This is a genomic window from Paenibacillus sp. JDR-2 (genome assembly GCF_000023585.1).
In the GTDB taxonomy this organism is placed as follows: Bacteria; Bacillota; Bacilli; order Paenibacillales; family Paenibacillaceae; genus Pristimantibacillus.
The window spans coordinates 440,685-498,355 of sequence record NC_012914.1 but is presented as its reverse complement, the minus strand read 5'-3'; the positions used below and the strand labels follow the sequence as shown (position 1 = coordinate 498,355).

Genomic DNA, 57,671 nt, shown 5'->3' with positions numbered 1-57,671 from the left:
CGACGATAAACGTCATGATCGTCAGCGGCAGATTAATATAAGCCATAATGCCGAACGCGCCCATCAGGGTCATAACGGCAATAAACATATCCTCCGGACCATGATGCGCCACTTCCCCGATCTCGAACAGATCGTTCGTCATACGCGAGATCAAATGGCCGGTCTTCGTATTATCGAAGAAACGGAAGCTAAGCTTCTGCACATGATCGAACAGCTTTCTGCGCATATCCGTCTCAATATTGATACCAAGCATATGCCCCCAATACGTCACGACAAAGGACAGGAACGTATTCAGCACGTAGACGGCAAGCAGAATCGCGCAGGCGCCAATGATATACTTCAGATTCCCTTCCGGAAGAAGCGTATCGATGACATGGCTGACCGCCAGCGGGAAGAGCAGCTCCAGAACCGCCAGAATAACCGCGCAGCCGAAGTCGAGCAGGAACAACTTACGATAAGGCCTGTAATAAGCAAAAAACTTCTTAAGCATCTGGATCTCCTTTTTTCTAGAAAAATATAAGCTTGTATGATTTTTCATCTACCAGACTTATATTTCACCGCGAAAACATAGGCTGCTCCTCCTATTGACGAAGCAGCCGTTTTCACTAGTTGATAATCATTATCATATATGGGATGGGCATGACTGTCAATTAATTCGGGTTCACTTGAACCGCCGCTTGCTTGCCGCTGAGCTGAATGCCGGTCTGCTTCGCGCCGTATGGCTTCAGATCCGCCAGAAGCTGCTCCAGGAGTTCCTTCGCCCTAGCGCCCTCTTTGCCTTGAATACGGATGACCAGCTGGACCGCGTTGCCCGATTCCAGCAGCTTCACCGCCTGCCGCAGCTTCGTGTCGTAATCATGCTGCTCGATATCCACGCTAAGCCGCAGCTCCTTCACCTTCGCGGGCTCGCTCTTCACCTTCTCCGCCCGCTTCTGCTGGCTCGCCTGCTGCTTGGCGCCGCCGCGCACGATCAGCTTGCACGGAGGCGGACTGCTCATCAGCGATTCGCAGACGAGATCCACCTTCAGCTGCTTCGCCATCTGAAGCGCTTCTTCGCGCGATACGATGCCAAGCGATTCGCCGTCGAGACCGGTGAGGCGTACCTCGGCTGCTTTTATTTTCTCATTCATAATTAACATAAATCGTATATCCCCCGTCTACTGTCTGTTAGGCCTCTAACGTTGCGCCTTTGCCTCCCGCACCGTTATGCGAGACGGCAGCCGGCTTCTCCTGGCCCGTCTTCATGAACTTCTTCTGTCTCCACCGTCTAAGCACCCATATGCCGCGGATGTATTCATCCATAATCATACACGCATAGATGCCAACAAGTCCCCATCCCAGCGTTATCCCAAATATATAAGAAAGGATAGTTGCGATCAAGGTCATCGAAGTAATCGAGGTCCACATCACGTAACGGGTGTCGCCAACCGCGTTAAGCGCATTGCCGATGCCCATGTTGAGCATTTTGCCCGGCTGCAGCAGCAGGTTCATCCCAAGCAGGGAGACGCCCATCGCGATAATCTCCGGATCGTCCGTGAAGATCTTGAGGATTGTACCGCCGATCAAATACAGCACCAGCGCGTTCACCGTCACGATCGCAAGCCCGATCCAAAGCGCACGGTAGGAATTCTTGTAAGCCTCCTGCACCTTGCCTGCTCCGAACAGATGCGCGATCTGAATCTGAAGCGCAAGCGCAAGCGAATAACCAAGCATGAAGCAGAACGATTCCAATGTATTCATATACGTACGGGCCGACAGCTCCACCGAGCCAAGCTGCGCGATATACGTATAGATAAGAAGCTGGGAGAAGACCCAGCAGGACATGTTAATGCCAAGCGGCCAGCCAATCTTCAGAATCTCCTTGAACAGCTTGCTGTCGAACAGCTTGAAGTCGCGAAGCGAAATCTGGCGTTCGAAGGCGCCAAGGAACATGATCAAGAGCACGATCACCGCAAGCAGGCGGCTGATGTCCGTCGAGATCGCAACCCCTTTGAGTCCCCACTGCGGAAATCCGAATTTGCCGAAAATAAACGCATAGTTCATCCCGACATGCACGATATTCATGCCAATGGCCGTATACATCGGGCCTTTCGTGTTGCCCGTATTGCGGATCGCATTGCTCAGCGCCGCCATAACGGCAACAAGCACCATCCCGCCGCCTACAATCGAAATATACGTTTTGGCCAGTGGCAATAATTCATCCGGCAGATGAAGCGCGGAAGCGATCGGTCCCGGGAACAGATACAGCAGCACGCTGATTCCAAGACCTATAATCGCGCTGACTTTGACAGCCATAATCGCAATTGTCCGGGCATCCTCATTCTTCCGCATCCCAATCCGCTGCGCGATCAGAATACCCGCCCCGCTCGCAACCGTCATGAACAGCGTCATTAAGGCGCTGAACAGCTGCGTCGAGAAGCCTACGACGGCAACCGCATTATCCGAAATCTTGCTCACCTGCAGCGTATCGGCTGCTCCTAACAGAAATTGCAGGAATAACTCAATAAATATCGGCCATGCAAGCATCCATAGCGAAAACTTGTGATGTTCACGCTTTTGCATTTTATAATCCTCCCGAGCGTACACATGCTGCAGCCGATGTTTAAGTAAACGGCAACTCCAATACGCCACTATAATAGTCATGCAATTTCATATTATAGATGCTATACTTCGGATATTGTATCAGTTTTACAACCGAAACTTTCAAAATTCAAACCTCCGTAAGGGGTATAAAAAGGTGCCGCTATGACCCTGTTTCATTTTACCGTTCCGCCGCTTCCGCACTATATCGCATCGGGCTATACGAAGTGCTCGGCCGGGTTCAAGCATCCCGGCAGATACCGGATTGGCGTATTTGATTTACTTGTCGTTACAGAAGGCTGTCTCTTTATGGGGGAGGGCGATTCCACGTTTGAGGTAAGGGCTGGGGAGGTACTCATTCTGGGACCGGACAATCATCATTACGCGACAAAAGAATGCGAAGAGCCCTCCGCCTATTACTGGCTTCACTTCCAGACAACGGGACGGTGGGCAGCTTCAGAGGAATATGCTCCGCGGATTATTCAAGGCAGGGAGCCTCATGGCTTAAATCCCCAAATTTTCACTACGCAAACCTTCATCAAGCAGGTGCCGCAATACACCAGGCTGCTTCAGCCCGCCAAGACAGTCGAGCAGATCCAGCAGCTGATGGAGCTTGGCCACGGCAACCATCTGGGCAGTGTCAGCTGGAAGCAGCAGGTGCTGTTCCAGGAGATTATCGAGCAGCTGTCCGCCTCTATCGAGATGCAGGGCACGACGCCAACCTCGCAATGCGCGGAGCTGGCCGCCTCGTACTTAAGGAAGCATTACCGCGAGGATATTAAGGCGCAGCAGCTTGGCGAGAGCATCAACTTCCATCCCGTCTATATCGCCAGATGCATGCAAAAGGAATTCGGCTGCTCGCCGTTCGACTTCCTGCTGCGCTTCCGCATTCAGCAGTCGAAGCTGCTGCTTCTGCAGACGAACTATACGATCGCAAGGGTGGCCGAAGAGGTTGGCTTCAACTCCGCCGCCTACTTCACCTCCTGCTTCGCCAAGTACGAGGGCATATCGCCCCGCAAATACCGCCAGCGCTTCTCGCATGGCTGAGGCGTATGCTTGCTGCATCAACAGCGCGCGGCGGGCGGTACGGATAACCGCTACTGCTGATGCGCCTTGATCAGATCCGTCTTCAGCTGCCAGGCCTGTTCGCTTAGATGAACCGGATACAGATCCGGATTCAGCTTGCGGAGGATCTCCGGCCGGAAGATGCTGAGCTGATGCTCGTGGTAGCTGCGGATCTCTTCCAGAAGCGGAAGCTTGTACACGATCTCGCCTTCCACCACGATAGGCTTCAGCAGCGGCACCGCTTCATAGTCGCTAATGAACCGATGGATATACGGATGAACCGGGTCAAACAACTTGATCCGCTCGCCATTCAAAATATCCGTCTCATCATGCAGCGTCATATAATCCGCTTCGGCAAGTCCCGTGGACTTGTTCATAATCCGGTATACGTCCTTCTTGCCCGGAGCGGATACCTTCTCGGGATTGCCCGAGATCTTGATTACCGGTATGTATTGCCCGTCACGCTTGCGGGCGGTCAGCTTGTACACGCCGCCAAGCGACGGCTGATCGGCAGCCGTAATCAGCTGCGTGCCAACGCCCCATGTATCAATCTTGGCGCCTTGCGCCTTCAGGTTGAAGATCAGCGTCTCATCGAGGTCGTTCGAGGCCACGATCTTCGCATCCTGCAGCCCTGCCGCATCAAGCATCTTCCGCGCTTCCTTGGACAGATACGCCAAGTCGCCGCTGTCGAGCCGGATGCCGCCAAGCCGCTTGCCGATGCTCTCCAGATAGCGGGCTGTCTTAATCGCATTGGGCACCCCGCTTCTCAGCGTGTCGTAAGTATCCACGAGCAGCGTAACGCCATCCGGCAAAGCCTTCGCATACGCCAGGAAAGCTTCCTCCTCGGATTCATGCCCCTGCACCCAGGAATGGGCATGCGTTCCCTTCGTCGGGATGCCAAACATCATGCCGGCATGCATATTGGATGTAGCGTGGAAGCCGGCAATGTAAGCCGCACGCGCACCCCATACCGCCGCATCCGCCTCCTGTGCCCGGCGCGTTCCGAACTCCAGCAGAATATCTCCCGATGCGACCTGCTTGATCCGCGAAGCCTTCGTCGCAATTAACGTCTGGTAGTTCATGAAGTTGAGCAGCGCCGTCTCCACCAGCTGCGTCTCGAAGATCGTGCCTTCTACCCGCACGATGGGTTCATTCGGGAATACCAGCGAGCCTTCTTCCACCGCATGCACCGTTCCCTTGAAGCGGAACTGCCGGAGCACCTCCAGGAAGCCCGGATCATAATTCTCCTCCTGCTTCGCCAGATAAGCGAGCTCCTCTTCCCCGAACTTCAGATGCCGGATGAAATCCACGATTCTCTCGAGGCCAGCGAATACCGCATAACCGTTGCCGAACGGCAGCTTGCGGAAGAAAGCCTCGAATACGGCGCCTTCCCCGTCCGTGCCATTTATCCAATGAGCGTACATCATATTAATCTGATATTTATCCGTATGTAGCGTTAAGTTATTAGAACCGTCCACTGCTCCTCGACACACCTCTCTAAGTTGATCTTACTCACAGCATATCCATAATAAGCAAAAACAACAGCCTTCCGCCACATCAGCGAAAGGCTGCCGCTATTGCTGCCTGCTTTAGAACTTCCGGACGAACCGGTATTCCGGCCGCCGGCGTCTTCGTTCAAGCCAATAATTAATCGAAATGCAGATGATCAGGCCAATACAGCCGCCCGTCAGGTCCACAATCACATCCGTCGGATTCCCCGTCCGCCCAACCTTGCTCAGCTGGTTCGTCTCATCCATCGCCGCAATCCCGCCCGTCAGGATCAGCGCCATAATAACCGGCAGCACCATCTGCCTGCGGAACATCAGATTACGGATGAACATGTACAGCGAGACGCATAACACGGCGTACATGAACAAGTGAGCTCCTTTGCGGAAGAAGAACTCCACGAAGCCGTACGGGTCTTCTTTGGCTACGACCGTGCTGCCATGATACGTCACGGAAGTATCCGGAAGCTTCTGAGCCAATTCCTCTTTGGTCACCCATTTATTTAAAGTAGGTTTAATTGACTGCTGATTATAAGATTCAGATGATAATGTAAATATGAAAAAAATCCAACAAAATACGACAAAAAACCATATTATAGAATTTTTTCTATCCTTTTTTAACATTACTCTTCAACACTCCTTCGACACAATCCGACCCGCCCATTATCTATCTCTGGTCTGTTATTGTATCAGATTCATGAAGGAAATGGAAATCCGTTGATCTACCTGCAAAAAACAAGACTAAGGTAATGTAAATTTGAGCAAAAAGTCCTATAAACTATTGTTTTTAGCATCCATTCTTTGGTATTATAAATCTAGCAAATATTAGATTTCTGTTAGGCACATGCTTACGAAGCATGAACCATCACGAATGTCCTTGAATACGGCCATTTGTGTAATCATTCATTTTAGGAGGTTAGCGAATGGCTGGCTATTTGATGTTCTCCGAGATTTGGACACCCTTCAAGATGGTAGGCATACGAGTATTTAAAGACGAGAACGGCGACTACTGGTACAAATACCGAAACAACAAACGCTCTCGGCTATTCCGATAATCTCCTACTGCCATACATAAGATTATAAATAATAGAAAAACTCCCCCGATGGCTCGAAGCCATCGGGGGAGTTTTTGGTTATTTCAATTTTGCTGCAACCGAATCAATAACTGCAAGATCATTTTCGTATCTCGTTTGATATTCCGCCAGCACATCTAAGCTATAGCCATATTTCGTCAAGTCAGCCGTAACATCCGCGATAATTTTTTGGAAACCAGCCTTACACTGAGCGATTACTTGATTTCCTTGAGCTGCAAGACTCGACTTCACCGCGCTATCTGTCGCTGCTTCATATTGATCCTTAAGGCTGCCCAGAGAAACTGCGCATTGTAATTCTAGAGAAGTAAGCTTTGCGTCCGTACTACTCTTGATTGACTCGTAGGATGGCTTCGTTCCTGTAGATGGATCCGTACCCCCTGTTCCTCCACCCGTATTTCCTCCAGGTGTTGTACCTCCGCCAGCTTGCGCTGCTTTGTATGCCGCGGATTCGCCTGTAATGCTATTTGTCTTCTGATCCCACTTAATGTCCGTTCCTACAGCTTCAGACATGAAGCGCAGCGGAACATAGATGCTGTTGTTGATCGAATAGAGAGATTGACCTGTAGGAAGCGCTTTTGCCTGTCCATCAAATACAAGCGTGGCTTGAACCGGCTTAATGGTAATGCTCTTACCAGCAGCAGGTTGTGCACCACCAGCAGTTGCTCCTGCAAGCAGCTTCGCAAGAGCTTCCTTCTCAGTAGCAGTTGGTTCGGATACCGTTACTTTAGAAGACTTCTGATCCCACTTCACCGACTTCTGCAGAGCGTAAGAGATAAAGCGAACCGGAATGTAAGTACGATCTTGATAAATGAAGGCATATTGTCCATCCGGCAAGGCAAGAGACTGTCCGTCGAACTTCAGGTTAACCGCTTGTGTCTTAACGGTAACCGAGCTGGATGCAGCACCAGCTGTCAGTGGCAGAACGGTACATAAGGCGACAATTAACAGCATGAGTGTGTAATGGCGTAAATTTTTCATCATTTGGATTCTCCTCTTATTTATTATGATTTAATAGCTGTGGCAATAGCGCTAATTGCGGATGCTCGTACACTTTGCTTACTTTCTTCATACTTCGCATTCCAATCCGGCATTGCACTGCTATCAATTCCCGCGTCAGCATAACTAGAGGCCGATTGACTCACGATGCCCTGGAACTGCGCATCACAAGAGCCCTCTGCCTCCATGACTTTACCTAGATATTTATTTTGAAGATCCTCTACCGTAACTCCGTCTGCACTACCAACGATCTGCTGCACAATAGTGTTACTTTTAGCCCTACAGGTTCCGGAAAGCGAAGCTAATTGTGACTCCGTTTTGGAGTCGATGGATTGTTTGACCTTCTTCAAATCCGTAGATAGCTCCGGAGTTGGTTTTTTTTCTGGTTCCGTAGGCTTACTGGATTCTGCAGGCTTGTTATTTACAGGCTTTGTCGAACCGTTAGATTGCTGTTTCATCTTCTGCCAGGCTTCATTGTGCTCTTTAATTTTCTCAGGATCCCTTTCTCCTACCCATTCAATCGGGAAGTCAGGATTAAGGATATTAAGTGCAACACCATACTGCTTTGTAATCGAACTTAATAACTTTATCTCCTCATCAGAGAGTTTAGTTAATAATAGATCACGAATATTTTGCTTCTCCTCAACTGACAAATCCGTTGTAGCATTGCCTTGAAGATAAGAAATCTGCTTCAGGCTAAGACCCGAGTTAAGTAAAATAGCCGCTACATCTAGAGCATCTGCACTGTCGATCTTTTTGCCCCCAATTAGCTGACTAGCTTTCTCGACTGGCTTCTCAATAATAGTCGGCAATTTCTTAGGCTCTGATTTCTCCTCACCAGAGCCGTTCGCCACATCAGTGTTGTGTCGGGATGCAATATCCTTAATATCAATGGATTTGATGTAATAATACGTGACTCCCATAAAGATCAAAGCGACAACAACAAAAAATGAAGCGGTACCGATCACCCACTTCATCCAAGGCTTTAGCTTCTTTTTTGGTTTTTGCTTACGTGGTATATCCATGGTGTCTCCTATCTACTTTAATCATAATTTAGAAAGAAAGAATAGGATTTGTCTCTTTCACTCCATTATTCATCTTAGGTCTTCCTATGGAATAGTAAGCGAAAGGAGTCTCCTCCAAATCCTCTTCCCGATAAATATTCCGGCCGTCAATGAGGTTCGGCGTCTTTAACCATTTCTGAATATCCGACAACGGAATGTTAATAAACTCCTTCCACTCCGTTAGAATACACAGCGCATCCGCACCTTCAGCAGCTTCTTGAGCAGAGGTACAGTATTCTACCTCAGAACGGTCGAAAGCCTTCTCAAAGTTACTCGAAGCAATAGGATCATAAGCTTTAACCAATGCTCCCCGCTCCAGTAATGTCTCCATAATCTCAAAGGCTGGGGCGTCACGCACATCATCCGTTTCCGGCTTGAAGGCCAATCCCCAGATCCCAATCGTTCTTCCCGTAACGTCTCCCAGTAGTTCATCCAGCTTCCGAATAACATTAAAGCGTTGATCCCGGTTCACTTCAACTACGGACTTCAACAGCTTGAAATCATAATCCATCTGTCCCGCGATCTGAATGAGCGCTTGCGTATCCTTCGGGAAGCAAGATCCGCCGTACCCGATACCCGCCTTCAGGAAAGAAGATCCGATACGCCGATCCATCCCCATCCCCTTCGCTACTTCCTCCACATCCGCCCCTACCTTCTCACAGATATTGGCGATCTCATTAATGAAGGAAATCTTAGTAGCCAAGAAGGCATTCGAAGCATACTTAATCATCTCCGAGCTGCGGACGTCAGTTATGGTAATTTGATCGGTTAATGGACGATGCAACGCAGTAAGCATCTCTGCCGCGCGCCCACTTTCCGTCCCGATAATAATTCGATCCGGATTCAATGTGTCTTTAACAGCTGTTCCTTCTCGCAGGAATTCAGGAACAGAAGCAAAGTCAAAGGATTCCGTCGCATAATCTCGAATGATGGCTGCAACCTTCTCATTTGTTCCTACCGGTACCGTACTTTTCACAACGACAACCTTGTATCCATTAATGGCACGGCCAATTTCCGCAGCCGCTTGCTCAATATAAGCCAAATTGGCCTTTCCATCTGGCAAGGACGGAGTGCCAACAGCAATAATAATGATCTCTGAATCATTCACCGCAGCAGCGAGATCCGTTGTGAAGGACAATCGCCCCGCAGCCGTGTTGCTTGCTATCAATTCCTTAAGACCAGGCTCATGAATAGGAACTTCACCATTATTCAATAACTCGATCTTCGATGTGGCATTGTCTACACAAACAACTTCATTGCCCAGTTCAGAGAAACACACCCCAGAGACTAAGCCAACATATCCGGTACCAATTACCGCCAGCTTCATTCTCACTCACTCCCTACAATTTGTTTGAGATATTCAGCAATATGAGCAGCCCCATTACGTTGTCGAATATCTTCAAAGAAATGCTCTCTATCTATAAAGTCATGCATGTTATCTTCCATTAACTGCCCCCACTCTATCATTCGATAGGGGTGACGGTCTTGAAGAGCCTGAATAGTATTCTTGTCTTCTTTCATCTTGCTTCGATGAAGCAGGTATAACGGCTTTCGAAGCGCTACCGCTTCTCCAACCGTACTCCATCCCGGCTTACTGATAACAAGATCCGATGCTGCAACATAATTTTGCGACTCCGTATAGAAAGCTGGTATAGCTATAATATTCTTATGTTCCACCTTCATGTTGCTTGACACAATAAAAAGGCAAGCCTCATCCTCCCACAGCTTCAACGCGACCAAATCTTGTACATTTATACTCATTCCAATACCGAAATAGACGACTCTCTTCTGCCTACCAGGATTAATGGTCTGCAAAATACGACTTACTTCCTGTTGATCCACTTCCCTGCTAAAAAAATCCGCTCGAAGAGTTCCTCGTTTCCCCCAATCCGGTTCAACAGCACCTTCTAAACGAACAAAATAGTCCATTGCAGCATAGACTTCAAATAACGGCTGTAGAGCAGAATGATTGATCATTTCCAAGTAAGCGGTATACCAGGTGAAATTAGATATTCCTACCGAAGGTATGTCAGCCTGTCTCGCAGCTGCAAAGGCAATTGGAGAAATATCTGAGATTACGAGATTGACCTCAGCCGTTCGAAGAAAATCCGCCTCCCGCGCAGCTTCATGAGGCAATTTCTCCAAATACTCGTGATACTTTGCTATAAAGGCCACTGTGTCAGGTTCAATACTGTCTGGCTGAAGAACATAACCCACGTCCGAGATGCATCGGCGATACTGAATAACCTCTTGATAATCGGAAAGTGAAGCCTTCATAAAGGCCAATATTTTGTCTGAAGAACAGATAGTAAGCATATAGAATTGTTCTGCAACAAGGAGCATTGCACGGATAACTGCAATGCTCCTTGTTGCATGTCCATAACCGTAGTCTGAAATATAATAAGCTATTTTTATTTTCATAATTTAAATTAGACAAAAGTCATATTCCTTGGTTATATTTTTCTAGTATTAAGGGTTCACCAAAAAATTGATCATACTCAATCGGACTAAATCTTCTTGCTCCGTTTCCAGGTGTGAATGTCATTTCTCCAAATAATATTTCACTTTCATTTACACAATAAAGATCAACACGAACAAAGGCAAATCCTTTAGAAAGTTTTCTTGACAATTCAACCATTAGATCTAACATTTTCGGTTTTTCAATTGGGGTATCAAAATTGTTATAACCATATCTAACATTTATCTTATTCCAATCTGTGTCATACATATCTCGTTTATGTGTGTTGTACCTACCTCCGTCTAGTTGAACATATTTGGGTTCACCATGATAACAAAAAAACTTATAATCCTTTAAGTCACCAGAATCATCATGTATCAACTCTTCTATTACTACACGTCCACGTATATTTTTATAGTTCTCTTCGCCTGTAATTCGATAGAAACTCGCATTTATCCATTTATCGATTTTTCGACACGTGATAGACCAATTTAATTTTGATTTGTCACTAACTATTAAATTCCACCCTGAAGAATGTGTCGCTTTGATAATAAACTCTTTAGGTAGTTTGTTGAAATCAATTTTACGACTATTCTCGTAGACTCCAATTAAGGGTATAAGATATTCTTCCCCAATAATATTACCCACATATCTACGAACTTCATATTTATCGACTAAGTCTGAAAAACGAGTTAATTTCCCATTGATTTTAATCCAATGAATTTTCTCTGATAGCGTTTTTGGATAATTTAAATTTAGCTTATATCCATGATTGATATAAAAATTTAATCTAACTTTATTTTCATTGCTTATTAATCTGCTTCCGTTCAAAATTTTCATTAATCTAAACATCACTATACCTTTTATCAATTTGAGGATTTTTAGCATTGAGTTCCCCCCTTATTTTGCTGCACATATCATCTATTAATAGACCCTACTTTCCTCTTAGCAAAGGTATACAACAATTCATCCTTAAATATATATAAATAAATTAAAGTACCAAGACTGTATATCAATACTCCAGCCATAGTTTCCAGGATCATGTATAAAGCTGAATCCGGAAGATTCATACTAATTACACTTACAATAATAAACATTAGAAATCCCAAGAAAACAAAATATACTGAAGATTTAATATGTTTTTTTATTGAGAGTTCCCTTCTAACTGCCCAACATTGATAAGCACATACCGATATCTCTGCTAATACTGTCGCCACAGTAGAGCCTAAAGCTTGATAATGAGGAATTAAAATAATATTTGTAATAACGCTAATAACTGCACCAATTAAAACTGATTTCACAAATATAGAATCCAAATTATTTGGAATCAAATACTGTGTTCTTATTACATTTGCAAAAGCAATGAATGGAATAGTAATCGCTAAACCCTGCATTATTGCCCCAGTTTTTTCGAATTCTATTCCAAAAAAAACTGGTGCAAATTTAGGAGCTATAGCACTAACCCCAAAGAACCAGCCTAAAGAAACTATTATTGCAAACTTCATTGAGTTTGAAAAATATCTTTCAGCTCTAGCAAAGTCTGAATTCGTCACTAAATTAGACATTCTTGGAAGCATTACTGTCCCTAATCCTGTAATTAATGCTAATGGTATATTTATAATTTTCTCAGCATTATCAAACAACCCTACTTGAGAATGGTCCGTTAATGCCCCCAACAAAACTTTATCCATAATCCTGTACAAACTTACTGATAACGTTGGTATAAACATTATTAGCATAGGTTTGAAATGTGTTGTTATTTCACTCCAGCTGGGTTTTACTATTTGTACATATTTATTTATTAGTCCCCATATCATGGATTGACTAATAAAGGTTCCTATCGCCATTATTAAAATATAAATTACTAAATCGTTTTTATCCTTTACACACAAAAATATTAACAGCACTGTCAGTATTTTTATTATAATATTCCTTGTTACAGTTATTTTAAATTTCTCCATACCAAAGAAAAACCAATTTACATCAAATAACGCAGCTAAAATATAAATAGTCGATATCAATGCAAATAAACTGTTTTCTTTCACAATGAACAATGAATAACCTAAATACAGAATTATCATTATTATGGATGATATTATATGTATTGTTAATATACTGCTAAAGGTTTGATTTAGCTTTTCTTTATTATCCCTAACCATAGCAATTCTTCTACTACCATGATTGTTTATGCCAAGCATGGCAAACAACACAAAATAGTTTGCAACTGAAAAAGTATATGAGTATGTACCCACTCCTTCAACACCAAGTACTCTTGAAACATAGGGGGCGGTAAATATCGGGAGAATTATAATAAGAATTTGATAGGAGATTTGGAATATATAATTCTTTTTAATGCTACTCATAAAAACTATCATAGCCCCCTTTCATTAGTCAGGATCGTTCGATATACTTTTTTTGACACTAAACTTTAATGACATTTTTTCTCTTAGGAGCAATTTTTTCATCCAATCGAGATATCGTGAAAATATTTCCTTACCTCCGACCACGATGAGTAAAGTTCTATTGTCTGATCTTGATTAATCTCTCCTGTATTAACTACTATTATTTCTACATCACTAATTGCTTTTAAACTATGTAATGTTTTGGCTGGAATATGAAGAACATTGCCTGCCATCACTTTCATTGGAGTACCATTTTGAATAAATTCTCCTTCACCCTTCACAATTGTCCATACTTCTTCACGATACATATTCATCAGATAAGAAAGATTTTTTCCTTCCTTAATAGCTACGCGTTTAGCTATCACAGAACGACCATTCTCATAACGTTCTTCATCTAATATTCGAATCCATCCCCATTCTCTCTCTTCGAACATTGGACCTTGGTCATAATCAATGTATTCTTTTATTCTCGGACTGGCACTTTTATCAGTTACAAGAATTCCATCAGGGCTAGCAACTACAACAATGTTTGATAATCCGAGTATGGTAACTGGAATATCTAGCTCATTAATAAGATGAGTATTTACACAGTCTTCACTAATGGTTCCCTTACCTAATTGACTCTGACCCATTTCTTCCGTTAATGTATTCCAAGTACCAAGGTCCTTCCAGTATCCATCATAGGGCAAAACTACAATATTTTTGGATTTCTCTACTATTTCATAATCAAAACTAATTTTAGGTAATTCATGATATCTCTCTACAAGTTGTTCATAACTCAACGGATAACCTTTATCCTTAAGTATATTAATTAAATAACCTAACTTAAAAGAAAATACTCCACAGTTCCATAGTCCATTTTGCTCTATTAAATTTACAGCAGCCTCCTCTGTAGGCTTTTCTTGAAAATGACTGACTTTTAAAACATCATGATTATCCACTTGATTACTAAAAGGAATAATATAACCATATTTAGCCGATGGATATGTAGGCCTTACTCCAATAAGTGCCAAATCTGCATCTGTCTGCTGGATAATCTCCTCTAATTGTTTCACTGCATAAAAAAATTGACCCTCTACATAAGGGTCAACTGGTAAAATCGCTACTACTTCATTCAAATCAAGCTTTGCTACAGAATATAAATACGATGCTGTTAAAGCAATCGCTGGAAATGTGTCTCGCCTTTCTGGTTCAATTATTAGTGGAACAGATGTCCCAATCTGACTATGTATCATCTCTATCTGAGATTTTGCAATTGTAACAAAACATGATTCATCTAATCCACTGTCATTAATTTGACTCCAAACTCTCTGTAACATTGAAATACGTTCTTGGTCTTCATTGTCAAGAACTCTTAAAAACTGTTTTGAACGGGAATCGTTTGAAAGTGGCCAAAGCCTCTTACCCGAACCGCCAGAAAGAAGGACCATTTTCATTGAAAGCACCCTCTCTTTAATTTATTCATTCCTTTTAATACAATAAATTTGTCACTAGTTATGTTACAGATATCATTAAAATTTGTGGCTACGATAGCGCACTTTTGGTGCGTCAGAAACATTCTGCAAAATTTGATTTACGATAAAATAAATTAAATAAAGTATACATAATAGAAGTATCGGTCTAATTAAACTCAAAGGTGTATACAGATACCAGCGTGGTAATGAATAGATAAGACAAACGGTTGCAAGTCTCCAAAAATCACTTTTCCCTTTTCCAACCGCATTAAAAATAAGCACCATAATTATTGCCGCTATGATAACTCCAGACCAACTTAACCAAAAGTAAAAATGAGATGGCAAAAACCCACCTCCAATATTAAAGAAATGCTGTTTTGAATAGTATGTAACATTCCCCATGTTCTTGGATGAGCCAATAAATATTGAAATGATAAACTGTAATAATGAAATTGCCTTATCATGAAATCCTATTATTTGAGATGTTGCAACATGTGTGGAGGACGAATAAAAGGCGAAAACTGGTGTATTAAAAACGAAGTAATTATTAAATAGACTAGCTATAATATCTAATAAATATGTCGATTTTAATGAATAGTTTTGCCTATATACATCCACAAAAGAATTAAGGACAATCCCTACAATAGCCCCCATAATTACTAACTTCAGTTTCAATCGTTTAAGAAATATAGTCATTAATAATAATATAATAAGTTGCATAGAAGTAATTCTTCCACCATAGTAAAAATCCTGGATAATAAACAATAAACAGAACACAACTATTATATACTTTCTTAGTTTTATACCTCCTGATGTATAATAACAAATTAAAAATAACAAAGTAGAATATTCATATAGAGGAGTAACGCTTACCTCATATGAAGAATAATTACCTCTTTTTACTCCAAATAGAAAAATATAAAGAAGAACAGCTAATAAAGAATAATATATCAGTGCGTTGTTTTTATGGTTTATTACGAAGGCTTCTAACTCAGTTTTTTTGGCGTTATAGAATACAGAGAGGATACTTATGAATAATAGCAGGATTTTTATAGTTATCCCATATATCTCGGTAGTTTTAGTTTGATTAAAAGTAGCCCCTAACTCCCCTCCAGTAAAGTATTCTCCTACCACAACACTGTAATTACAATAAAGAATAAATAATGAAGCAATAAATATTGGGATGCTTTTTCTGGCCTTATAGCAAAGTAACAGTGAAAAGGCTAACGCTAATCCCGCTGTTATTTGATTTGTATAAGTTGAGCTTGTTGAAAATATTAAATAACAGCTTAAAAGCATGATAAGTGAAATTTTAAAAGCATATATTGATGGATTTAAGCTTCGCATTGTGCAACACAACCTAATTATTATTATTGAACCAAGCAATTATTTATATTTAGTGCCTAGTTCATCGCTGTAGACTATTATTACTACCTTTTTTTGTCTTATCAAGGACTAAATTAACTTCTTACGAGTTGACAGGATTCTTACGGCTTTTTTCGACATCTTGGACAACAACATAAAATTATACTTACTTATTAATTTTGTTTTAAATGCTCTTAATGTAAAGCTAATAAATCCATTAAAATACTTACTTTTAAAACAACAGTATGCTATATAATTTAATCTATAGTTATGGAGATCTTTCTTCTTTAAATACTCATCTTTATATTTATTAAGCAGGAAGTTAAATCCCTGAAGCTTATTCTCCATATTAGAAGATATGGATTCCTCGCTATGATAATAATTTACCAAAGGCTCATTACAATACACTATTGGATATTTTCTTGCAATTCGCAGCCATAAGTCATGATCCTGAGAAGCTTTTAAATTAGTATCAAATCCACCAACTGTTTTAACTGCGGATAATCTAAGTAATGGATATGAAGTTGAACCTACAAAATTGGCAAGTAATAAGCGCTCAAATTCATCTTGATGAATCCCCTCTCTTGCTAGATCTTCTATCACTAGCGTTCGAGTCCCCTCTTGTCTAATTTCATAATGTGAGCAGTATACTAACGCAACCCGCTCTTTGGTTATCAATGCATACTGTTTTTCCAATTTATCGGGGAGCCACTCATCATCGTCATCTAAAAAGGCTACATATTCACCTGATGCTTCTTCTATTCCTGTGTTACGAGCTTGACATGCCCCCATATTTTGATGCTGAACAATATATTTAATAGGTATATTAGTAAACTCATTAAGCATGATGCGAATATCTTCAACTAACTTTAATATCTGCGGTGCATCATTTACAACAATTAATTCTAAGTTGGAGTATGTCTGATTTACTATACTAGCAACAGCACGCTGTAAAACTGGAATAGGTCGTTTATAAGTTGTCACTATACATGAGATTTTTTCCATATTAAGATTCTTCCTTAAAAATATTTTCTAAATTTTTTATGTAGCTTTTTTCTTTGTAGTTTAATAGACAAGTTGTTCTATTTACCCTTCCAATTAAATGTAACTGGCTCCTACGCATAAGAAGTGCTTCAAAAGTTTTATTGATATCAATTTCTTCCCTTACAACAATTCCATTGATCCCATCCTTCACAATATCAGGTATACCTGCATGATCCGTCGTCACAATTACCATACCGTTACCCATTGCCTCCAAGATTGAAATTGGTTGGCCTTCATTTGGATACCTTGTAAGTAAAATGAATATGTCACATTTATTTAATAGTTCTTTCTTCTGTTGACCAGTAACTACGCCATGATATGAAATAAAGTCTTGAAGTTCGTTCTCCTTAATATAATCCTCAAAGAACTCTCGTTCACTAACTTCAAAAAACTTACCTGCAAAATTAAAATGAAATTGTTTGGTCCCCCCTTCGCTAACCCGTTCTTTTTCTAACTTTGCCATCTTCAGTACCTCTGGGTAGCCTTTACTCCTGATAAAATTACTTAGATATAGAACATTTAGTACTTCTTTCTGTTCTAATGCAACATTTTTCTTCTCGAATTCTGCTTCAGATATCAGGTACTCATCATCGATACAATTTGGAACTATATGAATCTTCTCTTCATTAATTATCCCCTGAAAATTGAACTTAAGAGATGGGCCAAGAACAATTACACCAGATAAGTTTTTGATAACATTGATATTAATTCGTCGTTGCCAACCACTTAGTTCTTTATCAATTAGGTGACGATAATATCCTCCATGGAGATGTACTAAACATTTTTTCTTTCTAAACTTCAATAAGTTAAGAATAATTAAATCCCTTATGTTCCCTGCTTTAGTTTGACTTATAGTAAAGTAAAAGATATCCGCTTTACTATTCCAAATTAAAAATAGGTTCTTCACAAAATCCCTATTTCTAGTAATATCTATCTTATCAAAGTCAAACACTTCATTAAGATCAGATCTATATAGTGTATCCACTGCTTTTGATAAACCGTGAATGGGTGGCGGAAACTGTGCTATAAAACAAACCCGTTTCTTTTTCATATTGTTACCTTCACTTCATTTATCTCTAAGTAACGAATTACTTTAACAGGGTTGCCAGCAGCTACACAATTGGCTGGGATCTCTCCGCTAACCACACTTCCTGCACCAATTACGGCATTATCGCCTATTTTTGCACCTTTTAGAATTAAACAATTACAGCCAATAAAAACATTCTGACCAATTTCAATTGGCCGGACACCAATATGGTCATTCGGAGTAATACTTCTTACATTCGGGTCAACCGGATGAAAGTCATTGTCTATAATCTTCGTATTACCACCAATTAATGTATTATTACCAATTTGAATACTTTTACGTGCATATATCGTAGCCCCGGATATTCCAACATTACTACCAATTCTAATCCTTGCATCTGCTGTGCGTGTTACAATAATTGTCCTCTGATATAAACCAACCAGGTTAGATAGGAACGACGAGTTAATTGTTACATTATCGCCAATTATTAGTTCTGCACCGGACTTGTTGAAGATTACTGGTATACCCTTTAACAATAATTTTTTTCCGTATCTAACCTTAGTTACTTTCATTAAAATCTTAAACCAATTACTATTCATATGAATAACCTCAGCTTTGTTAAATACTGATTTCTTGAATATATTTGCTAATCGATACATCCTTCGTCAGATTCTTAACTAAGAAGGCTCTTCCACGCTTGCTCATTTCAGCAGGAATATTGGTTTCTTTCTCACTGATGAACTTCTCAATAATTGCCTCAACCTCACCATAGTTTGCAGGTTCAGTTACATAGCCGCAATTCGTTTCTTCAATAATAAGTCGAGCTTCGGATCCTTGTTCTAGCACTCCCAATATCGGTTTCCCGGCTGCCATAATTCCATAGAGCTTGCTTGGAACAGATACTCCCTTAATGCCTTTAGCATTAATACACCAATGAACATCACCGGCGTTAAGACTATAAATGAGATCCGACTTCTTCTGATAAGGAATAAAGGTTACATTGTTAAGCTCATGTTCTTCTTTATAAGCAACCAAGTCCTTCAGAACAGATCCTTCACCGATAAAGGCAAATACAACGTGGTCCCGATCCTTGAACTCCTTAATGACAGGCATCATGTTCTCAAGGTCATAGTACAGACCGATATTGCCGGAGTACATGATTACGAACTTATCCTCCAAACCATACTTCTTTTTAAATGCAACCACTTGTTTATGATCAGACGGCAGAGGATAAATCTCCTTCTCGTCGATCCAGTTATTAATGAAGGAATGATTCGGAATTTTTTTTCCCTTGAACCGTTGCTTGACCGTTTCAACCATATCTCGACCAACTACAATGACTTTATCCGAGCATCTGCAGCTGAATTTATCGAACCACAACATAGCATTCAGAATTAGCTTGTTCTTGCTGTATCCAACAGCCATCGTTTGTTCCGGATTGAAGTCCTGGATGTTGTAGATATACTTGGCCCGCTTCATCCACTTGCCCCACACCCCAATAAGTCCTCCAAGGACTGGAGGCTGTGAGATGGAATATACATAATCCATTTTGCCCACCTTGAATGTAGCCAGCATAGCCCCAACAAAGTAAGCCAGAATGTTCTTAATTCTGCTCACCTTGTTGTTCTTACTGAACTCGGGTACACGAATTCGCAATACTTTAACACCGTTAATCTCTTCAGAGTAGAACATTTTGTTGTTATATTCTGGAGCTATGACGCCTGTATAAGAAGGTACAACACAGATAACCGTTATATCAAAAGAATCAAGCATCCCTTCGGCTAGCTCCTTCAGGATCTGGCCGGTAGATGCGACGTCCGGGTGATAATAATGAGCGTAAATAAGCAGCTTCTTCTTTGAACTCGGTTCGGTTGTCATACTTACACTAGCACCCCATCGAACATCTTTCTGCTGCCTTCTTCGGAGCTTACTTTTGCTACGTCGTATTTCACCATTACTCTTACGAGTTCTTCGAAAGAAGTCTTAGTAGGATTCCAGCCCAGTAACGTTCTGGCTTTAGTTGGATCACCAAGTAATTGTTCCACTTCGGCCGGTCTGAAGAAGGTAGGATCCACTTCAACAACGACTTCACCTGTTCTCTTATTGATACCCTTCTCCTCTACGCCATTGCCTTGCCATTCGATTGAGATTCCTACATGCTTAAAGGCCAGCTCCACAAACTCACGTACCGAGTGCATTTCGCCTGTAGCGATAACGAAGTCCTCTGGTTTATCATGTTGAAGGATCAGCCACATGCATTCAATGTAATCCTTGGCATAACCCCAGTCACGCAACGAGTCCAGGTTGCCAAGCATCAGCTTCTGCTGTTTGCCTTGTGCAATACGGGCTGCAGCAAGAGTAATCTTGCGGGTAACAAATGTCTCGCCGCGGCGTTCGGATTCATGATTGAACAGAATGCCGTTAACAGCGAACATATTATAGGATTCACGATAGTTCTTCGTTATCCAGAAGCCATAAATCTTCGCAACGCCATAAGGAGAGCGAGGATAGAAAGGAGTTGTCTCTTTCTGAGGGACTTCTTGAACTTTGCCATAAAGTTCGGAAGTGGAAGCTTGGTATACACGAGTCTTCTCTGTTAGGCCAAGGAATTTGACTGCTTCAAGAATATTCAGTGTTCCTTTACCATCAACATCAAGCGTATAACCAGGCATATCGAAGGATACACGTACATGCGATTGTGCAGCGAGGTTATAAATCTCATCCGGCTGGATCTCACCGATTAAACGTGTAATGTTAAGAGCATCCGTAACATCGCCATAATGAAGATGGAAGTTCTGGTTGTTCAGAATAGATCTTGCCTCTTCCTCCGTAAGAAGATCTTCCAGACGTTCTTGGTTATACGAGGAGCTGCGACGTATAACACCGTGAACCTCATAACCTTTCTCTAATAAGAACTCAGCCAAATAAGAACCGTCTTGTCCTGTCACACCTGTTATTAATGCGCGCTTTGCCATCGTTTCCGCTCCCTCTAATCTCTCTTTGTAATATTACCGTACCATATATTCATTTTGAAAGGTTTCGTAAACCGCATTAATTCCCTCTTCCAGAGGAATCGTTGCCTTCCAGCCAAGTCCGTTAATCTTTGTGACATCCACAAGCTTACGTGGCGTACCGTCCGGAGCGGAGGTATTAAATACAACTTCGCCCTCATAGCCCACTACGTCTTTAATTAAATAAGCCAGTTCCTTAATGCTGATATCTTCACCAACACCGATATTCACGATCTCATTCTCTTCGTAGGTATTCATCAAGAAGAGACAAGCATCGGCCAGATCATCGGAGTGGAGGAATTCTCTGCGTGGTGTTCCCGTTCCCCATACTTCCACTTCAGGAGAGTGATTCACCTTCGCTTCATGGAATTTGCGAATAAGTGCAGGAAGCACATGCGAGGTCTTAAGATCAAAGTTATCATTAGGACCATACATATTAGTTGGCATAACCGAGATGTATTTCGTTCCGTATTGGCGGTTATAGGATTGGCACATTGTAATGCCAGCGATCTTAGCTATAGCGTAAGGCTCATTCGTAGGTTCAAGTACACCTGTCAGCAAATATTCTTCCTTCATCGGCTGCGGTGCGAACTTCGGATAGATACAAGTTGAGCCCAGGAATAGCAGCTTCTTCACCTTGTTGCGGTATGCGGCATCAATGACATTCGTCTGAATCATAATATTGTCTCGGATGAAATCTGCCGGATACTCATTGTTAGCGACAATACCGCCAACCTTGGCTGCTGCCAGGAATACATACTCAATGCCTTCTTCCTCGAAGAAAGAAAGAACCCGATCTCTGTCCAGCAGATCGAGTTCAGCATGGGTGCGATAGACCAGATTGGTATAACCCTTCTCTTCGAGAGCTCTGAGAATAGCTGAGCCTACCAGGCCCCTGTGTCCTGCTACAAAAATCTTCGAATTGAGTTCCACTCTCTATCCGCTCCTTCTCCTAGTACGCATTATCCGATCCAACCATCGCTTTAGCTGTCTTCGCGATGATCTGCAGATCAAATAACACATTTCGTTTCTCTATATACTCAAGATCCAGCTCCACCATTTCCTTGAAGCTCAGTTCATTCCGGCCACTTACCTGCCACAGTCCGGTACAGCCCGGCTTCACGCGAAGGCGGAGTTTATCATAGCTGCTATATTCAGCAACCTCTCTTGGAAGAGGCGGGCGCGGACCAACAAGGGACATCTCGCCGCGAACGACATTCCACAATTGAGGGAGTTCGTCTATACTCGTACGGCGAATGAACTTCCCAATACGAGTAATTCTCGGGTCATCCTTCATCTTAAACATGGCGCCTTCGATTTCGTTCTTATGTAGGAGGTCCTTCAATAGGTTCTCGGCGTTCGGAACCATGGACCGGAATTTGTACATCCGGAATGTCTTCTCGTTAATGCCCACCCGTGTCTGATAGAAGAAGACCGGTGCATTCCGATTCTCCAGCTTAATCAGTAGGGTAATTACCAGCAGCAACGGGGATAATAACAGGATCCCGCATGCCGCACCAACCAGATCCATCATGCGCTTGACCATAAGATAAGTGCGCTTCGTACTTCTCGTCTTGGCATGAACACGTTGAGCAATGGATAAATGGCTGTCTATAGTCATCTCGGATTCTTTCCGAAGAGGCGATAACGCCATGTTGTTGTCTCCCCCTATTTACTTGAATTTATGGATAAGCTCGCGTTCTAAAATTTCCTTCATAGCTTCTAGCAATGGACCTTTAAGCGATTCATTACGTAGGGCATAATCAAGTGTCGTTGTAATGAAGCCCAGCTTCTCGCCTACATCGAAGCGTCTGCCTTCAAATTCATAAGCATATACGCCTTGCGATTCATTCAGCTTCTGAATGGCATCCGTCAGTTGAATCTCGCCGCCGGCACCCTTCTCTTGCTTGGATAGAAACTTGAAAATATCCGGAGTAAGGACATAACGGCCCATAATAGCAAGATTGGACTCCGTTGTTCCTGGAGTCGGCTTCTCAATGAAACGATCAACCAGGCTTAGCAATCCGTTCTTCTCACTGTATTCCACAATGCCATAACGCTCCGTCTCATTTGTTGGAACCGGCTTCACGCCAATAACCGACCGGCCCGTCTGTTCGAACTGGTCCATCAGTTGCTTCGTGCACGGAACTTCTGAGTCCACAATATCATCCCCAAGCAGTACCGCAAACGGCTCATCTCCGATAAAGTTACGCGCACACCATACGGCATGTCCGAGACCCTTTGCTTCCTTCTGGCGGATATAATGAATATCTACTCTCGAGGACTTCTGTACTTCATCCAGCAGCGTAAGCTTGCCCTTCTCCATGAGATTATGCTCAAGCTCGAAGGCGCTGTCGAAGTGATCTTCGATTGCACGCTTGCCCTTGCCCGTGACGATAATAATGTCCTCGATTCCCGCAGCAACAGCTTCTTCCACGATGTACTGAATCGTGGGCTTGTCTACAATCGGAAGCATTTCCTTCGGCATAGCTTTAGTCGCGGGCAGGAACCGGGTTCCAAGGCCCGCGGCCGGGATAATGGCCTTTTTCACTTTCGTCATGTTTTGTTCCCTCTCTTTTCTTTCTTTTCTCTCTCTATTTTGTCTATGTATGTGGTGGATATTGGATAAATGATGGATATAAATATACGAGCTATGTCTTCCTTCGGCAGAAAAACATAGCTCGAACATTTAGTTATTGAAAATAGGGGCATTTAACCCCTCCTCACATCACACCCTTGGCAATAATGCCTAAGGTTTGCTATTAAACCCACAGCGTGACCGAGTGCCTGCAGTGATAAAGGTGCAGCAGACTTGACCTTGAGCAGTTGTTGTAGCCGCTCTCCCTACTTCACATCAGCACTATAGTAATAGTAGTAAGCCTCTTCATTCGACCGGCGTTTCACGTTATTAAGCACGACGCCAAGAATGCGGGCATTGACGTTCTGCAGATTCTGAATCGCCTTCTGTGCGAACTGGCGCTTTACCCGGCCTTGATCGACAACAAGGACAACCCCGTCGCTCTTCGTAGCCGCAATCTGCGCATCCGTTACTGCCAAGAGTGGCGGTGTATCCACCAGGACGATATCGTACATCGTACGAAGCTCATCCAGCAGTGCGGTCATTCGCTTCGACGCCAGCATCTCTGCTGGATTCGGAGGAATCGGTCCCGCTGTAATCACGTCCATGTTAGGAATATCCGTTGCTTGAATAACCTCTTGCAGGGTACTTTGCTGTGAGATGACTGACGACAAGCCGAACCGGTTCGAGATTTGGAACGTCTTATGAGCCGTTGGCTTACGCATATCGGCATCAATCAGGACAACCTTCCGATCCGATTGGCTAAACGTTACGGCCAGATTAGCAATGGTTGTAGACTTCCCTTCCCCCGGTCCTGCGGAAGATACCATAATGACCTGCAGGGCAGAATCGATGGCAGCAAATTCAATATTCGTACGAAGCGTACGGTACGTTTCCGATACCGGCGAACGCGGGTTGGCGACGCTAATCAGGCGGCGTTTATTCTCCGATTGTGACATTCTCCAGCCCTCCTGCCTTCTGTCTGTTCTCTGTCCGTGAAGATCCGGTCTGGAATTCGCTTGCTTCCACTCTTGCAACCATAGCCAAAGTTGGCTGACCCAGATAACGCTGGACATCGGTTTCCGTCTTGATCGTGTCATCCATGTATTCCAGCAGGAAAGCAATGCCGACTGCAATCATTAGGGACACAACAAAAGCGATGATAATGTTCAGCGTGACATTGGGCGATACCGGTGCAGGCTGATCATCGAGCAGCGCTTCGTTCAGGATAGATACGTTCTCTACTTGGAAGATGTTTGGAATCTCTTGTTGGAAGACAAGCGAAATTGCATTAACAATCTTTGCAGCTTGCTGGTACGATACGTCTTGTACAGCAAGTGTCATCACTTGCGTACCGTTCACTGAGCTAACACTAATCTTTTTTGTAAGCTCCTTGGCAGAAAGACCAAGCTGAGGGTATTTCTCAGCGACCTTACCAAGAATAGCAGGAGTCTTAATTACCTCTTTATAGGTATCTATCATCTTGATATTGGAGTTAATCTGGTTAAGATCTAGCTGGCCGACAGCAAGCTGTTGGCTGGGTTGGTTCACGACGATTTTGGTTGATGCCTCATAAATGGGATCCTTAAACATCTTGGTGTACACACCCGATGCTACGGTGCATACCAGTACAAAAATAACGATAAGCAACAATCTCTTCCTCACGATAAGGAAGTACTCCCTTAAGTCTAGTTCCTCGGACACTATTAACCTCCTCCTGATTGCCTAGTTGCCTATGATGATTGTAATACGTTAGTCCTAAACTTTGTAGACATTATTTGTAAAGAAACCAACATTTTCTATAATTTCGCGAAAAAATACCTTCCTCCCAACTGCTGCATCTGAGAGGAAGGTCTTAAGTCCTATTTATTACTTAAAGTTTACTGCACGGTAGATCATAACCGCAGCTTCTGCGCGTGTTGCGGAAGCATTTGGCGAGAACTTACCGTTGTTGCCGATTACGATACCGTTCTTGGAAGCGAATGCTACGCCAGCTTTCAAAGAAGCGCTGATCGAGCTAGCATCCTTGAAGCTTGCCAGTGCTGCAGTCACGTCCGTTACGTCTTGAGCACCTTTCGTTACTTTCAGTGCGCGAGCGATCATTGTTGCCATCTCTGCGCGAGTGATTTGAGCGTTAGGATCGAACTTCGTAGCCGAACGGCCTTGGATAATGCCAAGCTTAGCCGCTGCACCGATGTAAGGTGCGGACCAGTCCGTATCCTTCACGTCCGCAAAATCTTCTTTCGCGGAGCTGTTATCGATATCAAGAGCACGAGTCAGCATTTTCGCGAACTCTGCACGAGTTACGTTATCTTTTGGAGCAAATACGCCGGCTTTCTTGCCTTCGATTGCGCCTTTGGCTGCGATTACTTCAATTGCACGGCCAGCCCACGATTGAACGGAAGCGATGTCCGTGAAGCTTACTTTGTTCTCAACAACAACATATTGGGAGAACGTATCGCGATGCTCAACAATCAGGTTGCCTTCAACTGTACCGCCTTGGAATACAAGCTTGCCGTCAACGATCTTCGCGAGGGACAGAAGCTCTTTGTCCACGCCATCAACGTTACCAAGCGGAATAGCAACCGTTACTGGTTGAGCGAACGAAGTAACCGATTGGCCGCCAATCGTCAGACCAAAGCTGTATACATCGGAAGCTGCTTTCAGTTCGCCGGTTGTCGAGGAATCAGCCTTCGATTTGTTGATGTTGAAGTCAACTGCACCGTTGAACTGTCCGCCAACCGGAAGAACTGCACTCAGGCCGTTAACGGTCAGGTTGATACCGCCAAGACCTGCTTTGATTGCTTCTTGAATAAGGGCATTGTTCAGGCCGATCTTCACATCGTCTTGCGCAACATTGCCCAGGTTAAGGTTCAGAATAGGTGCCGGAACCGTAACACCAGGAGCCAGTTCTTTCACGTTCTTCAGGATCTCGCCGATACCCGCGATTGCGGACAATACGGACGAGCTGCTTACTTGCACGGAAGCTTGACCGTTCGATACTTTCACGTCGCCGGACAGATCAAATGTCGACAGCTTCGTTACGAGTGCAGTTGCTTGTTGAACCGCTTCCGCAAGGATAGCCGCTTTCTCAGCATCTGTTGCATTTGCAAGCTTGTCTTTGAGTTTACCAAGGAGTTCCGTAACTTCTGTTGGAACTTTAACCGTACCTGTATCTTCATCACCAGTGCTAGGGACACTAGGGCCAGTGCCAGTGTTACGAGTGTTCAGGTATGCGGTAATAACAGCATTGATTGCATTAGGAATAGCTGTAGAATTTACGGTAGTTACCTTAACGACAAGGTTTCCGGCAGCTTCCGTCAATTTCGATTGATTAATTCCATAATAGTTGAATACTTGCTTTAACTTGCTTGCCGTATCATTAGTATCCGGCACCGCTTGAATGGCATTCTGAACAAGTGTCACTACGCCCAGCGGATTAGTAGCGAGCGCCTGAACTTGCGATACCGAAAGAGCATCAAGGCTGGCAAATAGATTAGTTTTTACTTTAAGCACGTAAGCAGCCAGATCTTCGAAAGTCAGACCAGATACATCAGCTTCATCAGCAAGTGTACGCAGGACATCGAATCCAGCTGACGATTGAATACCATCGAAATAAGAGAAGTCCGCTGTGTAAGTAAAACCAAGCAAATTAATATATAGATCTTCAATAGCAATCTTCTCGTCAGTGGACAAGGAGTACTTGGTTGCAATGCTGGATGTAACCGGAAGAACAATCGCCTTCACTTCGGCTGGAGTCAAGCCTTTAATGACATCACGCAATGTCTTCAATGTTGCCAAACCGCTAACGCCTAGCGCATCATGCCATTTGTTAGCTTCAGCAATAAGCTGGTCTGTAGAGGATGTTGCCGCATAAGCCGTATTACTAAACCCCAGCTTTTCTGCCAATCCCTTGCTGCTAAGCGGAATTCCTGCGAATGCGGTTGCCGCCATGCTTGCTGCGATTGTGGATACGATAATCTTCTTTTTGATCGTCATCTCGTAAGTTCACCTCATAGTTTGATAGTTGTAACAGTATGTAACTCTCTTACTCGCTATACCAAATCCTGGTATATATAGACACTAATAACGTGACAAAACGACTAGAGTGAGCGCTCTACCCTCTAGTTGATTGCCAATTCGTTATCCATTTCTGTTAACCGGATTCCAATATTGGTCGATTCCGCCATAGGGATCCTTGGGAAATCTGTGCCTATATGCTTGCAATTGCTAAAATGTACCTAGGTAAATACTTGAAGCCCATTATAGCAGAATAGAACTGGGGAATCAGCACTTTCGCAATATTTCCTAGTATTCGACAAAAAATGATCGGATTGTACTATTTTTGCGGGATAATTTCCCATGTTGGTAGCGTTTTCAGTCGATATTTAATGCTGGAAAATAAATTTCCTTCTCCCATTCGACAAAATAAAAACCGTGCCATCTGCCGGTAGAGGTCCTATTCTGTCACGAATAAGAGACTCTCGTCGGCCGATAACACGGTTATTACAATAAATGTAAAACTTTACTTTCGATGCATCTTAAATTCTAGAAATAATTCGTTATAGTGCACGAGCATTTTTTTGCCTAGATTCTTATAGACTTCAAGCTTTTCCGTCAATTCTTTGTCCGGATAGAAGCGTTTGTCGCCCGAGATTTCCTCCGGCAAATATTCAAGCGCCTTGGCGTTAGGCGTAGAGTAACCGACATACTCGGCATTCTGCGCCGCATGCTCCGGATCCAGCATAAAGTTGATGAATTTATGCGCGCCTTCGATATTCTTCGCCGTCTTCGGAATGACCATGTTATCGAACCACAGGTTCGAACCTTCCTCCGGTACGACGTAGTCGAGCTTCTCGTTCTCGCTCATAATCTCCGATGCGTCGCCGGACCATACCAGGCCCACCGCCGCTTCTTCGTTCGCGAGCAGCAGCTTGATCTCGTCGCCCACAATCGCCTTCACGTTCGGAGTGAGCGTGCTAAGCTTCGCCTTCGCCGCCTGCAGATGCTCTTCATTCGTATCGTTCAGCGAGTAATGAAGGCTGTTCAGCCCCATCCCGATGACCTCGCGAGCACCGTCGAGCAGCAGGATCTGATTCTTCAGGCTTGGATCCCACAGGTCATTCCAGCTATGGAACTTGAGGTCGGTCAGATCGGGATTATAGACAATCCCAACCGTTCCCCAGAAGTAAGGAATCGAGTATTTATTATCCGGATCAAAGCTCAGGTTAAGGAAGCTGGGATCGATGTATTTCAGATTCGGCAGCTTGCTCTTGTCGAGCGGGATGAGAAGATTTTCCTCCTTCATCTTGTCAATAGCATATTCCGAAGGGATACTGACGTCGAACGTCGTGCCTCCCTGCTCGATCTTGGTCATCATGGCTTCGTTCGAATCAAAAGTCTGGTAAATCACCTTGATGCCGGTCTCCTTCTGGAACTCATCCAGGAGCTCCGGATCGATGTAATCGCCCCAGTTGTAGATCGTCAGCGTATCCTTGCCCGTGTAGCCCGCGCTCGAATTGAGGTAAGAGGTTAGGTACATCAGCCCGAAGGAAACGACAAGCACGGCGATAAACGTCTGAACTAAAGATTTCATCTCCGTCCCTCCGATCGCGCCGAAGTCCGGTTATTCCGCTGATTGATGAAGTAGTAACCGATAACCAGCAGAATGGTGAACAGGAAGATCAGAGTCGACAGCGCATTTATGGAGAGCGCAATCCCTTGGCGGGCCCGCGAGTAGATCTCAACCGACAAGGTGGAGAAGCCGTTGCCCGTTACGAAGAAGGTCACCGCGAAGTCGTCCAGCGAGTACGTTAACGCCATAAAGAATCCGGCAAAGATGCCCGGCTTGATAAACGGAACAATAACGCGCGTCAGCACATGCCAGCTGCTAGCGCCAAGGTCGCGGGCCGCGTCGATAAGCGTTGGGCTCATCTCCTGCAGCTTCGGCAGAACCATGATCACGACAATCGGCACGCTGAAGGCGATATGCGACAGCAGGACGGACACGAAGCCAAGCTTAATGCCGATAATGGTAAACATGATTAAGAACGAAGCGCCGATAATGACATCCGGGCTGACGATCAGCACGTTGTTGAGCGACAGCAGCGCGTTCTTCGGCTGGCGTCTTCTAACATAGTGAATGGCAAGCGCGCCCGCAATGCCGAAAATAACCGAGATGGCCGACGACAGCAGCGCGATCACAAACGTGTTGAGTACGATAATAAGCAGCCGCGTATCCGCGAACACTTCCTGGTACCACTCTAGGGTGAAGCCTTCGAAGTTGCGCATCGCTCCGCCGCTGTTGAACGAATAGAAGATCAGATAGAAGATCGGCGCGTACAGGATGATAAATACGGCGATCAGATACACATTAGACAGCTTTGCGGTTTTCATTCTGCAGCCCTCTCTTTCTGCTGCCCGTTAACAGCATAATAACCGCCATCGCGATAATGAGGAACACCGCGATCGTAGCGCCCATGCCCCAGTCCTGGGTGACGAGAAAATGCTGCTCAATCGCCGTACCGAGCGTAATAACCCGGTTGCCCGCGATAAGCCGCGTAATCATAAAGAGCGACAGCGCGGGGATAAAGACGGCCTGACAGCCGGACTTCACGCCGCTCAGCGTCAGCGGGAAAATAACCCGGCGGAACGCCGTCCAAGGCGATGCCCCAAGATCCCGTGCCGCGAACACCAGCGAAGGATTCATCTCCTCCAGCGAGTTGAAGATCGGCAGGATCATAAACGGGATAAAGATATAGACCGATACAAAGATAAAGCTGAAATCGGTGAACAAGATCTGCTGCGTACCGATGCCGATGAACTTCAGCATCCCGTTAACCGCGCCGTAAGTGCCGAAGAGGCCTAGGAACGCATACGCCTTGAGCAGCAGGTTAATCCAGCTTGGCAGGATGATCAGCAGCAGCCATAGCTGCTTATGCTTGGTCCGCGTCAGCAAGTAGGCTGCCGGATAAGCGACCAAGAGCGAGAACGCGGTAATCAGAAAAGCGTACCAGAACGAGCTCAGCGTCATCTTCATATAGACCGGCGTGAAGAATTTCTGGTAATTGCCGAACGTGAAGTCCCCCTCTACGTCGAAGAAGGAGTAGTACACGACAAGCACGATTGGCGTAATAACGAATAGCGCGATCCACAAGAGATACGGAATGAGATAGAAATTACGCGTATTAGTTCTCATCTTGACCCTCGCTGTACGCGTCCAGACGCTTATCGAATTCTTCCTCCGTCTCGCCGAAGCGCATGACGTGAATCGCTTCCGGATCAAAGTACAGGCCGATTTGCTCGCCTACGGCCGCTTTTTTCGTAGAGTGGACAAGCCATTCGTTGCCCGCTTCATCGTAGCAGGAGATCTCGTAGTGAACGCCGCGGAACAGCTGGGAGTCGACGCGCACCTGCAGCTTGCCCTGCTCCGTTGTCGTAATTTCGAGGTCCTCCGGACGGATCATGATCTCCACCGGTTCGTTCGGATTCAGACCTTGGTCGACGCATTCAAACGCACGGCCCGCGAACTCCACCTCGAAGTCCTGCTTCATGCGGCCGGGCACAATGTTGGATTCCCCGATAAAATCGGCTACGAACCGGTTAATCGGCTCATCGTAAATATCGTTAGGCGTGCCGCTCTGCTCGATCTTGCCCTGATTAAGGACGAAGATCTCGTCGGACATCGCAAGTGCTTCTTCCTGGTCATGCGTGACGAAAATAAACGTGATGCCAAGACGGCGCTGCAGCTCGCGAAGCTCGTATTGCATCTCGGTGCGGAGCTTGAGGTCCAGCGCGGAGAGAGGCTCGTCCAGCAGGATAACCTCCGGCTCGTTCACGATGGCGCGCGCAATCGCAACGCGCTGACGCTGGCCGCCGGACATTTCGCTGATATTGCGCGTCTCGTAGCCTTCCAGGTTGACGAAGCGGAGCGCTTCTTTTACCTTGGCCGTGATGGCCGCGTTCTTCAGCTTCTTGATGCGAAGGCCAAAGGCGACATTTTCGAACACATTAAGATGAGGGAACAGCGCGTAGTCCTGGAATACGGTGTTCACTTGGCGTTCGTTCGGCGGAATCCGGTTAATAACCTTGCCGTTGAAATAAATCTGACCCTTGGACGGTTCGATGAACCCGGCGATCAGCCGAAGGATCGTTGTTTTGCCGCAGCCCGACGGGCCTAGCAGCGTATAGAACTTGCCTCTTTCAATCTCGAAGCTGACTTCGCTTAAGACGGTCGTCTGATCGTCGTATTGCTTCGTAACTTGCTCGAATCGGATGATCGTTTGATCCGACATGATGGCTGCACTCCTTCATACCCGGAGGTAAACATAGTTAATGGTTTAGGTTACTAACGATTGCTTTCAGCATTTGATTATACATGATGCTTGCGTGTGCGCGCATGACTTTTTGCTTATCCGGGGGTATAATACAGAAATAAGTATCTATCAAAAACCTATTTACAATAAAAAGGAGTGTATAATCCTATGGCACAGTACCGTGAGATTGATTCTATGGAAGGCTGGAACGAAACGTTCGAGGCTTCGAGCGACCGTCCAACCGTTATTTTCAAACACAGCACAACTTGCCCGGTAAGCGCGAATGCGTACCGCGAGTTCAATGAATATTTGAACGGCAGCCCGCGCGAAGATGCTGATTATGTACTTGTTAAAGTTATCGAGTCCCGCCCTGTATCGCTCCAAATCGCGGAAGACACTTCGGTGAAGCACGAATCGCCGCAAATCATCTTCCTCGAGAAAAAAGCGAAAGTATGGTCCGCGTCCCACTGGTCCATCACGAAAGAGCATATTACAGCGGTATTGGACTAGGATTCGTTGTAAATGCTGTAAGGCGTACAGCAGTGTCGATTCCCTTAGGGGGATTGCACTGCTGTTTTTTATTAGGTTGGCTATAATTGCCTGGTTCTAATCAATACCCGCTTCATTATGCGGGAAAACGGCTTCGGTCACACTTCGGGGCGGCCATACCGCCATCTGGATACGTTGCACGAAATGCATCATACGGCGGGACACCGCCAAGTAGCTAGTTAGTTTAGCGTCGCTATACGCATACGTTGCACGAAATGCATCATAAAGCGGATCACCGCCAAGTAGCTAATTAGTTTAGTGTCGCTATACGCATACGTTGCACGAAATGCAGCATAATGCGGATCACCGCCAAGTAGCTAGTTAGTTGAGTGTCGCTATACGCATACGTTGCACGAAATGCAGCATAAAGCGGATCGCCATCAAGTAGCTAATTCGTTTAGTGCCGCTATACGCATACGTTGCACGAAATGCAGCATAAAGGTGTACGGCAGCCCAGTAACCCGAAATATCCTGCACGGAATGCAGGATATCGGAGAAAAAGAGCCCCGATCATTGCAAATTGGGGCTATATCCTGCATTTCGGGCAGTATAACTCGCCGAGTATGCCCGAAATGGGCCTATATGCTGCATTTCGGGCAGTATATCCTGTAAGCTACAGGATATTACTTTTGTTGCTAAAAAAGGTATGTTACACTAAACTTCAGACGAAGAACGTCCCAAGCCATTATTGGCAGCATTGGGGCGTTCTTTTTTTATTTTTCGGGGAGGTTGGTTGTATGACGGTTAACGATGAGTATGAAGAAGCGCATCGGCGGTTTATTGAGACTCATATGGAAGGAAGAACGGGAGAGCGTAGGGGGAGATTGGCTAGAGGGCATAATTTTGCTGAGAAGCTATTCCTTCAGAACGTGTGGTGGCCGCTATTAGGCAACTTCGAGCATTTGCATCCCGAATATGAGGTTTATGATTGGAATCGCAAATCGCAATTTGTAGACTTCGCTTATTTACCCCCACAAGGGATGTTTGCTATCGAGTGCGACGGCTTCCAAAGCCATGTGAAAGATATGGACCGAGAGAGATTCAGCTACTCCTTAAATCGAGATACCTTCCTGACGGGGATGGGGTGGAAGATGATTCACTTCTCCTTCGACGATGTCCAGAACCATCCAGAGATATGCATGATGCTGCTGAAGCATGTTCTCGGTACGCATATAATTCGAGGCCGGCAAAACGTCGCGAGCCTCTTAGTCCCATCGGCTGAGAGAGACATTCTTCGGTTTGCTTTTCACATGGGAGGACGTGTCGGTCCCAAGGATTTATCCGATCATTTCGGAATCAGCTTCCGCACAGCGCGCAAAAGACTGCAGTCTCTATCCGCAAAAGGAATGCTGAAGCCGATCGAGCGTGGAGTCCAGATACGATATTATGAGCTGAACGACCGCGCTATTGAGCATCTGTAACCGCACCGATTCCTAGTCATCTGAAACAGGTCAAGTCCCCCTCATCCCCAATAGCTTGCCTATTAGGATAGACTGCACGAAATGCAGCATATTGCCCCATTTCGGACTAACTGAACGGGTTATCCTGCATAGAATGCAGGATATAACCCCGATTTGTTCCTATCGGGGCTGATTTTCTTCGATATCCTGCAATCCATGCAGGATATTTCGGGTTACTGGGCTGCGTTGCGCCTTTATGATGCATTTGGTGCAGCGTAGATGGACGGTGGTACTTCAACTAACTTGTTACTTGGTGGGCATGCACTACTTGGTGCACAATGTTCTACTTAGGCACTCGGCGGCAATTCAACTAATTAGCTACTTGGCGCATACCCACCATATGTTGCACGATGTACAGCGTAGGGACGGTGGCGATGACACTTCAACCTCTTTCCCTCATCCCCAATAGCTGCCCTGTTAGGATATACTGCTCGAAATGCAGCATATTACCCCATTTAAGGCTATCTGGCAAGTTATCCTGCATAGAATGCAGGATAACTTGCCAGATTTGTCCCTATCGGGGCTGATTTTCTTCGATATCCTGCAATCCATGCAGGATATTTCGGGTTACTGGGCTGCGTTGCGCCTTTTGTGCAGCGTATGCGGACGACGGATCTTCAACTAACTTGTTACTTGGTGCATACCCACCATACATTGCACGATGTACAGCGTAGGCGGAAGGTGGTACTTCAACTAACTTGTTACTTGGTGCACTCCCACCATACATTGCACGATGTGCAGCGTAGGCGGAAGGTGGTACTTCAATTAACTTGTTACTTGGTGCATACCCACCATATGTTGCACGATGTGCAGCGTATGGCGGACGACGGTACTTCAATTAACTTGTTACTTGGTGGATACGCACCACTATGGTGCTCAACGTGCTACTGAGGCGATTGGCGCCAATTCAACTAATTAGCTACTTGGTGGATACGATCTACTATAGCGCTCAACACTCTACTCAAGCGCATGGCGCTACTTCAACTAACTAGCTACTGAACGAGCAATAGGCCACGGGAGTAGCCCGTGGCCTAATCTTTAAAGCAAGCTAGCCGGGGCTTAGCCCAGCGTCAGCTCGAACAAGCGCGCGGTGCGCGGGCTTGACAGCGTCACGCGCAGCTCGCCAGCAGCGGCGTCCCAGCTGCAGCCGGTGTCGCCTGCGGCTGCCGGGTAAGCGCAGCGCGCAGCAAGCTGCTTGCCGCTATGCTCCGGCAGCGGCAGAGCAAGCTCGCTCGCCTCGCCGCCGATGCGCCATACGGCGAGGTAAAGCTTGTTGCCGCGGCGCAAGCCTAGCGACAGCCAGTCGTCGCCATGCGCCGGCAGGCCAAGCGGCCATACCGGCAGCGCCTCGCGGATATCGCCGCGAATGGTTTTGTAGTAATCGAGCGCTTCCTTCACCAGCTCCCGGCGGCGCGGACTCAGCTCGGCCAAGTGGCCGGATTGGTGTACGCGGAGCAGCAGCGCGTTAACCATGTTAAAGATGACTTCCTCGTCGTCGCCTTCGCGAAGCGGATACGACCATACGGCCGCCTGCTCCGGTGTCAGTACGGCAGGTGCACCCGCCGCGATCGACGCGTATTTCACGTAATCTTCCTGGTCGCTGGTCGATTGAATGCTGTACCGGCTCAGCATCGAATAGTCCATCCGCATGCCGCCGCTGGAGCAGTTCTCGATCACAAGCTCCGGATAACGCGCAAACACGCCGTCCAGCCAAGCCAGGTAAGCACGGTTATGCTGGAGCAGACCGTCGCCTACACTATCCGCGTCAGTCTCCGTACCTACACCCGCATTAATGTTGTAGTCCATCTTGATGTAGCCTACGCCATAGTCCTCGACCAAGCGGCGGATCACCTCATCCGCATGGGCGATGACGGCCGGATTGCGGTAATCCAGCTGGTAGCGGCTGCGGTCCTTCACCCGCTTCCCGTGACGCATGAAGAACCAGCTGTCGTCGGTATCCGCCAGCTTCGGCGAGTTGATGCCCATAACCTCAAGCTCTAGCCACAAGCCAGGAATCATCCCTTTGCCGCGGATATAATCGAGCACGTATTTGATCCCTTCCGGGAAGCGTTCTTCCGACGGCAGCCACTGGCCTACGCCATCCCACCATTCGCCCGGCGCGTACCAGCCGGCATCGATACAGAAGTATTCGCAGCCTACATCGGCAGCCGCATCAATGAGCGGAAGCAGCTTTGCGGTCGTCGGCGAACCCCATAGACAGTTCATGTAATCATTAAAGATAACGCGAAGCAGCTTGTTATCGTCATTCTCGCGGCGAATCCGGCGGCGGTACACGGTCAATTGCTCAGCCGCTTCCTCGACTCCGCCCTCTACCGCGCCAATCGCGACCGGCACCGATACGAATGTCTCGCCCGGAGCCAGCTTCAGCCACCAATGATTGTCATGCTCGGTTGGTCCGCTGATCAGCAGCGTCAGGCGGTCCACCTGGTCGGTCAGCTCCCAATGCCAAGAGCCGTTATGCTCGATCTGCCAGAACAGGCTTTCACCCGAAGCCGTGTTCGACATAATCGCCATCGGAATAAGCTCGGCCGCCGACCAAGAGCCGGTGTTGCTGAACGCCAGACGCTTCGAGCCGCGGTCGATCAGATGCGACATGCCCAGCTCCGGCAGCGTATACGTCCGCCATTGCAGCTCGCTTTGCCAGGCGTTATGCGCAAGGGTAAGCGTTACCTTGTCATCGCGGTCGCCTTCGCCGTCTTTATCAAAACCGGTCAGCGCGAAGGAAGATACGTACTCGACACCAACCTCCTCCTCGCCTTCGTTCACCAGCTCCGTCCAGCAGCGCGCAACCGCTACGCCGTCATAGAACTGAACGTTCCACAGAGCGGATACGCCCGTAACCGGATCCTTGAGCCCTAGCACCAGCTTCCGTCCGAACTCATTACGGCTATCGGTCAATCCGTCATACACCATCCGCAGCCCCGGCTGCGAAGCCCGGTGTGTACGGCCATGATATTCCGCACGGTCCTCGCCGGTTAGTTGGAGCTCCATCAGGCGGAAGCCGTCTTTTTGCTTAGCCGTAATTGACTCTTCCACCCATGGTTGCGTGCCAAAGTGAAGCAGCAGCACATCGCCATTCTCCCGCACCTCATACACCAAATGCAGGCCATTCTCTTCGATCTTCGTTATCCCCGCCGCCGTAGCCAATTTCTCCATCTCCTATTCCCGCCTTTCCGTTTCTAACGAAACCTCATATTCTTATTTCGCTAAGTTCGCAGCTTTTTCAAATCTAACGAAACTCAGACACGCTATTCACCTTCAAATCATGCTCAATCAACAAAAATAGGCCGAATAACGTTACCTCGTTTCGTTACACTCACAAATCCGCTCAAAATGCCCAAATAACGTTACCTAGTTTCGTTACGCCCCGCAGGTGGGGCGCACCTCAACGGGTATCGCATGCCTTTACATCCCGCAGGTGAGGCTTGCCCCAATGGGCATCACACGCCTCTTCAACCCGCTAGCCACGTAGGTGGCAGCATGCCCCCATTGGCATCGCAAGCTATCATCAGCCCGTTAGCCCTGCAGATGGCGCATGCCACAACCGGCGAATAAAAAAAGACTGTCCCATCAGCCATTGGCTTCTGGGACAGCCCCTCGTTAAAGTAGCTTATTCGGCCGACCCGAATTGCTGCCATGCAGTTTGGATTTCTTTGATTGCTTGATCTTTGGACTTGCTGCCGCCGATGTAAGCCTGCATGATTTCGCCGAATTTCTGATGGAACGTATCGAGCGAGTAGTTAACCGACAGGTCGCCGGATTTTTGCGTTTTCAAGATCTCTTCCATTTGCTTAGGCATATCCAGGTCAGGAAGCGGAGCGTCCTTGATTGGAGGAATAACCTTCGCTACGTTAGAGAACCATTGTTTGCCGTAATCCGAAGTGTACAGCCAGTTGAAGAAGTCGATTGCTTCGCGGGCTACTTTGGAATCTTTGTTGATGCGAAGCGCTTGGTCTGCGCCCGTAACGATTTGCGTTTGTTCAGGCTTGTCGCTTACAGGGTAGCCGGCGATGCCGATTTGGATGTCCGGGCTGATTTTCTTGATGGCTTCCTCATCCCATGCGCCTTTACCCGTCATGAACGCTGCTTTGCCTTGTGCAAAGTCGCTTACTTCCGCGTTGCTGTCGCGCTCAAGCGGCTTGTCCGTGCCATGCTTAACAGTCAGATCGATGAAGTTGAAGAAGTTGTCCTTCAGAACCGGATGATCGTTGAAGGTTGTTTTGCCGTCGATGAATTGTTGTACCAATTCTTTCGGTGCGATACCCGCATCTTCAGCAGCTGCGTTTACATAGTGTTGGAAGATGTGCTTCCATACCCACCACTCTTTATAAGCGTTGGCGAATGGCGTAATCTTTTTAGCTTCAAGCTTCGCGATGTCGTCGTTCAGTTCCGCGATCGTCTTAGGAGGCTCAGCGATGCCTGCATCCGTCAGAAGCTTCTTGTTGTAGATCAGGGTCATCAGGTTGCCTTTAACCGGCAGACCCAATACTTTGCCGTCCGAAGAAGTCATGTTCGTCCTAACGCCGTCTGTCATTGCAGCCGCAAGAGGCTCGTTAGTCAGATCCGCGCTGTACTCAGCGAACGTATCGATGTCGCCGCCAGCCGTAGTCTGGAATACGTCAGGCGTGCTGCCCGAAGCGATCTTGGATTTCAAAACTGTATTGTAATCGGCTTGCATGATTTCAAGGTTGATGGTTACGTTTGGCTTCACTTTTTTGTACTCGGCGATGTACGCGTTGAACGCATCCGTGTACTCCGGAGAAGCTGTGAACATGTTAATCGTTACCGGTTTGTCGGAAGCTGCGCCATTATTGGCTGTGCCACCGTTATTAGCTGTATCGTTGCCATTGTTGCCGCCGCAAGCAGCGAGCATACCGCCGACCAGCGCAAGGCTGAGCGACACCGAAGCCATTCTTTTGAACATTGTAACGCCCCCATTTCTCATAGTTGCCAGCATTCTGACTTCCCGTCTTGATTGGCGGGCTGTTGTTATCGCTGACCTTATGCACACGTTTATCATAATGAATACGGATCGGGATAAAAATGCACATAAGTGACTAGTTAAGGGTAAAAAAGCGGAGTGTTCCCCTAGTTCACTTTTTATCCTTCCTTGCGAGCGGTTCGATACTCCGTCGGTGAAATGGAGAAATAATTCCGGAATGCTTTGCTGAAATAGTTCTTGTCCTTGTAGCCAAGCATCTCGGAAATATCCTGGATCTTCAGGCTTGGATCATCAAGGAGCTCCTTCGCCTTGTCCATTCGAATACGCTGCACGTACTCATGGATCCCGCATCCGAACTGCTGCTTGAACAGCTTCATTATGTATTCCCTGCTTAGAAAATATTTATCAGCGAACATCGAAATTTTAATGTCCTCATAGTACCGGTTGTCGATGTAGGCTTTGATATCTCCGATCTCGAAGGGACGATTCGCGGACTGCGTCAAGCGGAGCTGCTCCAGATAGAAGTGCAGCGCGTCCTCCAGCAGCTTGCTGAACTGCTCATAGCTCGCATAGTCATCGGACAAGCCCATGAAGCGGACCGGATGCTCTTCCATTAAAGGCAGCTTTTCTCTAGGCACGCCAAGCTCCAGCGAAATATCGTTCATCAGAATAATAAACCGGCCAAGCGACTGGTCCGCATCTCCAAGCGTAAACAAATCCGCGCCGCCCCATTTCCGGAGCTCCTCGGAGAGGATCGACTTCGCGCCTGCCGTGTTGCCCGACTCCAGCGCTGCCCGGAACATCTGCATCCGTCCCGTAACGGGATAGCCTTCGTTCGCGGATTTGGCCACGGCGTTGGCAACGAAATAGCCTTTGAGCTTCAGTAAATCAATTCCGTTAATCGCCGCTTTGGCTGTCTCGTAGGAGGAGGCAATCTCCATAATGCTCTCGCATGGCGTGCCGATCCCGGCTGCAGCCACAATGCCAAGCAAATCTTGAAGCGCCGCCAGCGCTTTGTTCATCTGATGCAGCGACCGGTACGCGATATCCTCCTGGTAAGCGCCCTTCATCGTCAAGATGACGATAAGCTCGCGGTCCATCTTCGGGCTGGCGAAGCTGAATGCCTGAAAGTACTCGCCCGCAATCTCGTTCAGCATATTCCCCACGGCAAAATGAAGCAGGTCCACGTCCGAATGGAACCGGGCTTTGCGCACCTTCTCCATATTCAGCATTCTCAGCACAACGGCGGCAAACCGGTTGTCCGGATCATCCGCTCCGATCAGCGGAAGGAAAGCCTCGTTCGTCTGGCTGCGGAAGCTTCGGTCGATGATAGACAGGTACATTTTCTCCTTCAGCTTCGGCAGGGACATATTGAGGGTAATATTGCGGTTAATGAACTCGCTCTCCCGCACGCGGCGCGCTTCCAGCAGATCAACCGCCTTGCGCAGCGCGGCATTCAGGTCAGGCCGGTTAATCGGCTTGAGCAGATAGTCAACGACCTTGGAGCGAATGGCTTGCCGGGTATATTCAAAATCGTTATAGCCGCTAATCACGATGGCAGGCATATCCGGGTAGTCGCGTTCCAGCACCTGCAGCAGCTCCGCGCCGCTCATCCCCGGCATCTTCATATCCACCATCACCAGATCAACCGAATGATTGGCGATCATCTCAAGGCCCATCTTGCCGTCCGTGGCTTCCAGCACCTCGGCTACGCCAAGCCCCTTCCAGTCGCCCAGAATCCGAATGGCCTCCCGAAGCGGTTCTTCGTCGTCGATAATAAGAACTTTATACATGTTGCCCGCCTCCTCGCGGTATTAGCATTTCCATTTCCGTGCCGGACGGACTTGTACGGATCACCAGCTGCGAGCTTGTTCCGTATAACAGCTTCAGCCGGGTATTCAGGTTAACCAGTCCCACGCTTCCCTCTTCTTCCGCCCGTTCATTCCAGTCGGCTTCGAACGATTCGAGTACGTCTTTCAGCCTGCCCGGGGCAAAGCCCGGTCCGTTGTCGTTAACAATAATAAAGGCATGTCCGCCAGCAGCCCTTGCGCTGATCCGGATGGCGACTGGGCTTGAGACCATCTCGACACCATGCTTGATCGCATTTTCCACCAAGGTTTGAAGCGACAGCTTCGGAAGCTCCAGCTCCTTCAGATCCTGATCCCAATCGATGACCAGCTGCAGCCTGCCTCCGAACCGCGCCTTCTGCAGCGACATGTACCGCTCGATATGCAGCAGCTCTTCGCTTGCGCGGACAATATCCTTGCCGCTGATGCAATACCTGAGCGTAAGCGCCAGCGCATCCACCATATCGGCGATATCGAAGCGTTCCGCCTTAAGCGCCTTGGTCGAGATCGCCTGCAGCGCGTTATAGAGGAAATGCGGGTTAATCTCCGCTTCCAGCGCCTTCAAGATCGCGTTTTTCTCCACCAGCTTCATCTTGTACCGCTCGGTAATCAGCTCATTCGTCTGGCTGACCATCTGATTGAATTGGCGGGATAGATAAGCCAGCTCATCCCGGCCGACTACCTCGGTAGATGCCTCGAAATCCCCGGTACTAAAGCGCTTCATCTGCTGTGAGAGCAGCTTGAGCGGCTTAGTGACCGCATTGGAGAAATAGGTAATCAGCACAACCGCGAGAAGCAGGAACAACAGGCCAATCATAAAGTTCAGGTTACGGGTCGTTTTCGCGGCCGCGTAAAGCTCCTTATAAGGAATTGGCTTCACTAATTTCCAGCCTTCCTGCGCGCCTACGTTATAGACCACCAGATATTTGTTATCCTCCGGCGACTTCCAAGTAAGACCGTTCGCGCCCGTTCCATCCGTCTTGATGATCTGCTTCAGCAGGCCGCTGCCCACCATCGACTCGTAAGACGTCCTGTTATCGAGCGCGAACGGCACATTATCCGGGCTTAAGAAGAACAGATGCTGTCCCGTGTCCTCGGGAATGTCCTTCATGATTTTGTTGATTGTGCTCTTGTTGTAATAGAAGGAAACCACCGCTTGCGGCGCCCGGGTCGAGATCGAGCGAAGCACCCGGTGATAGGCCATAAAGCTGCGGCTCGGGTCCATATCGTAGCCTCGTTCTTCATTCGACAGAAGGAAGGATTGATATGCCTGATTCGTCCCGCTGTCCATCGCCTGCTTGTACCAGGACATCGTCGGAATGCTATCCGCCTGGCCCGACCGGATCTTGATATCGAAGTTCTCCTTGGCAATCGTGTAGTACGTGCCGCTCCGGACGAAATACAAATAAATAGCTTCCAAATCCTCATTGCTACGGGAGAAGTACATGTTGCGGAGGTAATCCTCCACGTACATCTTGGATGCATAATCCGTGGACGCATGCGTAATGGCAAAAGCCAGCTCGTCATAGTTAATTTGCGGCAGCGACAGCTGCTCCATCCCCGCGAGGTAATCCTCCAGATTCTTGTTGACGAGGAGTAAATTGTTCGAGGTGCTGGCGATGCTGTTATTTAGCGCTTCCCGCTGCAGCATCTTGTACGAGATGAAGGTCAGAGACCCTACAACCAGAATAATGATCGTCGTAAAAAGCAAAATAAGCTTGTTCACTAATCTGCTGGACACACGCTCGGTCAAGGCGTTCCAGCTTTTTGCGATACGATTTGCGATTGCCATCCACTCCCCCATGCTCAAGGCGCCTGTCGTACAGTTCACCTTTTTACCCCTAACAGATTTCATATATCCATTTTGGCTGCCTTAAGGCGCAATTATAATACACAGTATATCGAATAAGGTACTGATGTATAGTCGGCTAACGACAACAGGACATACTAGGCGACAACTGACGACATCGAGAAGAGGTGCAAATATGTTTAAGAAAATGGGGAGAAAAGTAAGCGAGAAGATCGAGTTCGGACTATTCACGCTGCCGGTTCTCATCTGTATCGCAATCGCCTTCTATATTCCGTTCGCGATGACGATCCGCTATTCCCTGACCAAATGGAACGGGATCTCCAAGCATCCTAAATTTATCGGACTTGATAACTTCAAGCAAATTTTCCTGCATGACACGAACTTTACCCAATCGGCATGGTTCACGATTAAATACGCGGTTCTGTATATCGTACTGGTGAACGTGCTTGCTATCTTGCTCGCGCTGGTACTCGACATGAAGCTTAAATCGACAACTTGGCTGCGTGCGGCGTTCTTCATCCCGTACATCCTGAGCCTTGTTATCGTCGGCTTCATCTGGAAATTCATCTTCATGCAAGGTTTCGAATCGCTTGGCGCAAGTACAGGCTGGGGCATCTTCAAGCTCAGCTGGCTGGGTGAACCGGGGCTTGCGTTTATCTCTATCCTGCTCGTATCCATCTGGCAGTCGGTCGGCTTCTACCTCGTTATTTACATCGCGGGTCTGCAATCCGTTCCGGATGATCTGAAGGAAGCAGCTACCGTAGACGGAGCCGGCCCAATCCGCCGCTTCTTCAACATCACGCTGCCGCTTCTTGCGCCTTCCATTACGATCTCGGTCTTTATGGCGCTGACGAACTCGATCAAAGTATTCGACGTTATCCTGTCGCTGACCGGCGGCGGTCCCGGCGGCACGACCTACAGTATCGCTTACGACATTTATCGCGATACCTTCCAGAACAACCTGTACGGCTATGGTACAGCCAAAGCGCTGATCCTGTTCGTTGCCGTCCTTATCGTAACCATCATTCAATTGACGATCTTCAAACGCAGGGAGGTTGAGGCATAATGAACCGTCAATCCAAAGCCGGACGCATCATTCTCGAAGTTGTTATGGTGCTGTTCTCTCTGTTGTTCCTGTATCCGCTGTTCCTTGCCATCAACAACTCCTTCAAGAGCTTTGGCGAGGTTATGACCGACGTTATCGCCCTTCCGAGCAAGCTGGCGTTCGGCAACTACTCGCATGTCTGGTCCTTTATCAATTATCCGAAGCTGTTCTTGAACAACTTCGTTATTACCGGCGTAGGTCTGATCGGGATTGTATTCGTCTCTTCGATCGCTGCCTATAAGCTGGCGCGTACCAAATCGAGATGGAGCGGCTTCTTGTACCTGCTGTGCATTATGCCAATGCTGATTCCGTTCCAATCGATCATGCTTACCGTTCTTCAACTGTCGAAGGATCTTCATATTACCGAGAGCACTTGGGGACTTGGCCTTCTGTACTGGGGCTTCGGCGCACCGCTGGCCGTATTCATCTACCATGGCTTCGTAAAAGGGATCCCGAAAGAAATCGACGAAAGCGCAACGATCGACGGCGCTTCCGGCTTCCGTCTCTTCTTCAGCGTAATCTTCCCGCTGCTGAAGTCGGTAACGACAACGATCATCATCATCGACGTTATGTGGATGTGGAACGACTTCCTGCTGCCGCTCCTTATGGTTAACGGCTCGCCGGATACGAAGACCCTGACGCTTGCGGCTTACACCTTCGTTGGCCAATATACGTCGGACTGGCAATATGCAATGACCGCTATGGTTATGGCTGTTCTGCCTTCGATCGTCGTGTTTATCTTCCTGCAAAAATATATCGTTAAAGGCGTTGTAGCCGGCGCCGTTAAAGGTTAATGGCGTTAATGCCCGTCCGCTCCTTCCGCATCCTTGCATGCGGCGGGTCGGATGGGCATTTTTTACGTTATAATGAAGAACGACGATAGTCAGTCTATCCGCTGGAGGATCAACCCATGTCATTCGAAGAGATCAATTCCCTTATCCCTTGCCTGGATTACATAGAAGCTTATACACGCTCTACTCCGCTGCCTGCCGTTCTCGGTCAATACCATCTAATTGTTGTCAGACGCGGTCACGTTACGGTCTTTCTAGAGTCAGGCGAATCCGTGATCTGTACGCAGGGCTATGCCTGCCATCCGGGATCGGGCGATTACCGGATCGAGGTCCCGCGGACGAAAGCTGCCGAATACGTCATTTTTACTTACCGCATGCTTCCGCTTGAGCAGGAATGGACACTGGAAGGGCCGCTTGGCACTTATAGCGAGGTGAAAATTCATTATATGGTGGACGAGCTGCTGCGAAAAATGCAGGAGGAGCTTCCCGAGGAGGGCAGGCCGGAAGCCGCCGCATTCCGGTACCGGACACGGCTTATGCTCGAACGGATTCTTTATATTTTCCTGCGGGAATCGCTTATGAAGAAGAACGAAGGTTCGGTTGCCCGCTCTATCGAGGATACGATTACATATATGAACGAGCATTATATGCTCCCTCTTACGCTGTCGATGCTGGCCGGACGGGCCGGTATGAGCGAGGGGCATTATACCGTGCTGTTCAAGAAACAGACCGGCCGTACCATGACGGTTTATCTCCGCAGTCTGCGGATTGAAAAAGCGAAGCAGCTGTTCCGGCAGACCCGCCTTCCGGCCAAGGAGATTGCGCAGCAGGTCGGCTTCTCCGATTACTTCTATTTCAGCCGGATGTTCAAGAAAGAGGTTGGCATGTCTCCTTCCGAATATCTGACTAGCGTCAAACCCAATCAAATCTAAAAATAAGACATGTCCCATCTTAAGATAAGATATGGTCTAACGGTCTCCCAGCCATTACAATGCTATTAATTGATAATAATTATCATAATCATTTGCTTAATGGGAGGAACCTTTTGTTATGCCATTCATTCGTACATCCAAATTTTACGTGCTTGCGTTAATCGCGGTACTCGCCTTCACCCTTGCCGCTTGCGGCAATACAGGCAATAATGCCGGATCGGCTGCTTCGGAGCAGCCAGCGCAGGAGACCGCAGCCAGCGGTAAAATCGTCGTTAATGATGAGTTAGGAACTGTCGAACTGGACAAAGCGCCTGAGAAAATCGTCGTGCTGGAGTTCAGCTATGCCGATGCGCTTGTTACCCTTGGCGTTCAGCCGGCGGGTCTGGCCGATGACGACGACCCTTCCCTTCTGATGGACGAAGTGAAGGACAAGCTTGGCAGCTATACCTCGGTCGGTTCGCGTTACGAGCCTAACCTGGAGAAGATCAGCTCGCTGCAGCCGGATCTGATTATTGCCGATTCGGATCACCACAAGAATGTGCTTGATCAACTGAAAGCCATTGCGCCAACCATTGTGCTGAACGACCATTTGGCCGACTACGATATGGCGCTGGATAACTATTTGGTTATTGCCAAAGCGCTTGGCAAAGAAGCCGAAGGGCAAAAGCGTCTGGAAGAGCACAAGGCCACGATTGAAGCCGAGAAGCAGAAAATCAAAGAGACCGGCTACACGATTCTGCCGGCCGTTGTTAATCCGAAGGGCTTCTTCGCCCAATCCGACCATTCCTTCGCGGGTTCGTTCCTGACTTCTATCGGCTATGCGGATCCGGTGAAGAACGAAGAGGCTTATCCGCAGTTGAGCCTGGAGCAGCTGTCCGAGACGAATCCTCAGGTAATCGTTCTCCTCCCTACGGAAGAGAAAACGATTGTTAACGAGTGGGAAGCAAATCCGCTCTGGAGCAAGCTCGATGCGGTGTCCGGAAATAAAGTGCTGACGGCTGAACGCCGCAACTGGTCGCTGTCGCGCGGCCTGATCGGCTCCGAGCATATTATTAAAGACATTGCGGCCCAGTTAGGAGAGTAATCCATGACAACGGCTGCAAGTCAGGGGAAGCAGAAACGTTCCGCGTTTCTGCTCTTCCTGTTTTCTTTTCTTCTATTAATAGTTGGTCTGGTCAGCAGCCTGAAATGGGGGCAATCGGCGGTCTCCTGGCGGACTTTATATGAAGCGGTTACGTACCAAGGCTCTGATAAAGCTCACCTCTATATCCAGACGCTTCGCCTGCCCAGGGCTATTATGGCTCTTGTGGTAGGCGTTCATCTGGCACTGGCCGGGCTGCTTACCCAGCTTATTACGCGTAACCCGCTTGCCTCCCCGCATATCTTCGGCATTAACGCGGGAGCATCGCTGGCCGTTGTGATCGGGCTTGTTGCCATAAATGGCTTGTCCTTGCTGGGCAGCATTGCGTTTGCCTTTGCCGGAGCGGCGCTTGGGGCACTGCTTGTCTGGTCGCTCGCCGGCGCCCGGCAGCAGCATGTCCGGCTGGCGCTGGCCGGCATTGCCGTCCACTTCCTGCTCTCTTCCCTGACCGAGGGCATGATTGTCTTGAATCAGCATTCCACCGACAGCATTATGTTCTGGCTGGTTGGCTCCTTGAGCAGCGTGGTATGGGGCGACGTCCATACGATTCTGCCTTTTACCGTTGTTAGCCTGATTGTGCTTATCCCTATGATCCCCTCCTTCCGGCTGCTGCTCATGGATGATGCGGTGGCGACCGGCTTGGGACAGCGCATTGCCTTTGTGCGCACGGTTGGCGGAATCCTTGTTATTACGCTGGCGGGCTCCGCCGTCGCCTTATGCGGACCTATCGGCTTCTTGTGCCTCATCGTGCCTCATATCGCCAGATACCTGGTCGGCGGCCGGCTGGCTTTGCTTGTCCCGCTGACAGGATTGCTCGGCGGCTGCATGCTGGTCTACGCGGATTGGATAAGCAAATTTATCGCGTTTCCTTATGAATCTCCGGTTGGCATTGTCACGGCGGTCATTGGCGGGCCTTTCTTCATCTATCTGGCTCGCAGAAGCAGGAGCAGGGGGATCGCCGAATGAGAAAAGGAATTTACGCTATAATCGTTGCTGCCGTGCTGCTTCTGCTGCTCGCTGCCTTATCCCTTCGTGTCGGTGCCGTATCGGTCCCGCTCCGTGAAGTATGGAACAGCCTGACCATGCAGCATTCACCGGATTCCTTTATCGTCCTTCAATACCGCCTGCCGCGCGTGGTTATCGCCGTGCTAGCCGGCATTGGGCTTGCGGTTGCCGGGGATATTCTGCAAGGGATTGTACGCAATCCGCTCGCCAGCCCCGATGTGATCGGCATTACGAAAGGCGCCGGGTTTATGGCGGCGGCCGTTATCTTCCTGTTCCCTGGCGCGCCTAGTTATGCCCTTCCGCTTGCCGCCTTCCTTGGTGCCATTATCGCGCTCGTCATTCTTCTCCTGCTCAGCAGACGGATGACGTTGTCCCCGTCTTCGTTCGCTTTGGTCGGGGTAGCCGTTGGCGCGGTATTCCAAGCGGGCATCCAATACTTGCTCGTCAAGCATCCTTCCGATGTGAACATGGCGCTTCTCTGGATGTCCGGCAGCTTATGGGGACGCGACTGGCAGGATGTGCTGTCATTGCTGCCCTGGATTGCGATTCTGACGCCCGTGGTCTGGCTCAGTTATCCGAAGCTGAACGTACTGCAGCTTGGCGATGAAGGAAGCGCCGCGCTTGGTCTCAACGTGCCGCGCCAGCGCTTCATTCTGCTCTTGCTGGCCGCGCTGTTGACCGGCAGCTCCGTTGCTGCCGTTGGCTCGATTGGCTTCATCGGCCTGATTGCACCTCACATCGCCCGACTGTTCGTTGGCGGCCGGCATCAGTGGCTGGTGCCGCTATCGGGCTTGATCGGCGCGGATCTGCTGCTGCTCGGCGATGTGATCGGCCGCGTCCTGATCATCCCGCGGGAGGTGCCCGTCGGCATTACGACGGCCGTCATCGGGGCGCCCTACTTCATCTATCTGCTGCGCCGAGAACGCAAAAACGCATAATATGCTTAACCGGGAGCGGTTCTGCCTTATCGCCAGCTATAGCTGGGATAGGGCAGAATCGCTCTTTTTTAGAACGATTATCGTAACTTTCGACAAAAAGTGATACACTATCGATTAGTAAGAATTGGGAAGGAGCATTACCTACCATTTATGATCTACAAGATCCGGCCGCGCAAAGGCTTTAAGCTGTCCTCTATCATTTCATTTGTAGTTATTCTTTCTGTTCTGATTACGATCTTCATCAGTACCATTATCGGCTATAATACCGAGCGGAGATCGCTCTTCAATAATACAATCGAACTGAACGGCATTGCGGCACTGAACTTAAGCAAAACAACGCAGTCGCTTGTTATATCCATGCAGAAAAGTCTCAAAGTCACCGCGAATTACTTCTCGGACATTGAGCTGAACGATAAGAATGTCTTGTCCCAGCTGGATTTCTTTATGGGGACAAGCCCTTACTTCAATTCGCTGACGATTGTAAACAAGAATGGCGTTATTGTCTCTACATCGCCGAACAATCTGAATCTGATCGGCAGCAAGCCGACCTCGGAAGCAACAACGGAATCGCTCCGGCTGAAGAAGCCGTATATTTCGAAGCCGTTCCATGCCATAACAAACCGCATGATCGTTATGGTAAGCTCGCCGATTTTCGATCATAACGGCAATTACAAAGGTTTTGTCGGCGGATCGATCTACCTGCAGCAGGCGAATATTTTCCGCGATATTCTTGGCGTTCAAGCGAGCACCACCAGCGGTTCCTACTTCTATGTGGTAGACTCCTCCGGCTACCTGATCTATCATCCGGACAAAGACCGCATATCGGAAAACGTAAGCGGCAATCCGGTTGTTCAGAAGCTGATGAAGGGAATGTCCGGCGCGCAGCGCGTCATTAACTCGCAGGGGCAGAATTTCCTTGCGGGATTTGCCCCGGTACCGGCTGCGGGTTGGGGCATCGTATCGCAGACCCCGCAGGATCATGTTACGAATATCTCGGAAAATGTCGTCCAAGAGATGATCAAATTCTCGGCACCGTTCGTGCTGCTGCTCGTCATCCTCTCGTTCTGGCTGTCCCGCAAGCTCGCCCATCCGCTTAACCGGCTTGCTACTTACGCCTCCCGCCTCTCCGGCGGAGACGAGAAGCTGAAGCCGCTGCAGGCGGATGTCAGCTGGAATTATGAAGCGAACCAGCTTGTAGATACGGTAGCCGTAGCCTTCAACAAGCTGCGCGCGCAGAAGGAAGAGCTTCATGCCGAAGCGAATACCGATGCGCTCACCGGCCTGACGAACCGCCGGACTATGGGCGCGATCACAGCCTTATGGAAGCAGCAGGGCACTCCGTTCTCCGTGATTATTATGGACCTCGACCATTTCAAGAACGTCAATGACCGTCATGGCCATCAGATGGGCGATGAGGTGCTGAAGTTTGTGGCAGGCATCATGGTAAGCGAGAGAGGGCCGGACGATTACTGCTGCCGGTTCGGCGGCGAGGAGTTTACAATGCTGCTGCCTCATGCGACAGAGGCCGAGGCCGTTCAGGTGGCGGAACGCATCCGGCTGCGGATCGAGCAGTCCGTTACGCCAATTGGCGAATCGGTGACGATGTCGCTCGGGGTTGCGACCTTCCCCGATGCAGCGGAGGAAGTCGTCGAGCTGTTCAAATACGCCGACCAGGCGCTCTACCAAGCCAAGCGCGACGGCCGCAACCGCACGGTTGCCTACAGCAGCCTGATGAATATGGCGCGAATCTAAGCTCTGGCTGTCCACCTTCAGGTGGGCAGCTTTTTTTGTTCGCTGCGGTTCAGGCAGCGGAGGTCCAGCAAACACCGGCTGGCCCACTTGCCTAGTGCAGCAGGCTTTTTGACTGCTACTCCACTCGCAGCCGGCATCGACCGGTTTACTTGCCTACTGCAGCAGGCTTTTTGCCTGCTATTCCACTCGCGGCCGGCATCGACCGGTTTACTTGCCTACTGCAGCAGGCTTTTTGCCTGCTATTCCACTCGCGGCCGGCATCGACCGGTTTACTTGCCTACTGCAGTAGGCTTTTTGCCTGCTACTGACTACTCTCTACCTCACATCGGGTCGCTCACCTCGCTACAACTCGGTTTCCCTCTTAATCGCTCGCATCCGTCTCACCTATCCTCGCCCACCTCACCTCACCTCTCTCGCCCACTGTAACTCGGTTTTTTCCTCTTATTCGCTTGCTTCCGCACCAACTCAGTTCTCTCGCCCCGCTGTAACTCGGTTTTTTCCTCTTATTCGCTTGCTTCCGCACCTCTTCGACTCTCTCCCCCCACTGCAACTCGGTTTTTTCCTCTTATTCGCTCAATGCCGAATTAGAACCGGTAGGGGTAGGTGACGTTTGTTGGCGGAACTCTAGCCTAGCTAAACATCGCTACTACCCACTAATCAAACATCTGGTTACTTTTGAATTATCACCGTCCGCCTACGTTGAGTTCATCCGCATCATGGGGCGCCACTGCCCGGTAACCTTTGCTACATTGGACCTCTTCCTTCTAACGGAGTGTCTTTTCTCATACCTTAACTACAACTACTTTAGAAGAAGGAGACGGAAGCCTTGAATTATTATATTGATGTTGAGCCGGGCGTTAGTCTGTACGTGGAGGACACGGGCGTGGGGCAGCCGATCCTGTTCGTGCACGGCTATCCGCTGGATCACCGTATGTACGAATACCAGATCAACGAGCTGCCCAAGTACGGATACCGCTGCATCCGGATGGATCTCCGGGGTTTTGGCAAATCGGATTCCCCGTGGGAGAGCTACAGCATGGACCGAATGGCCGATGACGTGCGCTGCATTATCGATACGCTAGGCTACAAAGAGATTACCCTTGCCGCCTTCTCGATGGGCGGTGCGGTAGCCGTCCGCTACATGGGGCGGCATGCCGGTCATGGCGTCAGCAAGCTGCTCCTGTTCGCCGCGGCCGCCCCTTATATTACGAAGCAGCCCGGCTTCCCGCAGGGCATGCCGCCCGAGGGACTGGACGCCCTCATCAGTCTCGCTTACCGCGACCGTCCGCTTATGCTGCAGGAATTCGGCAAGCTGTTCTTCCATAACGAACCGACGCCGGCGTTCAGGCAATGGTTCGACTCCGTGCAGCTAGACCAATCGCCCCGGGCTATTATCGCCTGCGGATATACGTTAAGAGATGAGAATGTGAAGGCCGATCTGGCACGGATCAAGGTACCGACGTACATTTTCCACGGGGTGTACGACCGCATTTGTCCGTTCGAGCTGGCTATAATAATGAAGGAAACAATCCCGAATTCCATCCTGCTCCGGTTCGATAACAGCGGTCACGCGATTTTTTACGAGGAGCTGGATCTGTTCAACGCCTGCCTGCTTGAGGCTTTGCGGTATTAATTTCACATCGTTAATTAAGCTTCCGCCAGCTTGAATCCGGAGGCTTTTTCTCATGGAACAACCGCCTTAATTAATGAGGTTAACGAAGCTGCCGCAAGGACAAAAGTATTGTTTTTCCCGCCGAACATGGAGATTCTGTAAAAATAGGTTTACAATAAAAGAAAAAATCGTACTCTGACGTACTCTTTAGGATGTGACTGACATGACCCAGCCTTACTCGTGGAAACGCAATTTGATCGTTTTATGGATTGGTGTTTTCTTTTGCAGCACGGCCTATTCCGTATCTATTCCGTTCATTCCGCTATTCCTGCATAATGATCTCGGAGTGAATAATCATCTGGAAATGTGGTCGGGGTTCGCGTTTGGCATTACGTTTCTGGCCAGTGCGCTTATCGCGCCTTATTGGGGATCGCTAGCTGACAAATATGGCCGCAAGCCGATGCTCATTCGTTCGGGCTTCAGCTTAGCGGCACTTTATTTCATTACGTTCTTTGTCCATGATCCGTATGTATTCCTGATTCTGCGGGTGTTCCAAGGCCTGCTTGCCGGCTACGTGCCTGCGGCTATCGCCCTTGTCGCAACGAATACGCCGGAGGAAAAATCCGGCTACGCCCTTGGCATCATGGCAACCTCCGGCGCAACGGGCGGCATTATGGGACCGCTCATTGGCGGTACGGTCAGCCATTATATCGGGAACCGGGAATCGTTTGTTTTTTCCGGCTGTATCGTCCTTGTGGCTGCGCTTATCGCAACCTTCTTCGCTACCGAGCATAAATTCAACCGCTCCGGCGTGCGCTCCTCGGTCCTGGATGACCTGAAGCATGCCTCGCATAATAAAGCTTTCCTGACGCTCCTTGGCATGTCAGGACTTGCGATGTTCTCGGTTATGATTCTCGAGCCGCTGCTTACCGTTTACGTGCTTCAACTAGGGACAAACGAGCATGATGCCTCGCTGCAAGCCGGGATCGTGTTCTCGGCCGTCGGGATCGCGACCTTGATTGCCGCTCCGCAATGGGGCAAATTCGGCTCAAGGATCGGCTTCTCGAAGGTGCTCTTTATCGGCCTGCTTGGCGGCGGGATCGGCAACTGCCTGCAGTTCTTCGTCGGCCATATAGCCGAGTTCGGAATATTACGCTTCGTGTACGGCCTCTTCTTCGCCGGGGTGACCCCGGCTATTAATGCGATGATCGTGAAGTCGACGGAGACAAGCTTCCGCGGCCGAGCTTTCAGCTTGAACCAATCGGCTACCCAGTTCGCCACCATGCTGGGACCCGTTATCGGGGGCGTGCTAGGCGGCATCATCCCGATTAAATGGGTATTTATTATTAACGGCCTTATGCTGATGCTGGCCGCCATTCTGGTGAAGAGACAGCATATGGAGGAAAAAATGGCCGCTTCCAAAGCAGCTGCGGAGCAGTCTTAAGCTACGTTAAGGATAATCTAGAATATTCCCCCATTCCGTATATATAATGATAGAGTGATTGAATCTGCCTATGGAGAGGAATGGTAAGATTGTTCGGAAAAGTAGCTGCCGACCTACTCGGCCTCAGCGATATCGGGTCGGTTATCCGGCCGGAGAATTATGATAAGGTGGATTCTGATGATTACGTCATGCACGAAGACGGGGAAAAGATTTATTTTCTGATCAAATCGAAAACCGATGAGTATTGCTTCACCAACTTCGCCCTTATTCATCTGGACGGCACCAGCGCGGTCAGCAAGAAACGGATGCTGCACCGTTATCCATACGCAACGAATAAGATCAGCAACGTAGCGCTGGAGACAGCCGGCACGGTCGATCTGGATGTCGAGATCAAATTCGTTATTGGTTCCGTAGCGTTCTCCATTGACGTGAATAAGAAGCATATCGAGCAAGTGAAGGACTTGTACAAATCTCTTTTCAAAATCTCCGAAATCCACCACGAGAACGAAATCAGCCTCGGCTTTGCCCGCCAAAGCCTGGAGCTGGCGTCCTCGACGTTAAGCCATGCGCATAAAGGCGACTACGATGTAGCCGATACGTTCGACAAGCTGAACAAATCCGCATTCAACTGGCTCGAAGGCGCGCAAAAGCAGTACAAAGTAAAAGACTTCGGTGCTATCTTCGATCGTTATATCAATCTTTAACGCGCAACAATAAAACGCCGCCCAATGAAGGGCGGCGTTCTTGCGTTGGGCTGGGCGTGTTCCGGCTTAATGGTTACTCTCCGACAGAACCAGAGCATTGGTCACGATCAACGGGCTATGCAACTAGGAAAGGAAGCCCACCGTATATGTAAAACCGCTATTCCGCTCCACCAGTTACAGGCTTGCTGAAAATACATTGTACGATATGCAGTATTTACGCAGATTTGCAGGCCGATAGAAGAGTTACGTTGCACATAATGCAGTATATTGCGTCAATACGAGCCGATTAGGGCTATAAATCACTAATATGATGCATTCTGTGCAGTATAGTTCAGGTTACTGGGCCAATATTCATTTATATCCTGCATTTCATGCAACGTGGGCGAACGGCAGTACTTTCACTCTGCACAGAGCAGCTTCAATGCTCGAGATACAGCTGTACATAGCCGCCGCACATTGCTCGCATCGCTAACGGCTGCAGCACCTCGGGGCTCCCGCTAAACCTGCAGCTCCATATGCCGGATACGCGAGCTCTCCACTTGAATCGTGGAATGCTGGATGCCAAAGCGCTCTTCGATCAGCACGATCGCGGCCTGCAGCACTCCTTGGCAATCCGTTCCGTCTGCGACCTGCAGGTGGCAGCTCAAGGAATCCAGACCGGAAGTAATCGTCCAAATGTGAAGGTCATGCACATCAACGACACCTTCGATTTCTCCAAGCGCAGCGCGCACTTCCTTCTCGTCCACGTTAACCGGAGTCCCTTCCATCAGAATATGGACGGTATGCTTGAGCACGCCCCAGGCGCTTTTTACAATAAGCACGGCTACCACAATCGAAATAATCGGATCGGCAATATTCCAGTCGAACAGGTAGATCAGAAGCCCCGCAAGCACAGCCCCAACCGAACCAAGCGCATCGCTGAGCACGTGCAGGTAAGCGCTCCTTACGTTCAAATTGTTATGAACATCCCCTTTGCGCAGCAGTGCCCAAGCGCTTACGAGGTTGGCGAGCAGGCCAATGGCCGCAATCAGCATCATCGAGCCGCTGGCCACGGACGGAGGATCAAACAAACGGCCAATGGCTTCCCAAATAATAAACACCGAGATAACAACAAGCGTAATCCCGTTAAATAAAGCCGCCAGTATCTCAAACCGGTGAAAACCAAACGTACGAACTGCCGAAGCCGGGCGCGCCGCAAACCATACAGCCACAAGGCTAAGCGCCAATGCGCTTACGTCGCTAAGCATATGCCCCGAATCGGACAGAAGCGCAAGGCTGTTCGTCACCAGCCCCCCAACAAACTCCAATACCATAATGCCTGCGGTAATGATTAACGCAATAAATAATCCGGTCTTGTTGCCCGACATGTCAAAATGATGATGATGCCCGTGATGCCCATGGTCATGACCATGATGCCCGTGACTATGCCCGTGGCCGTTGCCGTGGTGATGTCCGACGCTGCAGCTTGGCTCATGCTCCTCGCCGGAATGCGTATGGGCGTGCTCCTCTTCCGGATGGTTATGTTCATGACTCATAAGACTGGCACCTCACTTTATATATATGAACAACTATTCATATGTTTATGATGCCGTAACTGCACTCTTTTGTCAATCCATGGATTGACATTTTAGCTTCTTTTCGCACAAACCGCCCGGACTCGGAGTAACCGAAGACACGGGCGGAACCGTTCATTGGACTAAGGATTGTTTGTATGCTGCACATTTTGCAGCTTTTGGGACGCCTTGCCTTTGCCATGATGAATCTTGTTTTTCTTCTGTTTAGCTTGCGTGGCATGAACCTTCGCTACAAATTCGCTAGTCGATTCCATGTTCAAATCCCCTCCTTTGCCATTAAGTAGGGTATCCGCGGAGAATTCACCTTATGCGTTCCGTAAGCCGAATGCTACAGTCTCATTATGAAATGGCATAGCATCTTAAAAATCCAAATGGGTCAGCGCGGTATTCACGCTCATCGCCGCTTTGCTACCTCCGGCAGCCGCAACAATAAGCTGGGCAGGCGAGATTGTTGCCGCATCGCCGGCTGTGTAGACATGCTCTACGGTTGTTTTTCCGTAATCATCTATCGCCAGACCACCGCTTTCATTTAATCTGCAGCCTAATTTCTCGGCAATGCGGATCGGGAGATACCAGTCAGACGTTACAAAACCTCCCGTACGCGCTACTTCCGTCCCGTCGGCAAAAACGATCTTTTGCAGACGGCCGCTTTTTCCCCTCAGAGAAGCGATGGGCTGCTCGAAGATCCGCACACCCCGGCTCATAAGCTTCGCCCGTTGCTGCGGCTCAAACGTTCCGACCCCATTGGTGCACACAATGAGATCTTTGCTCCAGTTGTAGACTGTGGACGCCATCGAGAAGCGATGGGACTCATTCTCTGATATCACGGCAAGAGGCTGGTCCCTTAGCTCCCATCCGTCGCAGTAAGGACAGCTGAACAAGGAAGAGCCGTAATAATCGGCGACACCCGTTATGTCGGGCAGCTTCTCCTTTAGTCCAAGCGCCAGTATAATCGTCCGTGCCTGATACACCTCTCCGGTACTTGCCTTTACGAGAAACAGGGCGTGCCCCCGCTTCACCATATCCACGGCCTTATTCCGAACCACTTGCACAGAAGGATATTTGCTTATATCAAGATGCGCAGCCCGCCGGAACTCATCGGGCTTCACGCCATCTCTTGTAATAAATCCATGCGATTCCCGGGTCACCGCATTCCGCGGCTTATTATCGTCAAACAGCACAACGTGCCGCCTTGCTCTCCCCAGTACAAGCGCCGCATTAAGACCAGCCGGCCCGCCTCCTATAATAGCGCAGTCATACAGCTTCATTTGTTATCACTCCTTAAAAACCTATATCCCTACTCGCTATTCGTTCAGTATGGCATCTTTGCGCAAAAACAAAACGCTTATCCAAGCACAAAAAAACCGCGATGCTTATGAAGTCTTGCTTCACTAAGTACGCGGTTTATTCGGGATTTATGCTTGGTTGGGGAGAAATGCGGGAAAAAGTTTATCCTCGAATCGGGTGGATAGTACGACCAGAGTCGAAGAAAATCCAAAAGTATGACATTTCTCAAGGAAGTTCTCCAAGGTCTCGCTTGTTTCCGTCACAACCTTTAATAAATAATTGAATTCCCCGCTCGTTCGGTAGAAATCCACGATCTCAGGTGCGGCCTCGCTAAAAGCTTCAAATTCTTTGCAGTTGTTCGACTTAAACAATACAAACGCCGTTGTATACTTGCCAAGCTTGGATAAAGACAGTTCTGCCCGGTAGCCCGTAATGACTCCCTGCTCCTCGAGCTTTCGAAGCCTCTCGGTAACAGCCGGCTGCGACATAGCGATGATGCGGCTCATCTCCGATATCGTAATTCTAGCGTTATCATGAAGGATCGACAGTATTTTATGATCAATTTGGTCCATAAATGGGGATCACCTCTTAATTAAAGGTTTGGGACAGCTACTACAGTAATAATGAAGCTTTCGGGCGTCAAACTCCTTAATCTTCTCATGTAAATTGTAAGCCGATTCCAATAAACTGTCACTAATAACCAATGAGGGAGATGGATGACGATGACTGCGACCTTTAATGAAACAAATAGAACGAGCGGGGTAAGCTTTTTTACGACCGGTGAAGGGATACGAATTGC

51 protein-coding genes (2 of these 51 cut by a window edge) are annotated in these 57,671 nt (G+C 47.9%); 15 read left to right on the top strand and 36 right to left on the bottom strand.

From position 1 onward, the window contains the following. The 3 genes from PJDR2_RS02270 to PJDR2_RS02260 form a co-directional block, all read right to left on the bottom strand. A protein-coding gene (locus PJDR2_RS02270) for an ABC transporter ATP-binding protein (RefSeq protein WP_012772426.1) crosses the window boundary here: on the bottom strand, positions 1–490 show its 5' end (the start). 1,229 nt of this gene lie to the left of the window's left edge; 490 of the gene's 1,719 nt are visible here — the first part of the coding sequence; the start codon lies at positions 488–490; the stop codon falls past the left edge of the window. Positions 491–650: 160 nt separating this feature from the next. After that, the gene (gene infC, locus PJDR2_RS02265; protein ID WP_012772425.1) at positions 651–1,139 is read right to left on the bottom strand and encodes a translation initiation factor IF-3; all 489 of its coding nucleotides are present in this window, start codon (positions 1,137–1,139) and stop codon (positions 651–653) included. Positions 1,140–1,167: 28 nt separating this feature from the next. After that, positions 1,168–2,562 carry an MATE family efflux transporter gene (locus PJDR2_RS02260; RefSeq protein ID WP_012772424.1) on the bottom strand — a complete coding sequence of 465 codons (1,395 nt, stop codon included), beginning with the start codon at positions 2,560–2,562 and terminating at the stop codon, positions 1,168–1,170. Positions 2,563–2,745: 183 nt separating this feature from the next. Between PJDR2_RS02260 and PJDR2_RS02255 the strand changes: the two genes are divergently transcribed. Further along, positions 2,746–3,627 (top strand): helix-turn-helix transcriptional regulator, encoded by an 882-nt coding sequence (locus PJDR2_RS02255; protein ID WP_012772422.1) that lies wholly within the window; start codon positions 2,746–2,748, stop codon positions 3,625–3,627. Positions 3,628–3,677: 50 nt separating this feature from the next. Here PJDR2_RS02255 and PJDR2_RS02250 read toward each other — a convergent pair whose 3' ends face one another. Next, positions 3,678–5,123, bottom strand: a complete 1,446-nt coding sequence (locus tag PJDR2_RS02250) for a nicotinate phosphoribosyltransferase (protein WP_012772421.1) — start codon at positions 5,121–5,123, stop codon at positions 3,678–3,680. Between the two features lie 111 nt (positions 5,124–5,234). Then, complete coding sequence (locus tag PJDR2_RS02245; RefSeq protein WP_012772420.1) at positions 5,235–5,774, bottom strand: VanZ family protein; 540 nt, start codon at positions 5,772–5,774, stop codon at positions 5,235–5,237. Positions 5,775–6,073: 299 nt separating this feature from the next. Here PJDR2_RS02245 and PJDR2_RS33380 point away from each other — a divergent pair, with 299 nt between their 5' ends. Next, complete coding sequence (locus tag PJDR2_RS33380; RefSeq protein ID WP_012772419.1) at positions 6,074–6,205, top strand: hypothetical protein; 132 nt, start codon at positions 6,074–6,076, stop codon at positions 6,203–6,205. 78 nt (positions 6,206–6,283) lie between these two features. Here the strand turns inward: PJDR2_RS33380 and PJDR2_RS02240 are convergent, their stop codons facing one another. The 23 genes from PJDR2_RS02240 to PJDR2_RS02130 all read right to left on the bottom strand — a co-directional run bounded on the left by PJDR2_RS02240 (position 6,284) and on the right by PJDR2_RS02130 (position 31,937). Beyond that, positions 6,284–7,225 carry a stalk domain-containing protein gene (locus PJDR2_RS02240; RefSeq protein ID WP_012772418.1) on the bottom strand — a complete coding sequence of 314 codons (942 nt, stop codon included), beginning with the start codon at positions 7,223–7,225 and terminating at the stop codon, positions 6,284–6,286. Positions 7,226–7,245: 20 nt separating this feature from the next. After that, positions 7,246–8,265: a hypothetical protein gene (locus tag PJDR2_RS02235; RefSeq protein WP_012772417.1), complete on the bottom strand. Its 1,020-nt coding sequence runs from the start codon at positions 8,263–8,265 to the stop codon at positions 7,246–7,248. 28 nt (positions 8,266–8,293) lie between these two features. Continuing rightward, the gene (locus tag PJDR2_RS02230; protein WP_012772416.1) at positions 8,294–9,631 is read right to left on the bottom strand and encodes a UDP-glucose dehydrogenase family protein; all 1,338 of its coding nucleotides are present in this window, start codon (positions 9,629–9,631) and stop codon (positions 8,294–8,296) included. Positions 9,632–9,633: 2 nt separating this feature from the next. Next, positions 9,634–10,725 (bottom strand): hypothetical protein, encoded by a 1,092-nt coding sequence (locus PJDR2_RS02225; RefSeq protein WP_012772415.1) that lies wholly within the window; start codon positions 10,723–10,725, stop codon positions 9,634–9,636. Between the two features lie 19 nt (positions 10,726–10,744). Further along, positions 10,745–11,650 (bottom strand): ATP-grasp fold amidoligase family protein, encoded by a 906-nt coding sequence (locus PJDR2_RS02220; RefSeq protein WP_012772414.1) that lies wholly within the window; start codon positions 11,648–11,650, stop codon positions 10,745–10,747. Positions 11,651–11,679: 29 nt separating this feature from the next. Further along, the gene (locus PJDR2_RS02215; RefSeq protein WP_041613255.1) at positions 11,680–13,125 is read right to left on the bottom strand and encodes an oligosaccharide flippase family protein; all 1,446 of its coding nucleotides are present in this window, start codon (positions 13,123–13,125) and stop codon (positions 11,680–11,682) included. Positions 13,126–13,223: 98 nt separating this feature from the next. Beyond that, complete coding sequence (locus PJDR2_RS02210; RefSeq protein ID WP_012772412.1) at positions 13,224–14,600, bottom strand: sugar phosphate nucleotidyltransferase; 1,377 nt, start codon at positions 14,598–14,600, stop codon at positions 13,224–13,226. A gap of 75 nt (positions 14,601–14,675) precedes the next feature. Next, positions 14,676–15,965, bottom strand: a complete 1,290-nt coding sequence (locus PJDR2_RS31665) for a hypothetical protein (protein WP_012772411.1) — start codon at positions 15,963–15,965, stop codon at positions 14,676–14,678. A gap of 108 nt (positions 15,966–16,073) precedes the next feature. Beyond that, positions 16,074–16,988 (bottom strand): glycosyltransferase family 2 protein, encoded by a 915-nt coding sequence (locus tag PJDR2_RS02200; RefSeq protein ID WP_012772410.1) that lies wholly within the window; start codon positions 16,986–16,988, stop codon positions 16,074–16,076. Between the two features lies 1 nt (position 16,989). Then, a complete protein-coding gene (locus tag PJDR2_RS02195; RefSeq protein ID WP_012772409.1) occupies positions 16,990–18,078 on the bottom strand; it encodes a glycosyltransferase family 4 protein in 1,089 nt (362 codons plus the stop codon). After that, on the bottom strand, positions 18,075–18,653 hold the full coding sequence (locus PJDR2_RS02190) for an acyltransferase (RefSeq protein ID WP_012772408.1): 579 nt from the start codon (positions 18,651–18,653) through the stop codon (positions 18,075–18,077). The genes PJDR2_RS02195 and PJDR2_RS02190 overlap by 4 nt, the downstream gene beginning before the upstream one ends. A 19-nt stretch (positions 18,654–18,672) precedes the next feature. Further along, positions 18,673–19,932: a glycosyltransferase family 4 protein gene (locus tag PJDR2_RS02185; protein ID WP_012772407.1), complete on the bottom strand. Its 1,260-nt coding sequence runs from the start codon at positions 19,930–19,932 to the stop codon at positions 18,673–18,675. Positions 19,933–19,934: 2 nt separating this feature from the next. Continuing rightward, the gene (gene gmd / locus PJDR2_RS02180; RefSeq protein ID WP_012772406.1) at positions 19,935–21,029 is read right to left on the bottom strand and encodes a GDP-mannose 4,6-dehydratase; all 1,095 of its coding nucleotides are present in this window, start codon (positions 21,027–21,029) and stop codon (positions 19,935–19,937) included. A gap of 33 nt (positions 21,030–21,062) precedes the next feature. Then, the gene (fcl, locus tag PJDR2_RS02175) at positions 21,063–21,998 is read right to left on the bottom strand and encodes a GDP-L-fucose synthase (protein ID WP_012772405.1); all 936 of its coding nucleotides are present in this window, start codon (positions 21,996–21,998) and stop codon (positions 21,063–21,065) included. A gap of 19 nt (positions 21,999–22,017) precedes the next feature. Continuing rightward, positions 22,018–22,719, bottom strand: coding sequence for a sugar transferase (locus PJDR2_RS02170; RefSeq protein ID WP_012772404.1), 702 nt, complete (start codon positions 22,717–22,719; stop codon positions 22,018–22,020). Positions 22,720–22,737: 18 nt separating this feature from the next. Next, on the bottom strand, positions 22,738–23,625 hold the full coding sequence (gene galU, locus PJDR2_RS02165) for a UTP--glucose-1-phosphate uridylyltransferase GalU (protein WP_012772403.1): 888 nt from the start codon (positions 23,623–23,625) through the stop codon (positions 22,738–22,740). Positions 23,626–23,909: 284 nt separating this feature from the next. Further along, positions 23,910–24,602, bottom strand: a complete 693-nt coding sequence (locus tag PJDR2_RS02160; RefSeq protein WP_012772402.1) for a CpsD/CapB family tyrosine-protein kinase — start codon at positions 24,600–24,602, stop codon at positions 23,910–23,912. Beyond that, entirely contained in the window at positions 24,583–25,347 is a 765-nt protein-coding gene (locus PJDR2_RS02155) for a YveK family protein (RefSeq protein ID WP_012772401.1), read from the bottom strand. Before PJDR2_RS02155 ends, PJDR2_RS02160 begins: the two co-directional genes overlap by 20 nt. Positions 25,348–25,512: 165 nt before the next feature. Next, a complete protein-coding gene (locus PJDR2_RS02150) occupies positions 25,513–27,642 on the bottom strand; it encodes an S-layer homology domain-containing protein (protein ID WP_012772400.1) in 2,130 nt (709 codons plus the stop codon). Between the two features lie 526 nt (positions 27,643–28,168). Then, complete coding sequence (locus PJDR2_RS02145; protein WP_012772399.1) at positions 28,169–29,239, bottom strand: ABC transporter substrate-binding protein; 1,071 nt, start codon at positions 29,237–29,239, stop codon at positions 28,169–28,171. Then, entirely contained in the window at positions 29,236–30,039 is an 804-nt protein-coding gene (locus tag PJDR2_RS02140) for an ABC transporter permease (RefSeq protein ID WP_012772398.1), read from the bottom strand. Before PJDR2_RS02140 ends, PJDR2_RS02145 begins: the two co-directional genes overlap by 4 nt. Beyond that, complete coding sequence (locus PJDR2_RS02135; RefSeq protein ID WP_012772397.1) at positions 30,017–30,841, bottom strand: ABC transporter permease; 825 nt, start codon at positions 30,839–30,841, stop codon at positions 30,017–30,019. Before PJDR2_RS02135 ends, PJDR2_RS02140 begins: the two co-directional genes overlap by 23 nt. Then, positions 30,831–31,937, bottom strand: coding sequence for an ABC transporter ATP-binding protein (locus tag PJDR2_RS02130; protein WP_012772396.1), 1,107 nt, complete (start codon positions 31,935–31,937; stop codon positions 30,831–30,833). Before PJDR2_RS02130 ends, PJDR2_RS02135 begins: the two co-directional genes overlap by 11 nt. A gap of 189 nt (positions 31,938–32,126) precedes the next feature. On the opposite strand from PJDR2_RS02130, the gene ytxJ reads away from it, so the two are divergent. After that, the gene (ytxJ, locus tag PJDR2_RS02125; RefSeq protein ID WP_012772395.1) at positions 32,127–32,468 is read left to right on the top strand and encodes a bacillithiol system redox-active protein YtxJ; all 342 of its coding nucleotides are present in this window, start codon (positions 32,127–32,129) and stop codon (positions 32,466–32,468) included. A 776-nt stretch (positions 32,469–33,244) separates the two neighbouring features. Beyond that, positions 33,245–33,928: a hypothetical protein gene (locus PJDR2_RS02120; RefSeq protein WP_012772394.1), complete on the top strand. Its 684-nt coding sequence runs from the start codon at positions 33,245–33,247 to the stop codon at positions 33,926–33,928. A 1,098-nt stretch (positions 33,929–35,026) separates the two neighbouring features. On the opposite strand, the gene PJDR2_RS02110 is transcribed toward PJDR2_RS02120, so the two are convergent. The 4 genes from PJDR2_RS02110 to PJDR2_RS02095 form a co-directional block, all read right to left on the bottom strand. Then, on the bottom strand, positions 35,027–37,144 hold the full coding sequence (locus PJDR2_RS02110; RefSeq protein ID WP_012772392.1) for a glycoside hydrolase family 36 protein: 2,118 nt from the start codon (positions 37,142–37,144) through the stop codon (positions 35,027–35,029). A gap of 454 nt (positions 37,145–37,598) precedes the next feature. Next, positions 37,599–38,912 carry an extracellular solute-binding protein gene (locus PJDR2_RS02105; protein ID WP_012772391.1) on the bottom strand — a complete coding sequence of 438 codons (1,314 nt, stop codon included), beginning with the start codon at positions 38,910–38,912 and terminating at the stop codon, positions 37,599–37,601. 176 nt (positions 38,913–39,088) lie between these two features. Then, positions 39,089–40,723 (bottom strand): response regulator, encoded by a 1,635-nt coding sequence (locus tag PJDR2_RS02100; RefSeq protein ID WP_012772390.1) that lies wholly within the window; start codon positions 40,721–40,723, stop codon positions 39,089–39,091. Next, a complete protein-coding gene (locus PJDR2_RS02095) occupies positions 40,716–42,569 on the bottom strand; it encodes a sensor histidine kinase (protein WP_012772389.1) in 1,854 nt (617 codons plus the stop codon). The genes PJDR2_RS02100 and PJDR2_RS02095 overlap by 8 nt, the downstream gene beginning before the upstream one ends. 193 nt (positions 42,570–42,762) lie before the next feature. On the opposite strand from PJDR2_RS02095, the gene PJDR2_RS02090 reads away from it, so the two are divergent. The 10 genes from PJDR2_RS02090 to PJDR2_RS02040 all read left to right on the top strand — a co-directional run bounded on the left by PJDR2_RS02090 (position 42,763) and on the right by PJDR2_RS02040 (position 54,011). Beyond that, on the top strand, positions 42,763–43,653 hold the full coding sequence (locus tag PJDR2_RS02090; RefSeq protein WP_012772388.1) for a carbohydrate ABC transporter permease: 891 nt from the start codon (positions 42,763–42,765) through the stop codon (positions 43,651–43,653). Next, complete coding sequence (locus PJDR2_RS02085) at positions 43,653–44,486, top strand: carbohydrate ABC transporter permease (protein ID WP_012772387.1); 834 nt, start codon at positions 43,653–43,655, stop codon at positions 44,484–44,486. The genes PJDR2_RS02090 and PJDR2_RS02085 overlap by 1 nt, the downstream gene beginning before the upstream one ends. Before the next feature lie 116 nt (positions 44,487–44,602). Continuing rightward, the gene (locus tag PJDR2_RS02080; RefSeq protein WP_012772386.1) at positions 44,603–45,415 is read left to right on the top strand and encodes a helix-turn-helix domain-containing protein; all 813 of its coding nucleotides are present in this window, start codon (positions 44,603–44,605) and stop codon (positions 45,413–45,415) included. Between the two features lie 118 nt (positions 45,416–45,533). After that, the gene (locus PJDR2_RS02075) at positions 45,534–46,499 is read left to right on the top strand and encodes an ABC transporter substrate-binding protein (protein ID WP_012772385.1); all 966 of its coding nucleotides are present in this window, start codon (positions 45,534–45,536) and stop codon (positions 46,497–46,499) included. Between the two features lie 3 nt (positions 46,500–46,502). Beyond that, on the top strand, positions 46,503–47,522 hold the full coding sequence (locus PJDR2_RS02070; protein WP_012772384.1) for a FecCD family ABC transporter permease: 1,020 nt from the start codon (positions 46,503–46,505) through the stop codon (positions 47,520–47,522). Then, entirely contained in the window at positions 47,519–48,499 is a 981-nt protein-coding gene (locus PJDR2_RS02065) for a FecCD family ABC transporter permease (protein ID WP_012772383.1), read from the top strand. Before PJDR2_RS02070 ends, PJDR2_RS02065 begins: the two co-directional genes overlap by 4 nt. A gap of 150 nt (positions 48,500–48,649) precedes the next feature. Continuing rightward, positions 48,650–50,251, top strand: coding sequence for a sensor domain-containing diguanylate cyclase (locus PJDR2_RS02060; RefSeq protein ID WP_012772382.1), 1,602 nt, complete (start codon positions 48,650–48,652; stop codon positions 50,249–50,251). 826 nt (positions 50,252–51,077) lie between these two features. Next, positions 51,078–51,884 (top strand): alpha/beta fold hydrolase, encoded by an 807-nt coding sequence (locus tag PJDR2_RS02050; RefSeq protein ID WP_012772381.1) that lies wholly within the window; start codon positions 51,078–51,080, stop codon positions 51,882–51,884. Positions 51,885–52,086: 202 nt separating this feature from the next. Beyond that, positions 52,087–53,307 carry an MFS transporter gene (locus tag PJDR2_RS02045; protein WP_012772380.1) on the top strand — a complete coding sequence of 407 codons (1,221 nt, stop codon included), beginning with the start codon at positions 52,087–52,089 and terminating at the stop codon, positions 53,305–53,307. A gap of 89 nt (positions 53,308–53,396) precedes the next feature. Next, positions 53,397–54,011: a PH domain-containing protein gene (locus PJDR2_RS02040; RefSeq protein ID WP_012772379.1), complete on the top strand. Its 615-nt coding sequence runs from the start codon at positions 53,397–53,399 to the stop codon at positions 54,009–54,011. Positions 54,012–54,508: 497 nt separating this feature from the next. Here the strand turns inward: PJDR2_RS02040 and PJDR2_RS02035 are convergent, their stop codons facing one another. The 4 genes from PJDR2_RS02035 to PJDR2_RS02025 form a co-directional block, all read right to left on the bottom strand. Further along, positions 54,509–55,546 carry a cation diffusion facilitator family transporter gene (locus PJDR2_RS02035; protein ID WP_012772378.1) on the bottom strand — a complete coding sequence of 346 codons (1,038 nt, stop codon included), beginning with the start codon at positions 55,544–55,546 and terminating at the stop codon, positions 54,509–54,511. Positions 55,547–55,707: 161 nt separating this feature from the next. Beyond that, positions 55,708–55,839, bottom strand: coding sequence for a DUF4023 domain-containing protein (locus PJDR2_RS32305; RefSeq protein ID WP_012772377.1), 132 nt, complete (start codon positions 55,837–55,839; stop codon positions 55,708–55,710). A 105-nt stretch (positions 55,840–55,944) separates the two neighbouring features. Continuing rightward, a complete protein-coding gene (locus PJDR2_RS02030) occupies positions 55,945–56,853 on the bottom strand; it encodes an NAD(P)/FAD-dependent oxidoreductase (RefSeq protein ID WP_012772376.1) in 909 nt (302 codons plus the stop codon). 147 nt (positions 56,854–57,000) lie between these two features. Then, positions 57,001–57,444: an Lrp/AsnC family transcriptional regulator gene (locus PJDR2_RS02025; RefSeq protein ID WP_012772375.1), complete on the bottom strand. Its 444-nt coding sequence runs from the start codon at positions 57,442–57,444 to the stop codon at positions 57,001–57,003. A 144-nt stretch (positions 57,445–57,588) separates the two neighbouring features. On the opposite strand from PJDR2_RS02025, the gene PJDR2_RS02020 reads away from it, so the two are divergent. After that, on the top strand, positions 57,589–57,671 hold the 5' end (the start) of the coding sequence (locus tag PJDR2_RS02020) for an alpha/beta fold hydrolase (protein ID WP_012772374.1). It continues 751 nt past the right edge of the window; only the first 83 of its 834 coding nucleotides appear in the window; the start codon lies at positions 57,589–57,591; the stop codon falls past the right edge of the window.

What these genes read in the sequence shown, in the direction of transcription:
- infC (WP_012772425.1), bottom strand. Translation starts at nt 1,139, where the DNA reads ATGTTAATTATGAATGAGAAAATAAAAGCAGCCGAGGTACGCCTCACC.
- PJDR2_RS02260 (WP_012772424.1), bottom strand. Translation starts at nt 2,562, where the DNA reads ATGCAAAAGCGTGAACATCACAAGTTTTCGCTATGGATGCTTGCATGG.
- PJDR2_RS02255 (WP_012772422.1), top strand. Translation starts at nt 2,746, where the DNA reads ATGACCCTGTTTCATTTTACCGTTCCGCCGCTTCCGCACTATATCGCA.
- PJDR2_RS02245 (WP_012772420.1), bottom strand. Translation starts at nt 5,774, where the DNA reads ATGTTAAAAAAGGATAGAAAAAATTCTATAATATGGTTTTTTGTCGTA.
- PJDR2_RS33380 (WP_012772419.1), top strand. Translation starts at nt 6,074, where the DNA reads ATGGCTGGCTATTTGATGTTCTCCGAGATTTGGACACCCTTCAAGATG.
- PJDR2_RS02240 (WP_012772418.1), bottom strand. Translation starts at nt 7,225, where the DNA reads ATGATGAAAAATTTACGCCATTACACACTCATGCTGTTAATTGTCGCC.
- PJDR2_RS02235 (WP_012772417.1), bottom strand. Translation starts at nt 8,265, where the DNA reads ATGGATATACCACGTAAGCAAAAACCAAAAAAGAAGCTAAAGCCTTGG.
- PJDR2_RS02230 (WP_012772416.1), bottom strand. Translation starts at nt 9,631, where the DNA reads ATGAAGCTGGCGGTAATTGGTACCGGATATGTTGGCTTAGTCTCTGGG.
- PJDR2_RS02225 (WP_012772415.1), bottom strand. Translation starts at nt 10,725, where the DNA reads ATGAAAATAAAAATAGCTTATTATATTTCAGACTACGGTTATGGACAT.
- PJDR2_RS02220 (WP_012772414.1), bottom strand. Translation starts at nt 11,650, where the DNA reads ATGCTAAAAATCCTCAAATTGATAAAAGGTATAGTGATGTTTAGATTA.
- PJDR2_RS02215 (WP_041613255.1), bottom strand. Translation starts at nt 13,125, where the DNA reads ATGAGTAGCATTAAAAAGAATTATATATTCCAAATCTCCTATCAAATT.
- PJDR2_RS02210 (WP_012772412.1), bottom strand. Translation starts at nt 14,600, where the DNA reads ATGAAAATGGTCCTTCTTTCTGGCGGTTCGGGTAAGAGGCTTTGGCCA.
- PJDR2_RS31665 (WP_012772411.1), bottom strand. Translation starts at nt 15,965, where the DNA reads ATGCGAAGCTTAAATCCATCAATATATGCTTTTAAAATTTCACTTATC.
- PJDR2_RS02200 (WP_012772410.1), bottom strand. Translation starts at nt 16,988, where the DNA reads ATGGAAAAAATCTCATGTATAGTGACAACTTATAAACGACCTATTCCA.
- PJDR2_RS02195 (WP_012772409.1), bottom strand. Translation starts at nt 18,078, where the DNA reads ATGAAAAAGAAACGGGTTTGTTTTATAGCACAGTTTCCGCCACCCATT.
- PJDR2_RS02190 (WP_012772408.1), bottom strand. Translation starts at nt 18,653, where the DNA reads ATGAATAGTAATTGGTTTAAGATTTTAATGAAAGTAACTAAGGTTAGA.
- PJDR2_RS02185 (WP_012772407.1), bottom strand. Translation starts at nt 19,932, where the DNA reads ATGACAACCGAACCGAGTTCAAAGAAGAAGCTGCTTATTTACGCTCAT.
- gmd (WP_012772406.1), bottom strand. Translation starts at nt 21,029, where the DNA reads ATGGCAAAGCGCGCATTAATAACAGGTGTGACAGGACAAGACGGTTCT.
- PJDR2_RS02170 (WP_012772404.1), bottom strand. Translation starts at nt 22,719, where the DNA reads ATGGCGTTATCGCCTCTTCGGAAAGAATCCGAGATGACTATAGACAGC.
- galU (WP_012772403.1), bottom strand. Translation starts at nt 23,625, where the DNA reads ATGACGAAAGTGAAAAAGGCCATTATCCCGGCCGCGGGCCTTGGAACC.
- PJDR2_RS02160 (WP_012772402.1), bottom strand. Translation starts at nt 24,602, where the DNA reads ATGTCACAATCGGAGAATAAACGCCGCCTGATTAGCGTCGCCAACCCG.
- PJDR2_RS02150 (WP_012772400.1), bottom strand. Translation starts at nt 27,642, where the DNA reads ATGACGATCAAAAAGAAGATTATCGTATCCACAATCGCAGCAAGCATG.
- PJDR2_RS02145 (WP_012772399.1), bottom strand. Translation starts at nt 29,239, where the DNA reads ATGAAATCTTTAGTTCAGACGTTTATCGCCGTGCTTGTCGTTTCCTTC.
- PJDR2_RS02140 (WP_012772398.1), bottom strand. Translation starts at nt 30,039, where the DNA reads ATGAAAACCGCAAAGCTGTCTAATGTGTATCTGATCGCCGTATTTATC.
- PJDR2_RS02135 (WP_012772397.1), bottom strand. Translation starts at nt 30,841, where the DNA reads ATGAGAACTAATACGCGTAATTTCTATCTCATTCCGTATCTCTTGTGG.
- PJDR2_RS02130 (WP_012772396.1), bottom strand. Translation starts at nt 31,937, where the DNA reads ATGTCGGATCAAACGATCATCCGATTCGAGCAAGTTACGAAGCAATAC.
- ytxJ (WP_012772395.1), top strand. Translation starts at nt 32,127, where the DNA reads ATGGCACAGTACCGTGAGATTGATTCTATGGAAGGCTGGAACGAAACG.
- PJDR2_RS02120 (WP_012772394.1), top strand. Translation starts at nt 33,245, where the DNA reads ATGACGGTTAACGATGAGTATGAAGAAGCGCATCGGCGGTTTATTGAG.
- PJDR2_RS02110 (WP_012772392.1), bottom strand. Translation starts at nt 37,144, where the DNA reads ATGGAGAAATTGGCTACGGCGGCGGGGATAACGAAGATCGAAGAGAAT.
- PJDR2_RS02105 (WP_012772391.1), bottom strand. Translation starts at nt 38,912, where the DNA reads ATGTTCAAAAGAATGGCTTCGGTGTCGCTCAGCCTTGCGCTGGTCGGC.
- PJDR2_RS02100 (WP_012772390.1), bottom strand. Translation starts at nt 40,723, where the DNA reads ATGTATAAAGTTCTTATTATCGACGACGAAGAACCGCTTCGGGAGGCC.
- PJDR2_RS02095 (WP_012772389.1), bottom strand. Translation starts at nt 42,569, where the DNA reads ATGGCAATCGCAAATCGTATCGCAAAAAGCTGGAACGCCTTGACCGAG.
- PJDR2_RS02090 (WP_012772388.1), top strand. Translation starts at nt 42,763, where the DNA reads ATGTTTAAGAAAATGGGGAGAAAAGTAAGCGAGAAGATCGAGTTCGGA.
- PJDR2_RS02085 (WP_012772387.1), top strand. Translation starts at nt 43,653, where the DNA reads ATGAACCGTCAATCCAAAGCCGGACGCATCATTCTCGAAGTTGTTATG.
- PJDR2_RS02080 (WP_012772386.1), top strand. Translation starts at nt 44,603, where the DNA reads ATGTCATTCGAAGAGATCAATTCCCTTATCCCTTGCCTGGATTACATA.
- PJDR2_RS02075 (WP_012772385.1), top strand. Translation starts at nt 45,534, where the DNA reads ATGCCATTCATTCGTACATCCAAATTTTACGTGCTTGCGTTAATCGCG.
- PJDR2_RS02070 (WP_012772384.1), top strand. Translation starts at nt 46,503, where the DNA reads ATGACAACGGCTGCAAGTCAGGGGAAGCAGAAACGTTCCGCGTTTCTG.
- PJDR2_RS02065 (WP_012772383.1), top strand. Translation starts at nt 47,519, where the DNA reads ATGAGAAAAGGAATTTACGCTATAATCGTTGCTGCCGTGCTGCTTCTG.
- PJDR2_RS02060 (WP_012772382.1), top strand. Translation starts at nt 48,650, where the DNA reads ATGATCTACAAGATCCGGCCGCGCAAAGGCTTTAAGCTGTCCTCTATC.
- PJDR2_RS02045 (WP_012772380.1), top strand. Translation starts at nt 52,087, where the DNA reads ATGACCCAGCCTTACTCGTGGAAACGCAATTTGATCGTTTTATGGATT.
- PJDR2_RS02035 (WP_012772378.1), bottom strand. Translation starts at nt 55,546, where the DNA reads ATGAGTCATGAACATAACCATCCGGAAGAGGAGCACGCCCATACGCAT.
- PJDR2_RS32305 (WP_012772377.1), bottom strand. Translation starts at nt 55,839, where the DNA reads ATGGAATCGACTAGCGAATTTGTAGCGAAGGTTCATGCCACGCAAGCT.
- PJDR2_RS02030 (WP_012772376.1), bottom strand. Translation starts at nt 56,853, where the DNA reads ATGAAGCTGTATGACTGCGCTATTATAGGAGGCGGGCCGGCTGGTCTT.
- PJDR2_RS02025 (WP_012772375.1), bottom strand. Translation starts at nt 57,444, where the DNA reads ATGGACCAAATTGATCATAAAATACTGTCGATCCTTCATGATAACGCT.